This is a genomic window from Burkholderia sp. BCC0044 (genome assembly GCF_902832955.1).
GTDB lineage: Bacteria > Pseudomonadota > Gammaproteobacteria > Burkholderiales > Burkholderiaceae > Burkholderia.
Genome location: NZ_CADFDO010000004.1, coordinates 553,281 through 610,951 on the forward strand (window position 1 = coordinate 553,281; position 57,671 = coordinate 610,951).

Genomic DNA, 57,671 nt, shown 5'->3' on the forward strand with positions numbered 1-57,671 from the left:
ACATGAACGGCGTATCGAGCTTCATCCAGCAGATCATCATCGGCGTCGTGATCCTGGGCACGGTGTGGATCGACCAGTTGCGCAATCGCCGGCCCTGACCGGCAGCAAGCAGTCCCTACCAACGAGAAGCGGAGCGAGACATGAACAAATCCATCCTGCTGGCGGCATCGGCGTGCGTGTTCGCGGTGTGCGGCAGCGGCGCGTATGCGGCGGGCGGCGAGATCGCCGTGATCGTCAAGACGGTCAATTCGAATTACTGGCAGAACGTGCAGAAAGGCGCGAAGGCGGCGCTCGACGGCGCCAAGGGCTACACGATGACGTTCCAGGGGCCGGCGGCCGAGTCCGACATCAGCGGGCAGGTCAACATGGTCGACAACGCGGTCACGCGTCACGTGGCGGCGATCGTGCTCGCGCCGTCCGATCCCAATGCGCTCGTGCCCGCGATCAAGAAGGCGTGGGAAGCGCACATTCCGGTCGTGCTGATCGACTCGGCGATCGCGGACGCCGGCAAGCCGTATTACCAGGCGTTCCTGTCGACCGACAACGAGAAGGCGGGCGCGCTGTGCGCGAAGGCGCTGATCGACCGCGTCGGGCAGTCCGGCAAGATCGCGATCATGTCGTACGTGCCGGGCGCGGGCTCCGAGGTCAGCCGCGTCGGCGGGTTCCGCAAGTACATCGAGAGCCATTCGAAGCTGCAGATCGTCGGCCCGTACTACTCGCAATCGCAAATGGCGACCGCGCTGAACCAGACGACCGACGTGCTGTCGGCGAACCCGGACCTGAAGGGCATCTTCGGCGCGAACGAGCCGACCGCGGTCGGGATGGGCCGTGCGCTGAAGCAGTCGGGCAAGGCGGGCAAGGTGGTGGCGATCGGCTTCGACGGCAACGAGGATCTGCAGGGCTTCGTGCGCGACGGCACCGTGCAGGCGATCGCCGTGCAAGGTTCGTGGCAGATGGGGAACCAGGGCGTGCGCACCGCGCTCGACGTGATCGAGCGCAAGCCCGCGCCGAAGCTGATCGATACCGGCGTCGTGATGGTCGACAAGCAGAACCTCGATTCGCAGGCGTCGAAGAACGTCCTGTACTGATCGCCGTGTCTCTTTTCCGCATCCGGTCACGCCTCATGAACGCAAACGATACGCGTACCTTGCCGCGCAGCGGGTTGACGGTGTCCGCGCTCGGCCTCGGCTGCTCGCAGCTCGGCGGCCTTTATCGGCCGATGTCGGCCGCCGACGCCGCCGCGCTCGTCGACGCCGCGTGCGCCGCCGGCCTGCGCTATTTCGACACCGCGCCGTATTACGGGTACACGTTATCGGAGCGGCGCGTGGGCACGGGGCTCGCGTCGCGGGAGCGCCGCGCGTTCACGCTCAGCACGAAGGTCGGGCGGCTGATGCGCGCCGACGCGAGCGTGCGGCCGGGCGACGACGGCTGGGCCGAGCCGTTGCCGTTCCGGCCGGTCTACGACTACAGCTACGACGGCATCATGCGCTCGCATGACGACAGCCGGCAACGGCTCGGGCTCGCGCGGATCGACATGCTGTACGTGCACGACATCGGCGCGATGACGCACGGCGATCGTCACGCGCATTACTGGGAACAGTTGACCCGCGGCGGCGGGTTTCGCGCGCTGGATGCGCTGCGCGCGGGCGGCGAGATCGGCGCGTTCGGCCTCGGCGTGAACGAATGGGAAGTCGCGGCCGACGCGCTGAACGAAGCGGCGCTCGATGCGGTGCTGCTCGCCGGCCGCTACACGCTGCTCGAACAGGCGGCGCTCGAGCCGCTGCTCGACGCGTGCGCCCGTGACGGGACGGCGATCGTGATCGGCGGCGTGTTCAATTCCGGCCTGCTCGCCGGCAACGGCAAGTTCAACTATGCGGACGCGAGCGCCGACGTGATCGACAAGACGACGCGGCTCCGCGCGCTGTGCAATCGCTTCGACGTGCCGCTTCCCGCCGCTGCATTGCAGTTTCCGTTCGGTCATCCGGCCGTCGTGTCGTGCGTGATCGGCGCGCGCAGCGTGGCGCAGTTGCAGCAGAACATCGAATGGTTCGAGCGCCCCGCGCCTTCCGCACTATGGGATGCGCTGCGCGACGAAGGGCTGATCGCTGCGCACGCGCCGGTTCCGGGGGCACGCGCATGACCACGCGCATCGACGCCCATCAGCACTACTGGCGCATCGCCGCGCGGGCCGGCTGCTGGCCGCCCGCCGAACTCGACGCGATTCATCGGGATTTCGGTCCCGCCGATCTGGCGCCGCTGCTCGACGCCGCGCGCATCGACACCACCGTGCTCGTGCAATCGCTGCCGAGCGAAGCCGACACGCGCTTTCTGCTCGATCTCGCGGCTGACACGCCGAGTGTCGGCGCGGTGGTCGGCTGGGTCGACCTGAAGGCCGACGACGCGCCGGCGCGAATCGCGGCGTTCGCATCCGCGCCGAAAGCGCGCGGCTTGCGACCGATGCTGCAGGATTTGCCCGACGACGCGTGGATCGACGATCCGCGGCTGGATCGCGCGGTCGCCGCGATGCTCGAGCACGGGCTGCGTTTCGATGCGCTGGTGATGCCGCGCCATCTCGATGCGCTGCATGCGTTCGCGCGACGCCATCCGGATCTGCCGATCGCGATCGACCACGGCGCGAAGCCGTTCATCGAGCGCGGTGAATTGCAGCCGTGGCTGGCCGCGATGAGCCGGCTCGCGAGCCTGCCGAACCTTCACTGCAAGCTGTCCGGCCTCTGGACCGAAGCGGGGCCGTCGGCCGGCGCCGATGCCGTGCGCGCACGCATGCGGCCGTATGTCCATGCGCTGGCCGAGCTGTTCGGGCCGACGCGCCTGATGTGGGGCAGCGACTGGCCGGTGCTGCGGCTGGCGTCGGCGTGCGGCGGCTACGGCGAATGGCTGGCCGCGTGCGAGGACGATTGCGCGCGGTTGCTCGGCTCCGCGGCATTGCCCGACCTCTTCGGCGGCAACGCACAACGCTTCTACCGGATCGACACCGCACGCCACGACGAATGAACCAGAACGAAAGGAACCCGACATGCTCAGCGTGATTTGCGAATCCCCCGGTGTGCTGCGCGTGCAGCATCGCGAACCGCCCGTGCGCGGCAGCGGCGAAGTGCTGTTGCGCGTGCAACGGGTCGGCATCTGCGGCACCGACCTGCACATCTTCACCGGCAACCAGCCGTACCTCGACTATCCGCGTGTGATGGGCCACGAGCTTTCCGCGGTCGTCGTCGAGGCGGAACCCGAGTCGGGGCTCGCCGCCGGCGACGCGGTGTACGTGATGCCGTACCTGTCGTGCGGACACTGCGTCGCATGCCGGCACGGCAACACGAACTGCTGCGTGAACATCAAGGTGCTCGGCGTGCATCGCGACGGCGCACTCGCCGAATACCTGAGCGTGCCCGCGCAGTTCGTCCACAAGGCCGACGGCATTTCGCTCGACCAGGCGGCGATGCTGGAATTTCTCGCGATCGGTGCGCATGCGGTGCGCCGCGCCGATGTGCGTGCCGGGCAGCGGGCGCTGGTTGTCGGCGCCGGGCCGATCGGCATGGCCGCGATGATCTTCGCGAAGCTGCGCGGCGCCAACGTCACGTGCCTCGACACGCGAGCGGATCGACTGGCGTTTTGCCGCCAGCATCTGGCGGTCGATGCGGCGGTGGAGGTGGGGGAAGGCGACACGGAGCGTCTCGCGTCGTTGACGAACGGCGAGTATTTCGATGCGGTGTTCGACGCGACCGGCAACCTCGATGCGATGAATCGCGGTTTCGAATTCGTCGCGCACGGCGGCAAATACACGCTGATTTCGATCGTGCGCGGGCATGTCGCGTTTTCGGATCCCGAGTTCCACAAGCGGGAAACCACGCTGCTCGCAAGCCGCAACGCGACGGCCGAGGATTTCGCGACGGTGCTCGACGCGATGCGCGCGGGGCGCATTCCGGACCGCGCGCTGAACACGCACCGGATGCGGCTCGACGAGGTGCCGGATGCGCTGCCGCGTTTGCTGGATGCGGGGCAGACCGTCGTGAAGGCGCTCGTCGAATGCTGAGCGATCGAACCGGGCACCCGGAGCGCACACGATGACGCCGCCGATCCTGCAATTCGGCACGAGCCGCTTCCTGCTCGCGCACGTCGACCTGTTCGTCTCCCAGGTGCTGGACGACGGCAACGCGATGGGCGGCATCGGCATCGTGCAGACCACCGGCAATCCTGCCAGCCGCGCCCGCATCGATGCGCTGCGCGCGACCGGTCGCTATCCGGTGCGAATTCGCGGGCGTGACCGCGGCGGCGTGGTCGACGAAGTCGTCGAGTGCCACGCGGTGCATCGCGCATGGGACGCCGAACACGACTGGGCGGAGATACGCCGCGCCGCGATCGGGACGGTGCGCGTCATTGTGTCGAACACCGGCGACGCAGGTTATCGCGTCGATCCGCGCGACACCGTGGACCTGCTGGCCCGGCCGGAGCAGGTGCCGCATGGCTTTCCCGCGAAGCTGCTCGTGCTGCTGCATGCGCGCTGGCACGTGCGGCCCGACGACGGCGTTTCCATCCTGCCTTGCGAACTGGTGACGAACAACGGCGACACGCTGCGCGACATCGTGCTGGGCCTCGCCCGGCAGTGGCGGCTGCCCGACGCGTTCGCCGACTATCTGTGCAACCGCTGCGTGTGGGTCAACTCGCTCGTCGACCGCATCGTGTCCGAGCCGCTTCATCCGGTCGGCGCGATTGCGGAGCCCTATGCGCTGTGGGCGATCGAACGGCGTGCGGACATGGCGCTGCCGTGCCGGCACGCGCAGATCGTCGTCACCGACGATTTGCGCAGCCACGAGCGCCTGAAGCTGTTTTTCCTCAATCTCGGGCATAGCTGGCTCGCGGAACAGTGGCTCGCGGCGGGGCGCGACGCATCGGAAACGGTGCTGGACGCGATGAACGATGCGCGGCTGCGCGACGGTCTCGAAGCCGTGTGGCGCGATGAAGTCGCGCCGGTATTCGTTGCGCTCGGCCTGCGCGAAACGGCGGAACGCTATGTCGACAGCGTGCGCGAGCGTTTTCTCAATCCGTTTCTCGCGCATCGCATCGCCGATATCGCGGTCAACCATCGCGAGAAGGTCGCGCGGCGGATCGAGCCGCTGCTCGCGCTCGCGGATTCGCTGGCGGTGCCGGCCGAACAAGCGCGCTTGCGACAACTCGTCGCCCGCCATGAGCCGGCGGCCGCAACGACAGGGAGAAGTCCATCGTGACGCAACCGACCATCGTGATCCTTCACGGCAACGACAACGTCGCCGTCGCACTCGACGCGCTCGCGCCGGACGTGCCGGTCGACGTGCACGGCGCGCCGCTGCGGCCGGCGGCCGCGATACCGGCCGGCCACAAGATCGCCACCGCGCCGATCGCGCGCGGCGACGCGATCGTCAAATGCGGGCAGCCGATCGGCGTCGCGCTGCGCGACATCGCCGCGGGCGAGCATGTGCACGTGCACAACGTCGGGATGCCCGAGCGGCATGCGCACGACGGGCCTGCGGGCAACGCGGACGACGTCGCGGCGGATCGCCGCGATACCTTCGACGGATTCGTGCGGCCCGACGGCAGCGTGGGGACCCGCAACTACGTCGGCGTGATCGCGAGCGTCAACTGTTCGGCGAGCGTCTGTCATGCGATCGCCGATGCATACCGGCACGGCGCGCTCGATGCGTTCGGTCATGTCGACGGCGTCGTCGCGATCACCCATCAGAGCGGCTGCGGCATGTCGGCGACCGGCGACGGCATCGAACTGCTGCGGCGCACGCTCGTCGGCTATGCACGGAACCCGAATTTCGCCGGCGTGCTGCTCGTCGGCCTCGGTTGCGAAGTCAACCAGGTCGGCGCGCTCGCGCAACGGCTCGACGCGGCCGCGCCCGGCACCGTGCGCACGCTGGTGATCCAGGACGAAGGCGGCGTGCGCGACACCGTGGCCAAAGGCGTGTCGATCGTGCGCGAGTTGCTGGAGGCGGCCGACGGCGCGCGTCGCAGCGCCGTGCCGGCCTCGCGGCTGACGGTCGGCCTGCAATGCGGCGGCTCCGACGGTTATTCGGGCATCACCGCGAATCCGGCGCTCGGCGCGGCCGTCGATCTGCTGGTCCGCAACGGCGGCACCGCGATTCTGTCCGAGACGCCGGAGATCTACGGCGCCGAGCATCTGCTGATCGCGCGAGCGGCCTCGCGCGACGTGGCCGAACGCCTGCTCGGCAGGTTGCAGTGGTGGGAGCGCTACGTCGCCGACAACGGCGGCGAAATGAACAACAACCCGTCGCCCGGCAACCTCGCCGGCGGCATCACGACGATTCTCGAGAAATCGCTCGGCGCGGTGTCGAAAGGCGGCCGCTCGCCGCTGCGCGCGGTCTACGACTATGCGGAGCCGGTGCGGCAAGCCGGGCTCGTGTTCATGGATACGCCCGGTTACGACCCGGTGTCGGCCACCGGGCAGATCGCCGGCGGCGCGAATCTCGTGTGCTTCACGACGGGCCGCGGCTCGGTGTTCGGCTCGAAGCCGGTGCCGACGATCAAGATCGCGACGACGACCGGCCTGTTCGAGCGGATGCAATCGGACATGGATTTCGACAGCGGCGGGATCGTCGCCGGTTCGCTCACGGTCGGCGAAGCGGGCGAGCGGCTGTTCCGGCTGATGCTCGACGTCGCGTCCGGACGCAGATCCCGCAGCGAGGACAACGGCATCGGCGAACGCGAGTTCGTGCCGTGGCTGCGCGGCGCGGTCATGTGACGCAACAGGCGGATGGGCGACCGCGTGCGCAATCGGACAGCGAAGGAGAAGCCGCGATGGAAACCAGCATGAGCGAGCCGGCGATCGGCGAAATCGGCCACGACGATCATCTGTCCGACCTGGAGAAGGGCTTGCTCGGCGAGGCGCTGCGGTTGCTCGCCGAGACCCGCGCACGTGCGCTGGAACTCTGTGTCGAGGTGAGCCGGCGGCAGGGCGGCGCGATGCCGGACGTCCACGACTTCAACCTGCCGACGATCATCGAGCTGCAACGGCGCTTCGGTACGCGGCCTCGCCCGGATGGCGCCGACATGGCCGCCTCCGGTCGCTTCGCGTAGCCGAAGCCGAAGCCGCCCGTAGGCGGCGCCGTTGCAGGATCGATCTTCCGCGCCGGTTATGCCGCCGACAGCGTGATCGACACGCCCGTCGCGGTATACACCGGCGTGGCCTTGAACCCGTCGACCGTCACCGTCGCGAACTTCGCGGCAGCCGCCGCGCCGTCGATCAGCGCGATGGTGTCGCCGGCCTTCGGCGCGTAGCCGTTCACGAATTTCACGTGCAGCGTGCCGCCCGCGACGGTGAGCGGCCCGCCCACGCGCAGCCGTCCGCCGCCGTTGCCGTCGATGTCGAGTTCGAGCGTCGTGTTGTCGAGCTGCGTGTAGCGGGTGGCGATCGTCACCGGCGCGGCGGCCGCGATCCGCACGCTGCCGCCCGGGCCGACGTACACGTCGCCTTTGCCGAACGCCGTCGCGGACGCAGCCGCCAGCGTGCCGCCGCTCACCTGCGTGCCGCCCGTATAGGCGTTGTTGCCCGCCAGCGTCAGCGTGCCGCTGCCCTGCAGCGTCAGCTTGCCGGCGCCCGCGACGTCGTTGCGCCACAGGTCGGCGGCATTGAGCCCGCCCTGCGACGCATCCATCGACACGATCACGTTGCCGTTGAACGCGCCGTAGCCGTCGGCCGCCGCGAACAGGTTCAGGCGGCCCCAGCCTTCCGCGTCGTCCATCACCGGATAGCCGGACGGCAGTTCGGTCGTCTTCAGCACGACGCGCCGCTGGTCGGCGCTCAGGTACGGGAAGCGCGTCTGCAGCAGGATCTCCGCGCCCTTCGGCACGACCGGCGGTGCGTTCGTCGATTCGATCGCGCCGAAGCCGAACGTCATGCGGCGCAGGAACGCGGCCCGGTTCGTCGTGTAGTCGGCGAACCGGTCGGTGGCCGTCGTGCCCGAGTGCGCGAATGCGGAGAAGGTCGTGGCGCTCGTTCCGGTCAGTTGCTGCAGCGTCTGATGGGCTTGCGTGTAGGCGGCCTGCGCGTCGCTGGCGTACGCGGTCAGGTTCGCCGCGCTGATGGCCAGCGCGAGCGTGCGGCCGCCGATCACGTCGAGCGGCGAATGCATGCCGGCGAGAATGCGGTTCTCGCCCAGTTCGAGGCCGCGGCTGACCATTTCCTGGAAGCGTTCCGGCACGAGCCACGCCATCGTCGTCGCATCGCGCACCGCCTCGGCCGTGTGGCCGCTGACGAAGCCGCCGTCGGTCGCGGGCGTCGTGCTTTCGGCCGGCACGAGCGTCGGCGCGACGATCACGCTGCTGCTCCAGCGGTACGGGCGCGCGTATTTGAAGAAGCGCTTCGACGGTTCGGTCGACGCGTTGTTGCCCATTTCGTTGAGCAGGTCGACGACCTTCCCGAAGCTGGCATTGCCGCTGCTGCTGCCGACGCCGACGTTGTTGCCGGAGTCGTTGTACAGCACGGTCGTCGCATCGGCGGGCACGCTGGTGATGCTGGTCGTCTGCTGAGCCGCGGTGCGCCATGCGGCGGTAAGCGGGCCCATGCCGTCGGTCACGCTGTATCCCTTGCCGCGCCGGTCGTCGTAGTACGCGGCATCGGCCTGTTGCGGTGTGCGCGCGGTCGTCGCGTTGACCACGTACTGCACGTTGGCGGACAGCACCGCATCGTTCAGGATCGTGCCGCACGGCACGCCGCTGTTCGGCAGCCCGGAGCAGGTCGACGGCGAAATGGCCGGGAACGCGCCGTTCGCCGGCGCGCTCACGCCCGCGTCGACCAGCATCGTCGCCGGCTGCCACAGATCGAGGAAACGGCTCAGCACGCGCACCGCGGCGTTGGTCGACAGCGTCGCATAGCGCGCGTCGCCGCGCTGGTTGGTCGCGACGTTGTCGACGAAGGCGGGCGCGCTCGGGATCGGCGCGCTGTCGACGAAGCCGGGGTCGGCGGGCGGCGCCGGAACGGCCGCGGCGATCGTGCCGGTCGACGTGACGTCGTCGCCGCCGCCGCACGCAGCCAGTACGATCGCACTCGACAATGCCGCGACGTGCAGCGGGAAACGGCTTCGTGACGCAAACATGCAAGACTCCATCCTGAGGGTAGAAGATGGAGGATTGTGGTGAGCGATCGTTACGCGGTCGTTACGGAATTGTTTCGCGTTGCACGCGGCTGCCGAAAATTCCCACTATCTGGTTAATTTCCGATGCTTAACATGACGGACGCCGAAATTCATGGCGTCCGTCACCGACACAGGGCGGCGGGCGCCGGCCTACGCACCGGCCGTGCGCGTGTCCAGCCGGAACAGCGAGACGGCCTCGGCAAGCCGGTTTCCCTGTTCCTCGAGCGATTTCGATGCGGCGGCGGCCTGCTCGACGAGTGCCGCATTCTGCTGGGTGACTTCGTCCATTTGCGTGATGGCCAGATTGACCTGCTCGATGCCGCGGCTCTGCTCGCTCGACGCCGCGGCGATCTCGCCCATGATGTCGGTCACGCGGGAGATCGCATGCGTCACCTCGCTCATCGTGTCGCCCGCGTTGTTCGCGATATGCGAGCCGTCCTGGATTTTCCGGACCGATTGCGAGATCAGCTCGCGAATCTCCTTCGCGGCGCTCGACGAACGCTGCGCCAGGCTTCTGACTTCGCTCGCCACCACCGCGAAGCCGCGGCCCTGCTCGCCGGCGCGGGCGGCCTCCACGGCCGCGTTGAGCGCGAGGATGTTGGTCTGGAACGCGATCCCTTCGATGATCCCGGTGATCTCGGCGATCTTGGCGGAGCTCGCGCTGATGTCCGTCATCGTGTCGACCATCAGGCCGACCGCCGTGCTGCCGCGCTCGGCGACCTCCGATGCGTTGTTCGCCAGGCCGCTCGCCTGCTGCGCGTTGTCGGCGTTCAGGCGCACGGTGGACGTCAGTTGCTCCATGCTCGACGCGGTTTCCTGCAGCGACGCGGCCTGCTGTTCCGTGCGGGACGACAGGTCCTGGTTGCCGGACGCGATTTCGCCGGCGCCGGTCGCGACGTTGCCCGATGCGGTACGGACTTCCGAGATCAGGCGGCTCAGGTTCGCCTGCATGTCGCGCATCGAAGCCAGCACGCTGCCGGCCGGCGCGGCGCCGGTCGTGGATTCGGCGCCGAGATCGCCGGCGGCGATATGGCGGGCGATATCGCTGAGCGCGGCTGGCTCCGTGCCCAGCGAGCGCAGCAGGCCGCGGGTGATGAAGACGCCCGAGATCGCGGCCGCGGCGGCGGCGGCGATGCAGATCGCGATCAGCATCAGCCGTCGCGAGGTATAACGGTCGTCCGATTCCTTCACCAGTTGGTCGGCCCGCGAGCGCGAGTACGTCGCATACGTGTCGGTGGCCGCGACAAGCTGCGCCAGCAGCGGTCGGCACTGTTCGTTGATCATCGTGATCGCCTGGTCGCGCCGGTTGTTCGCCGCCGCGTCGACGATGGCGCGCGCCACCGGGCCGTACTGCGCCTCGACCGCCCCGATTTGCCGAACCAGTTCGCGAGACTTGTCGGACGCGCCGCTCCCCTCGCGGACCGCATTCGTCAGTTCGCCCATCAGCGCGCCGACTTCGCGGTCGGCCTGCAGTGCGGCTTCCTTCTCGATGTCCGCGTCGCGCGGGCTGGCCGCGAGGACCTGGTTGCGGGCGGCGATCGCGCGCCGGTCGACCGCGAAGCGAATCTTGTCCGCCAGGTTCGCGCGGGCGTTGGTGCCGTTGACGTAGTTGTCGAATGCCGCGTTCGCGTTGCCGAGCGATACGATGCCGACGAGGGAGACGAGCACGACCATGCACGTAAGAAGTCCGAAAGCCAGGATCAGCTTCGTACGAACCGTTAACCGTCGATCATTCATGAGAAAAGTCCAGTCTTGAGTATCAAATAGCTTTCCTGATTATCGGAACGGTGAATGAACAGTTTAGGATCGGCTCCCTGGAGCAATCGTTTGCGTGCGACCTGATGTCGAAAAAATTCTGACCACGGTCCGTGCTCGTCACGCGGGCGGGCGAACGGGGCCGTTTTCGCACGACATTGCCGGTTTTCGCGTTCGCGCTATCGGGCGATAGCGCGCCGTGTCGCCCGCCGCGTGGCCGTGCCGGTCGCTGTCCTTCCGGCATCACTCAACTTCCGGCCCCTGGTGCCGTTAAACGGATCAGGGTCGCCTTGTTCAGCGATCCATTTCAATCACGCGGTAATGGAGACCGAAGTCATCATGCTGTCATCAATTCGCGCACGGATACTGGCGACGTGTGTCGCCATCGTAGTGACGGCGCTGGCTGTAACCGGGGGGCTCGTCTATTACGTCGTCAAGACCCACAACGACGAGGCCATCGACCAGAATCACAAGTCGATTCTCGCCGGCCACGCGCTGGCGATCGACGAATGGGTGGCCAGCCGGGCGCGCGAAACCCAGGCGCTCGCGGACACGATCGCGATCGGCGAGGGCGACCCGGTGCCGGCGCTGAAGCTGCTCGGCAAGTCGGGCGGCTTCGAGGTGCTGACGCTCGGCCTGCCCGACAAGACGGCATTCTCGAACGTGCCGCTCGCGCCCGGCTACGATCCGACCGCGCGGCCCTGGTACAAGCAGGCCGTCGGCGCGGGCCATCTGGTCGTGACCGCGCTTTACCGCGATGCGACGAGCGGCAAGCCGGCGGTCGCGTTCGCGGTGCCCGTGATGCGCGACGGCGCGGTGAAGGGCGTGCTGGCCGCCAGCCTGTTCATGGAGAACGTGAGCGCGATCGTGACCTCCGTTCACCCGACGCCGGCGAGCTTTGCGTTCCTGGTGGACAAGGGCGCTCGCGTGATCGCGTCGGCCAAGACCGACCTGATCATGAAGCCGGCCACCGGTCTCTCGCCGGAACTCGATGCCGACCGCCTCGGCGCGCTGCAGACGGCGGTCGCGCCCGTCGCGGTCGATATCGACGGCGTCGCCAAGCTGATGCGCGCCGAGCCGATCGCCGGCACCGACTGGTCGCTGGTGCTCGCGCTCGACAAGGCGGACGTGACGGCCGGCATGCGAGCGGTCGCGACGACGACGCTATTGGCGATCGTGATCGTCGCCGTCATCGCGGCCGCGCTGGTCGGCGCGATGACGAACGCGGCCTTCAAGCGCATCCTGCTGGTGCGCGACGCGCTCACGGACGTATCGAGCGGCAGCGGCGACCTGACGAAGCGCCTGCCGGCCGACGGCGCGGACGAAGCCGCGCAGATCGCGCATGCGTTCAACGCGTTCGCCGAGAAGATCAGTGCGATCCTGCTGCAGATCCGCGCGTTCAGCGCGTCCGTGAACCTCGCGAGCGCCGAGATCGCGCAGGGCAACCAGGATCTGTCGGCCCGCACCGAACACGCGGCGTCGAGCCTGCAGGAAACGGCCGCCGCGCTCGAGGAGATCGCCGGCACCGCCCGCAACTCGGCCGATGCGGCGAGCCAGGTGAGCCGTCTGGCGGAATCGGCGTCGGATGTCGCGCTGCGGGGCGGCACCGTCGTGCGCGACGTCGTCTCGACGATGAACGACATCACGCAGGCGTCGGCGGAGATTGCCAACATCGTCGGCGTGATCGACGGCATCGCGTTCCAGACCAACATTCTCGCGTTGAACGCCGCGGTCGAAGCGGCACGCGCGAACGAGCACGGCCGCGGTTTCGCGGTCGTGGCCGGGGAAGTGCGGGCGCTCGCGCAGCGCAGCGCGCAGGCCGCGCGGGAAATCAAGCAGCTGATCCACTCGTCGGTCGAGAAGATCGAGGGCGGCTCCGGGCTCGTGCAGACGGCCGGTGCGACGATGGACGAAATCGTCGACGGCGTGCGCAACATCACGAGCGTGATCGCCGAAATCAGCGTCGCCGCGAAGGAGCAGAGCACCGGGCTCGAGCAGGTGAATCAGGCGGTGTCGCAGCTCGACGATACGACGCAGCAGAACGCGGCGCTGGTCGAGCAATCGGCGGCGGCCGCGACGTCGCTGCGCGAGCAGGCGGCCCGGCTCGCGCAGACGGTCGGGGAGTTCAAGCTGGCGGAGCGCGCGGTGGCGGCGTGATGGGTGGTTTGACGGGGGCCCGGTGCCCCCGGCTTCATGCGACGCGCTGCCGGAGCAGTGCAGCGCCGTGACGCCAGTCCGGTTGGTCTACCCGCCGACGACGGGCCGGATCGCGTCCGTGCCCCGCGCTGATCCGTCGGTACCTTGCGCATGCGCTGGCTGACTGCGATCGATCGCGGGCGGGCAGGCCGGTATCGCTGCCGTTTCGTTCAGGCAAGCAGCCCGCGTGCCGCGAGATTCGCATACAGCGCGCGCACGCCGAAGGTCCACGGCGCGATCTCCGTGCACAGCCGCACGGTATTGACGAGTGCGCCGAGCGCGGGCGTCGAGATCGTCACGCGGTCGCCGAGGTGATGCGTGAATCCGCCGCCGGGCGCGTCGCGATCCTGGATCGGCGAGAACATCGTGCCGAGGAACAGCATGAAGCCGTCCGGATACTGGTGATGCGCGCCGCAGGTCTGCGCGACGAGGTCGGCCGGGTCGCGGCTGATCTCCCGCATGTGGCTGATGCCGTCGAGCACGAAGCCGTCGTCCGCGCCTTCGACGCGCAGCGACACGCTGCATGCCCGCACGCTGTCGAGCGTGAAGCCGTCGTCGAACAGCCGTACGAACGGGCCGATCGCGCACGAGCCGTTGTTGTCCTTGCATTTGCCGAGCAGCAGCGCCGAGCGGCCTTCGATGTCGCGCAGGTTCACGTCGTTGCCGAGCGTCGCGCCCACCGGCCTGCCGTCGCTGGCGACCGCCAGCACGATCTCCGGTTCCGGGTTGTTCCATACCGATATGGGCAGCAGCCCCACGTCCGCGCCGAAGCCGACCGCCGACATCGGCTGCGCCTTGGAGAACACCTCGGCATCCGGGCCGATGCCGACTTCCATGTATTGCGACCACGCGCCGCGGCGCTCGAGTTCCGCCTTCAGGCGCAACGCAGCTTCCGAGCCCGGCACGATCTTCGACAGGTCGGTGCCGATGGTCGCAGCGATGGTGTCGCGCACCTCCCGCGCCTTGGCCGGATCGCCGCCGGCCTGTTCCTCGATCACGCGTTCGATCAGGCTGACCGCAAAGGTCACGCCGCACGCCTTGATCGCCTGCACGTCGCACGGCGCGAGCAGGTGCGTCGCCCCCGGCGTGCCGTCCAGCGCCGCCTGCAACAACGGCTCGACGCGGCCGAGCGATTCGCCGGAAGCGGTGCGCGCGATGGCGACCGCATCGGGGCGGTCGAACAGGTCCGCGGTGGTCGGCACGGTACGCGTGATGTCGAACACTTCGCCGCCGCGCACGGCGACGACGCTCGGGCCCGCGTGGGCGCCGTCGTGTCGCCAGACGCGGCCGATCAGCAGTGCATGGGCAAGGTCGTGCGGCAGGCAGTCGGAAACGGAAGGAGTACGCATGGTCAGCTCGGCAAGAGTCGGAGGCGGTGGGGTCAGTGCGAATGGCGCGGGTTGCCGCGCTGCTCGATCACCTTCAGGTACAGCGTGGCCGGTTCGAGGCAGCCGCCGGTGGACAGCTGGCCGACGAAGCGGCGATAGAGTTCCTGCCACGGCGTTTGCGCCTGCGGCACGGTGAAGCTCGCGGTCTCGCGGCGGCGCGCGAGTTCGTCCTCGTCGACGAGCACGTCGACGCTGCGGCGGTTCAGGTCGACGCGCACGCGATCGTTCGTGCGCAGCAGCGCGAGGCCGCCGCCGACCGCCGCTTCCGGCGACATGTTCAGGATCGACGGGCTGGCCGATGTGCCGCTCTGGCGTCCGTCGCCCATGCACGGCAGCGACGTCACGCCGCGCTTCACCAGCTCGGCCGGCGGCGCCATGTTCACGACTTCGGAACTGCCCGGGTAGCCGACCGTGCCGCAGCCGCGGATCACGAGGATGCAGCGTTCGTCGATGTTCAGCGCGGGATCGTTGATGCGCGCGTGGTAGTCCTCGGGGCCGTCGAACACGATCGCGCGCGCCTCGAACGTATTCTCCGCGCCCGGCTCGGAAAGGTAGGTGCGGCGGAATGCTTCGCCCACCACCGACATCTTCATGATCGCGCTGTCGAAGAAGTTGCCCGACAGCACCATGAAGCCGGCGCCATGCTTGAGCGGCGCATCGGGCGTGCGGATCACGTCGCGGTCGGCGTCCTGCGCGGTGTCGGCGATCTCGCCGATCGCGCGGCCCGACACGGTCAGGCAGTCGCGCCGCAGCAGGCCGGCCGCATCGAGCTGGCGAAGCACCGCGGGCACGCCGCCGGCGCGGTGGAAGCTCTCGCCGAGGTATTCGCCGGCCGGCATGCAGTTGACGAGCAGCGGCACGGCTTCACCGAAGCGCTGCCAGTCGTCCAGGCTCAGCTCGACGCCCATGTGGCGCGCAATCGCGATCAGGTGCGGCGGGCAGTTGGTCGATGCGCCGAGCGCGGAGGCGACGACGATCGCATTCTCGAATGCCGCGCGCGTCATGATCTTCGACGGGCGCAGGTCCTCGCGAACGAGTTCCACCGCGCGCTTGCCGGTTGCGTAAGCCATCTGGCTGCGCTCGCGATAGGCGGCGGGGATGCTCGCGCAGCCCGGCAGCGACATGCCCAGCGCCTCGGCGAGGCTGTTCATCGACAGCGCGGTGCCCATCGTGTTGCAGTGGCCGATCGACGGCGACGAAGCCGTGGTCAGCTGCATGAAGCCTTCGTAGTCGATCTCACCGGCCGCGAGCAGGTTGCGCGCATGCCAGATCACCGTGCCCGAGCCGACCCGCTTGCCCTCGTGCCAGCCATCGAGCATCGGGCCGCCCGACAGCACGATCGCTGGCATGTCGACGGTGGCCGCGGCCATCAGGCACGCGGGCGTGGTCTTGTCGCAGCCTGTCGTCAGCACCACGCCGTCCAGCGGAAAACCGTGCAGCACTTCCACCAGCCCGAGGTACGCGAGATTGCGGTCGAGCGCGGCGGTGGGCCGGCGGCTCTGCTCGGCCAGCGGATGCACGGGGAATTCCATCGGAATGCCGCCCGCGTCGCGGATGCCGGCCTTGGTGCGTTCGGCCAGCTCGATGTGATGGCGGTTGCATGGCGCGAGGTCGCTGCCAGTTTGTGCGATGCCGATGATAGGGCGGCCCGACTGCAGTTCCTCGCGCGTCAACCCGTAGTTCATGAAGCGCTCGACGTAGAGCGCGGTCATGTCTGCATGCGCGGGGTCGTCGAACCACTCCTGGCTCCGCAGACGGCGAGGGGTTTGTGACATGGCAGGCTGTCTCCTAAGGGGCCTTTTCATTTTGCGTGCCGGATGGTACCGGTAACATTGACTCGATGTTAGCACGGCTTTTTTGCGTAGCGGAAGGGATTTCGTGCGCGCGCGGCGAAGGTGTGGGGCAGGGCCGGTGCGAAGCCGCGCGCGCCGCGTCTTGGGATGCGCGCGGCCGTCGGCGCGTCAGGCGCTTTCCCGCGCGATGATCGTGTAGTCGATGCGGATGCTTTTCGATGCGGTGCGCTCGCCGCCGTCACGCGCTTGCAGCGCCGCCAGCAACGCTTCGCCCGTGCGCAGCCCGATGCCGTACGCGTCGACCGACACGGTCGTGATGGTCGGGTGGCAGCACTCGGCCACTTCGAAGTTCCCGAAGCCGGCCACGGCGATGTCGGCGGGCACGGCGAGTCCGCGCCGGTGACACTCCATGATCGCGCCGAACGCCGACATGTCGCTCACGCACATCACCGCGTCGGTATCCGGCCATTGCTCCAGCAGGGCTGCCATCGCGGGCCCGCCGTGGCTCATCGTGATCGGCGATTCGCCCAGCCGCACGACGCGCGGTTCGCCCAGCCCCAGCGCCTTGATCTCCGCCTGGTAGCCCTTGAGCCGGTCGAGGCCACGGCGGTCCAGTTCGCTCGCGCCGACCAGAAAGCCGATGCGTCGATAACCGCGCTCGGCCAGATGACGCACCATCGCACGGGCGGCGCGCACGTTCGAGAAGCCGACGGCGGTGTCGATCGGGCGCGTGGGCAGATCCCACATCTCGACCACCGGAATCGCCGAGCGCTCCAGCACCTTGCGCGTTGCCTCGGTGTGCTGCGCGCCGGTCAGCGCGACGCAGCGCGGCTGGTGCCGCAGCATCGAGCGGACGAGCCGTTCTTCCCGTTCGAGGTCGTAGTCGGTGTCGCCGAGCAGCAGCTGGAGGCCATGCGGCTCCAGCGCATCGGTCAGGCCGCGCACGGTGTCCGAGAAGTTGGAACTCGACAGCGACGGCACCAGCACCGCGACGAATTCCGAGCGCCCCGACGACAGCGCGCCGGCGGCGGCATCCGCCACGTAGCCGAGCTGGTCGATGGCCTCGCAGACCCGTGCGCGCGTCTCGGCGGCCACGCTGTGGCCGGCGAGCACGCGCGACACCGTCATCTTCGATACGCCGGCGAGGCGCGCTACGTCGGACATGCGGGGCGGCCCGGCGGGCCGGACGGCGGTGGGACTGGGCATCGGAATCGCGATCGGGAGAAGGCCGGAAAGGCTACATCATACCGGGGCCGCATCCCGTGCAGGCGCGGTCGCGGCGTGCCCGTCACAGAGCGGGACGCACTAGGGAAACCACGCGTTCCGCGGGACTTGTACGCGCGTATCGCCGCATGCTACCTTCAAATTTGTTACCGGTATCAGTGTGCCGATCGCTCCCGTCGCCTCGTCGGCTTTTTTTTGCCATGGAATGTTATCGGTAACATCGATGCGCGAAGCGCACGCGACGGTACGAAGAAGACCTACATAAACAGGAGACAGACCGATGCCATCCATTACGCAGGCCGCTGCCGCACCGGCCGCGGCCGACTCGTCCGAAGACGCCCTTTATCGCAAGGTCATGCGGCGCATCCTGCCGTTGCTGCTGCTCTGTTACGTCGTGGCTTACCTGGACCGCGTCAACGTGGGCTTCGCGAAGCTGCAGATGCTCGACGACCTGAGCCTGAGCGACGGCGTCTATGCGCTCGGCGCCAGCATCTTCTTCTGGGGCTATTTCCTGTTCGAGATGCCCAGCAACCTGTTGCTGCATCGCTACGGCGCACGCTTCTGGATCGCGCGGATCATGATCACGTGGGGCATCGTGTCGTCGTCGATGGCGTTCATCGTGCCGCTCGCGCAGTTCTTCCACGTGCAGACGACCACGATGTTCTACACGCTGCGCTTCCTGCTCGGGCTGTGCGAAGCGGGGTTTTTCCCGGGCGTCATCCTGTACATGAACTACTGGTTCCCGGCGCGACGCCAGAGCGTGGCGATGTCGGGCTTCCTGGTCGCGATCCCGCTGAGCCTGACGCTCGGCAGCGTGCTGTCCGGCTGGCTGATGGAGCAGACGCACGGCCTGTCGGGCATGAGCGGCTGGCAATGGATGCTGCTGCTCGAAGGGCTGCCGTCGATCGTGGTGGCGTTCATCGTGCTGGCCTGCCTCGGCGACGGCCCGCAGTCGGCGAAGTGGCTGTCCGCCGACGAAAAGGCGGTGCTGTCGCGCAATCTCGAATCCGAGGCCGCGCACAAGTCGCACAGCATCGGCGCCGCGCTGCGCAGCCCGCGCGTCTGGCTGCTTACGTTCATCCTGCTGACGTTCAATACCGGCTTCTACGGGCTGGCCTTCTGGCTGCCGTCGATCATCCGCGCGTCGGGCGTGCACAGCCCGCTGCACATCGGTGTGCTGACGGCCATTCCGTACCTGACGGCGATCTTCGCGATGGTGTGGAACGCGTCGCACTCGCGCAAGACCGGCGAACGCCGCCTGCACGCGGCGATTCCCGCGCTGATCGGCGGCGTTTTCCTGATCCTGAGCGCGGCGTTTGCGCACAACGTGGCGATATCGATCGTATTCCTGACTATTGCCACGTGCGGCATCCTCGCGCTGATGCCGATCTACTGGACCTTTCCGGGGCAGATCCTGTCCGGCACGGCCGCGGCTGCCGGCATCGCGCTGATCAATTCGGTAGGCAACCTGTCCGGCTTCACGGGCTCGATGATTACCGGCGTCGCCAAGCAGATGACCGGCAACATCAACAACGGGACCTATGCGCTGGGCGCTTGCCTGCTGGTCAGCTGCGTGCTGATCGCGGCGATTCCGCGCGATATCCTGCGGCCGCCGGTGGGGCGGTAGGGCGTTCGCGCTAGGGTCCGGCCGGCCGGGGCTGGGACATCGCGCCGGCCCGGCGCAGGATGCATCACGCCACGTGGATTGATCTCGTGTGAGTTCGCTCGACCATCACACGCGGAATTCCGGCTACCTCCAGCCGGGGACGCTCGGCGCGCTACTCCGCTTTCTCGTGGGCGGTCGTCATGCGTCCTCCAGTGCGAAGCGCACCTTGTCTCCGAGCGTGCGCAACCGTTCGACCGGTTCGTTCGAGAACACGAAACGGACGTACTGCTCGCCGTGTGCGACACCCCATCCGGTCATGGCCGTCGCACATACGCCGCGGCGCAGCAACCGCTCCGACATCTGCGATCCGGTCAGGCCGAAATCGGACACACGCAGCAACATCGACCAGCCGCCCGCCGGCATGCCGAACGGGAGGCCCGACAGTTCGGTTGCGACCGTATCCCGCCGTCTCTCGAGTTCGCTCACGTAGCCAGGCAGATCGGATGCGGAATGTTCGAGCGCAACCGCCGCGGCCTCCTGCGCTACGCCGACCGGCACCACGACATTGGCGAGCGACACGGCCACCAGATCCGGAATCAGCCATTCCGGCGCGACGATCCAGCCGACCCGCCAGCCGATCATGCGCAACTCTTTCGACGCGGCGCCGACCGTGACCGTGCGCTCGGCCATGCCGGGCAGGCCGGCGGGATGGATGACCTCGCGTCCATCGAAGAGCAGCCGTTCCATCGCGCTGTCGAGGATCAGCAGCAGATCGTTCTGCACACACAGGCTCGCGATCAATTGCCAGTCGGACGCATCGAGGAAGCCACCCGAAGGCATCGACGGCGACATCAGCAGCATGGCCCGCGTTTGCGGACCGATTGCTGCCCGCAGCGCGGCCTGGTCCAGCTTCCATTCGCCGCCCGGCGTGAAAGCGAACGGTACTTGCCGCGGCACGCCGCCCGCCAGGCGGACGCGGTTCAGCAGACCCGCGTACGTCGGATCGGTGACGATGACTTCGTCGCCGGTCTCGACGGTGGCGAGCAGCGTGTTCAGAATGCCGGAGAGCCCGCCCGCCGATACGACCACCTGGTCGGCGGTGAAGCGCTGCCCCGAAAGCGCCGATACGTGGGCGGCAGCGCTCGCGCGTAGCCGATCCTGACCGACGAATGGCAAATAGGAGTTGGCCGAGTCCCGCTGGATTGCCGCTCGGGTGAAGGCGAGCGCTTCTGAAGTGGGCGGGATGTCGGTATCGAGATTTTCGAGTCGCAAAAGGTCGACATCGGCATGATCGGCGATCGAACCCATGCGATCGACGCCGATGCCGGCAATGTGCTGCAGACGAACTGGACGGTGGTGGCGCATCGAGCCTCCGATTTTGTTACAATTTAATAGATAATATATGCATGGTGGTCGGGATGAACTTTGAAGTCAAGGAGGATCGCTCGCTGGCCGATCGGATCGCCGTCGCATTGGCGGACCGCATCATCTCGGGTGTCATCGCGCCGGGGGAGTGGCTGCGTCAGGACCACATCGCGGCAGAGTTCGGCGCGAGTCATGTGCCGGTGCGCGAGGCGTTCAGACGGCTGGAAGCGCAAGGGTTGGCTGTGGTCGAACCGCGACGAGGCGTGCGGGCGGCGCCGCTCGAGCCCGCGGACGTGCTTGAAATGGCAAAGATGCGCGCTGCTTTCGAGGCGCTGGCGCTGCGTGAGGCGATTCCCGCTCTCGACGCAGGGGCGCTGGAGGAACTCGATGCGATCCTCGATCAGGAGTCGGCGGCGCACGGCATAGCCGTGCTGGGCACGCTGAATCTGCGGTTTCATCGCGCATTGACCGCGCGGTGCGGGATGCCGCGGCTCATCGCCGCGATTGGCGACATGCATCGGGCCAGTTCACGGCATTTGTATGCGACGTGGCAGCAACTGGACTGGCAGGATCGCTCGAACGACGAGCATCGGAACATCGTTCGGGCGATACGGGAGGGTGATGTGGATGCGGCGTGTGCGGTTTTGTCCGCGCATATTCTGGCTGCGGGCGAGGCATTGGCTCAGGCGTTGCGTAGGCGGTAGGGACGCAGGTCAGGCCGGGGCATCGATCGGTGCGAAAGGCTGGTTGGGGGGGACTGGCGTTTTTCTCCGGGGCGGCTATAGTCAAACGCGTCGGGGGCATTCGGGCCACAAACGCACATTCTGCCGCTCGGCCTAAGGCGGCGACAATGAGCGCCTGCGGACTAGCGTCGAAGACATCGTAGTCGGTTAAAATAAGAATATGCAAAAACGCTGACCGAAAAAACGATTGGAAGAGCGCCAACATGGTCTTTTAAAATGCACTGGAAATACATGGAAATGTCCAGAGAGTTGGCTCACCTCGCGAACAGGTGGGTTCTGAAAAATCCAAATTTGGAACTTATACCTGATAGTGAGGACTATCCGTGGTTCATCGTTGAGTTGCAGAGGCAATTAAAAGCACTCGATTCAAGAAATGAACTTCTCCTTCCGAATTTGCAAAACGACAACGAATCAATTGCCATATTTTCAGATTACGGCGGGGAAAGTAAAGATGCGAAATATCATACGTATAGTTTCCTAACCTGTGCGTGGGATCAGTTGGATCCATTCTTTGAGGCAATGGGCCGACTGAGAAAGCAAACTGGTCTAGAAAATCCGTTGAAGGAGATCGCTTATAAGGATCTCCATTACGGGCCGGTTCGGCGAGCATTAGATGGTTATCTAAACCATCTGAGTAATTTGGTAAATGGGATTCTTCTAACTGTCGTGGTCGACAAAGACGTGGGGTCAGTATACGGCGTCGATAAAAAGAATTCCCAACAGTTCATCGTAAAGACATTATCTGATCATGGCTTTGGTGAGTTGAAGCCGGCAGTTGCAGAGAAGATGATGAGGATTGTGCATTTCTCCGCTTATCTCGTGGCGTTGCTCTCAAGGGATGGCCAGAAAATCTTCTGGATGACCGACCATGACAGCATCGCACCGAATAGCGAACGACACATGCAGATGTTGTCTGTATTCAATAGTAATCTCGCCCGCTACAGTCGACACCGATTTTCGATGGTTGGTGGGGCACTGCCATTTGTGGAGCGACTGCCGATGTGGTTGGATTTGCTGAGTGCGCCGGACATTGTGGCAGGTTCTGTTGAGCACTACATGTCACGTAAAAAGATTTTCGGCGAACAATTTCCGATCACCGAGCATTGCAATAGGGTCTTGATGTGGCTCGCCGTCCAAGGGATCGGGCTGAAACGCCATACAGTGATAATTCGAAAAGAGGAACAAGGGGTCGTCAGTAGCACTCTCAAATTTGTTTTGAAAGAACCACTACTGAACGCGAATGTTGTTCCAGTCTTCATACCTCGAAGGCCTTAGAAACTTGGATAACGCAATAGATCTAGGGTGTACTTCCGCTCGACGAATGGCCGCTAAGCGAGAGAACTGAACGGCGGCTCAGAGTCGGAAGTCGCCGGTCGAGCGGCGTGGGCTGCCTTCCGGCCAGAAGCAGACGTTCGCTGCGCTGGTGACCACCTCGGCTTCAAGTTAAACTACGTCCTACGGGCATCCATAGGCTAGCTGCCGGTCATGTTGAGCATCTGGTCTCACAGAACTTTTGTCGAACGCTATGCAAGTTCACGCGACCGGCGAGTACTCGTCGGCAATCATTGTTGACAGCGAGTCAATCGGGTGCCTTTGGAGGCACGTCGAGGACTTTTCTGCTGCGGCGTCTGCGACAGTTTCCTGCGCGGATGGAATCGAGCGAAAGTTTCAGAAGCTAGACGATCTGCTTGCCTACGAAAACTCCACTCGGGCGGCAGTCAAGACTGTTGAGATATTTGGCAGTTCTAGAGCTCCGGACCGAAGCATTTCCGTGACCGTTGGAAGGAGCTACGGTGCTCGAGCCGCTCTGTCCGTTCGCGGCGAAGAGCAAGAAGTCGCTGCAGCACGTACGAGGGTTCTGGATTCGTTTGCAGGCATGCGCGCTTGGTACTCACCTGTCGCGACCCTCGATCTTTGGATAGTCTGGTTCGTCATTTTCATGGCCTTCTCGCTAATCATTCAACTCATGCTGCCGAGTGAGGTGCCAAAACACCCGGAGCGCACGTTTTCGGAAGCTCTGCAATTGCTAGTGAAATTCGTCTTGTACGTGGCACCAGCTTTTGTTGTCATTTTTGGCGTATCTCGACTGAAGGCCCGGTACTTCCCGATGGTTTCTATGGCAATTGGTCAAGGCGCTCGACGGCATAGCACGGATGAGCAGGTCCGCTGGACCGTTATTGTTGGACTGCTTGTCGGTCTTACAGGCTCTGCAATCTATGCCCGGATCGGCGGAACCTAACTAACGCTGTCTAGCGGATGCCTCACGGCGCTGCTGATTTTGAGCGTTAAGTGACCGCTTCTTGGCACAACTCGTAGCTGAGAAGGTCCGCTCAGAGTCGTTCGCAGCTGCGTCCAGGGTCTGGTCGAGATCTGCACGAGGCCGCGCTCCCCCCTCTTTTCACCGCCACGATCATCTGCACGAGCTCATACGTTGCACGACTCTTGACCTTGACCGCAAGCACGGCGAAGGCGACCCGTAGCGTGACATCTTCATTTTTACCGACCGCTCACGACACACTACGCCGCATCCCCCGCACCTGCAGCCAAATGGCCGATATCAGGAAATAGAGCGCACCCACTCCCGCATAGCCGGCGATCTTCACGATCGCGGGCGGCATCGGCGCGTGGCTTTGCAAAATGAAGAACAACCCGGCCAGCGCCGATTGCGCGCCGCTCAGCACCATCACCCACTGTGCGCCGGCATGCTTCCAGCGCCGCACGGCAGTGCCGAGCTGCAGCGCGCCAGACAGAATCGCCCACACGCCGAACACCGCGAGTACCGCGGGCAGGCCCGCATTCAACGCCGGAAATACGGCCAGTGTCGTGACGGCGCTGATCGCGACGTTCACCGCCTGCGTGCGGTTTGCCGCCATTCCGCCGCTGCGGGACAGGTCGACGAAATTGGCGAGTGCATCCCAGGCCGGATAAAAGACCAGCAGGACCGCCGCGCCGGCCGCGCTTTGCCGGCCGACGGAAAAAGCCAGCGCGACCCAGATCAGCGAGAATATCGCCCGGGAAAAGTAGTACCGTTTCAGCCAGTGTTCGTCGGCAGGGGCGTGGAATTCGGGGTAGCGATCAGTCATTTGCACTCCTTGTTACATTGAATCGTCGTTCCGGCCCGCATGCACGATTCCCACCACGCGAATGCGGCCTCGACCGGATCTCCAGTGCGCCGAGTATCGCAATCGTCCGCGCCTGCCGCCATCGGTCAGATGTCCGATGGCGAAGTCCACTGGCTGCTCGCTCCGATGCCGGTGAACATCGCACCGGATAGGCAGCGACACGCCGCCGACGCGCATGCTCATGCACGCCGCGACGCCGTCGCGTATGATCGTTTTCCCGTCTTCGCGAATGTCTCCGCCCACCCGATGCCCGACGCCGAAGTCCGTCACGCCCCGCTGCGCATATTCGACGCCGTACGCGCGCTGGCCTTCATCGGCGATCTCAGCATGGGCCAGCCGACCGACCATTCGCCGCGCACCAGTTGGTTGGCGGCGCAGCTCGCGCACGCGGCACGATTCGATGCATCGGTGTGCGACACGGCTCGCGAGGTGGCGCTGTTGCGCTGGTCGGGCTGCACGGCGAATGCGACGGGTTTCGCTCAGATATTCGGCGACGACGTCGCGATTCGCGCGGCGATGCTCGCGAACCGGGCCGGCATGGCCGAAGCGATCGGCGGCGCGGGTGTCGCGCTGATCCCGCTCGCGCAGATTCATTGTGAAGTCTCGGGCGAGGTTGCGCGAATACTCGGTCTGTCCGGCGCGACGGAAACCGCGCTGCGGCACATTTTCGAAACCTGGGACGGCAACGGGCTGCCTGCTCGGCTCGTGCGCGAACAGGTGCCGCCCGCCGTGTCGATCGTCGCGCTTGCGGGCGACCTCGACGTGTTCAGCCGCACATACGGCATCGAACGGGCCCTCGAATTGATCGGCCAACGCGCGGGGTCACGCTATCCGGCCGTGCTCGTCGAGACGGCTGCGCGCGACGCACCACGCTGGCTGGCGGCGCTCGAGCACATGGCGCCCGCCGACCTGGACGCCGCATTGGCCACGCCGGACATGCAGGGCGCGACGTCCGCCGAATTGATTGCGGACGTCATCGATCTGAAACTGCCGTGGATGACGGGTTTTTCGCGTTCGGTCGCCGCGACGGCGGCCGCGTGTTACGGCCGTCTGTCGCCGGATGAGGCCGCGCGCGAACGCGTGTACCGCGCCGGACTGATTCATGGCATCGGCAGGGCGGCGGTGCCGAACGACGTGTGGAATCTGCCGACGCGGCTGCCTGCGAGCGCGTGGGAAAAGGTGCGACTCGTGCCGTACTGGACCGAACGCGCCGGAAAGCAGACCGGCGCGCTCGGCGAAGCCGCGGTGCTTGCGTCGTATGCCTACGAACGGGAGGACGGTTCGGGCTATTTCCGCGGCGCGCGCGCTGCGGCGCTGACGCTGGAAGCGCGCGTGCTGGCGGCGTCGCTGGCGTGGGTCGCGTTGCGCTCGGCGCGTCCGTGGCGCGCAGCGCTGAGCGATGCCGCTGCCGCCGGCCAGTTGCAGGAAGAGGCGGCGTGCGGCCGGCTATGCGGCGAAGTGGTGGCCGCGCTCGTGACGGGCGGGGCGCCTGTGCTCCGGCGCATCACCACGGGCGCGTCGGCCGCTGGCCCGCGCCTGTCCGCGCGGGAAATCGACGTCCTGCGGGCGATTTCCCGCGGCGCGAGCAACAAGCAGGTCGCGCAGGCGCTCGCGATGAGTCCGAGCACGGTGCGCACCCATGTCGAGAAGGCGTTCCGCAAGCTCGAATGTTCGACGCGCGCCGCGGCGACCCTCAAGGCGTCGGCGCTGGGGCTGCTCTGACGTTATCCGCGACGCGGATTCGCTTTCGTGTGTGCGCGGACGGTCAGTCGGGCGTCACCCGATCAGTCGAGCCCGCCCTGGCACAGATACTTGATCGACAGATAATCGTCGAGCCCATACCGCGAGCCTTCGCGACCATAGCCCGATTCCTTCACGCCGCCGAACGGCGCGGCCTCGCTCGCGAGCGCGCCTTCGTTGATCCCGACGATGCCGGTTTCGAGCCGTGCCGACACGCGCGCGATGCGTCGCACGTCCTGCGTGTAGAAATACGCGGCGAGCCCGAACGGCGTGTCGTTCGCCGCGTCGACCGCTTCGTCCTCGGTGTCGAAGCGAAACAGCGCGGCGACCGGCCCGAAGGTTTCCTCGCAGGTCAGCTGCATGTCGGCGGTGGCGTCGGCGAGCACCGTCGGCGCGTAATAGTTCGCGCCGAGTTCGGTCAGGCGCTTGCCGCCCGTCAGCACACGCGCGCCGCGCTCCACGGCATCGCCGACGTGCCGCGCGATCTTGTCGACCGCACGCGCGTTGATCATCGGGCCGATCTGCGCGGCCGGGTCGGTCGCCGGCGCGACCTTCAGCGCGGCGACGCGCGCGGCGAGCTTCGCGGCGAATGCGTCGTAGACGCCGGCCTGCACGTACACGCGATTCGGCGACACGCAGGTCTGCCCGCCGTTGCGGAACTTGGCGGCCATCAGCCCGTCGACCGCGGCATCGAGTTCCGCATCGTCGAACACGATGAACGGCGCATTGCCGCCCAGCTCCAGCGACAGCTTCTTCAACGTCGCCGCCGATTCGCGCGCGAGCAGCTTGCCGACGGGCGTCGAGCCGGTGAACGTGATCTTGCGCACGCGGCCGTCGGCGAGCCAGTCGGCCGCGGCCTCGACGCCGCGTTCGCGCGACGCGGTGATCAGGTTCAGCACGCCGGCCGGCACGCCGGCTTCCTGCGCGAGAAACGCGAGCGCGAGCGCGGTCAGCGGCGTGTCCTCCGCCGGCTTCGCGACCACCGTGCAGCCGGCCCCGAGCGCGGGCGCGATCTTGCGCGCGATCATCGCGAGCGGGAAATTCCACGGCGTGATCGCGGCGACGATGCCGATCGGCTCCTTCACCGCGCTCAACCGCTTGCCGCGCTGCTGCTGCGGGATCAGGTCGCCGTACGTGCGGGTCGCTTCCTCGGCGAACCACAGCACGTACGACGCACCGTACGCGACTTCGCCGCGCGCTTCGGCGAGCGGCTTGCCCTGTTCGCGCGACATCAGCTTCGCGAGATCGTCGGTGTGCGCGACGATCGCCGCATGCCATGCACGCAGGATCGCGGCGCGTTCGCGCGCGGGCGTCGCACGCCACGCGGGCAGTGCGCGGGCCGCGGCGTCGGTCGCCGCGCGTGCGTCGGCGGCGCCGCTGTCGGGTGCGTGGGCAACGGTCTCGAGCGTGGCCGGATCGGTGACGGCGAAACTGCGGCCGTCGAGCGCATCGCGCCAGGCGCCGTCGATCAGGTTGGCGGTGCGAACGAGTTCGGTTCGGGACAGCGTAAGCGGCATGACAGGTCCTTGAATGAAGCGGTTCGTCGACAACGACAACGACGGCGGAGCGGGCGTGCGACGACCCCGCACGGACAGCGGGCTGCCGCGTTAGGGGGTGCCGCGCCGGTGCGTCAGTGACGTTCGCCGAACAGCGATTCGAGCGGGTAGTGCCGTTTGACGAACGGCGATTTGATGATCACGTAACTGAAATACTTCTCGATGCCGATGTTCTGCTCGAGCAGCCCTTCGACGATCGTCTGGTAATGGCTCACGCTGCGCGTGATGAACTTCAGCAGATAGTCGTAGCCGCCGCTCGCGAGGTGGCATTCGACGATCTCGTCGACGTTGCGGATCGCCGCGACGAAGCGGTCGAAATCCTCGCGCCGGTGGTCGGCCAGCGTGACCTCGGTGAACACGACCTGCACGTCGCCGAGTTTCTCGAGCTGGATGTGCGCGCCGTAGCCGCCGATGTAGCCGGCCTTCTCGAGCCGCTTCACGCGGATCAGGCATGGACTGGGCGACAGCCCGACCGCATCGGCCAGCTCGACGTTGGTCATGCGGCCGCGCTTCTGCAACTGGGAGAGGATGCGCAGGTCGATGCGATCCAGCTTGCTGTCCGTCATGTTCACGTGAGAAGGCAAAAATGGAATGTCCGGTTACTTTAGAGTCGAACGATGGCGGCCACAAGCCCGGCTTTCCCTTGGCCGGTCAGGCCGGCTGCGCGTGCGCGGCGTCGAGCGCGCGCTGCACGCCCGCGTCGGCCAGCACGTCGTCGAGCGTCTTGCGCACGCGTTCGAACAGCAGGTCGAACTCGCCCGCGGTGAAACTCAGCGCCGGCGCGAAGCCGAGCACGCCGTCGCCGAACGCGCGGAACACCACGCCGTTCGCGTACGCGGCGGCCGCGATCTTGTCGGGCACGTTCAGCGCCGGGTCGAAGCGCGTCTTGCGGGCCTTGTCAGTCACCAGTTCGAGCGCGCCGAGCAGGCCGACCGAACGTGCGTCGCCGACGAGCGGATGCGCGCGCAGCGCGTCGAGCCCCGCGGCGAAGCGCGGCGCCAGCGCCTGGCCGTTCGCGAGCAGCCCGCCTTCGTGATAGAGCTTCAGCACCTCGAGGCCGATCGCCGCGCTCACCGGGTGCGCGGAATACGTATGGCCGTGACCGACCACCGGCGCATCGGCGCGCTCGCCTGCGATCCCTTCGTAGATTTCGTCGGACATCAGCACCGCGCCCATCGGCGCATAGCCGGCCGTCAGCCCCTTCGCGACGGTCATCAGGTCCGGATCGACCTGTTCGGCCTCGCACGCGAACAGCGGGCCCGTGCGGCCGAAGCCGGTGATCACCTCGTCGGCGACGAACAGGATGCCGAGGCGCCGGCACGCGTCGCGCATCGCCTTCAGCCAGCCGGCCGGCGGCACGATCACGCCGCCCGAGCCTTGCACCGGCTCGCAGAAGAACGCGGCGACGTTGTCCGCGCCGAGTTCGGCGACCTTCGCTTCGAGCGCGGCGACCGACGCGGCGATCAGCGCCTGCGGATCGTCGCCGAGCGGATGGCGGTACGGGTAGGGCGACGGAATATGGTGCTGGTCCGCGCGCGGCAGGTCGAAATGACGGTGGAACGCGGGCAGCGCGGTGAGCCCGGCGCCGAACGACGACGAACCGTGATAGCCGCGCTCCAGCGCGATCATCTGCTTCTTCGACGGGCGGCCGGTCGCGTTGAAATAGTGCGTGATGAAACGGATCGCGGAGTCGACCGCGTCGGAGCCGCCGAGCGTGAAGTACACGCGGTTCAGCGACGGCGGCGCGAGCGCGGCGAGCCGTTCGGCCAGTTCGATCGCCGGCTGCGAGCCGAAATGGAAATAGCCGGTCGCGTAGGGCAGCTTCGCCAACTGGTCGGCGGCGGCCTTCACGATGCTGTCGCGGCCGTAGCCGACGTTCACGCACCACAGGCCGGAGAACGCGTCGAGCAGCGTGTGGCCCGCGGCGTCGCGCAGGAACACGCCGTCCGCGGATTCGAGCACGGTGACGCCGCGCGCTTCGTGCGCACGGTAATTGACGACGGGATGGATCAGGTGTTGACGATCGGCTTCGATCAGCGCGGCTTGGTTCATGGGAAGGCGGGACTCTCGTCAGGTGTCAGCGGTGAGTTCATGCTAACGGGCGAGAATTCCGCATGCGTCTTCAATTTGCGGCCCGAAACGTATGCGCGCGGCGTTTGTGCGGGGCGCTTCGGCATTTTCTGCTGCGCGCCCGGCGGGCCGGGCGCGCGTCGGGTCAGTAGCCGCGCGTGCGGTCGACGACGCCGATCATCGGCTGGCCCGCGCGATGGCGTGCGAGGTTCGCGAGCACCGCGTCGACCGCGGTGTCGGGCCGCGTCGCGCTGGCGATGTGCGGCGTGATGCGAATGCGCGGGTGCGTCCAGAACGGATGGCCGGCCGGCAGCGGTTCTGGGTCCGTCACGTCGAGGATCGCGCTGTCGAGCCGGCCGCTCGCGAGCGCCGCGAGCAGCGCGGCTTCATCGAGCTGCGGGCCGCGCCCGACCTGCACGAGCGACGCGCCGGCCGGCAGTGCATCGAACACACGTGCGCCGAGCAGCCCGCGCGTGCTGTCGGTCAGCGGCAGCAGGCAGATCAGGATGTCGGTGCGGGCGAGGAACGCGTCGAGCGCCGCGTCGCCGGCATAACAGTCGACGCCGTCGAGCGTGCGCGGCGTGCGGCTCCAGCCGGCGCACGGGAAACCGAAGCGCCGCAGCGTGTCGAGCACGGCCTGGCCGAGCGTGCCGAGCCCGAGCACGCCGACGCGTCGCGACGCGGCCGCGCGCACGGGATGCTCGCGCCACACCTGGTCGCGCTGCTGCGCCGCATAGTCGAACAGGTCGCGATGAATCGTCAGCACGGCCTGCGTCACGTATTCGACCATCCCTTCGACGATGCCCGGCTCGATCATCCGCACGACGGGGATGTGCGACGGCACGCGCGACAGGTCGAACTGGTCGATGCCGGCGCCGACCGAGAACACGACTTCGAGATTCGGCAGCAGTGCGACCGGGTCGTCCGGCGGCTGCCATGCGGCGAGATAGCGGACGGCTGCGGCGTCGCCGAGGTCCGGCCAGATCCGGAACGGCAGATCGGGCGCCTGTTGCGCGAAGCGCGCCGCCCACTGCGCGCCGCGCACCGGGTCGGCCTTGTAGAGAAAGCTCATCGTGCGCGCCCCCTCAACCCAGCGCCTGGTTCACGATCGCGAACGGGCGCAGCGCCGGATCGCGTTCGGGCGCCGCGCCGCGCGCCATCGCGACGACGGTGTCGACGCGCGGCAGCCCGAGCCCCTGCAGCCAGTCGGACAGCCCGCTGTCGCCCGGCACGTCGAGCCGCACGAACATGCCTTCGTGCAGCGCGAGCCAGTGGCTGATCAGCGCCTGCGCACGCAGCGCATCGGGCGCGACCACCGGGCCGATCACGTGGCCGCGGCCGAAGCGGCGGAACAGCGCGAAGCCGAGCAGCTCGCCGTCGCGATCGAGCGCGATCCCGTTCGCGACGTCGAGCAGCGCTTCGATCACCGCGCCGCGTTCGTAGCCGGCCGCGCGCGATGCGAGGGCGGCGAGACGCGGCCCGTCGTTGATGCCGAGCGGGCGCAGGCGCTCGCCGGGCGGCAGCGAGATCAGCGGCGGCTGGAACGCGGCGCCCTGGTGCTGATCGATCGTATCGATCACGTCGAAGCCGAATTTCGCGTACAGCGGCTCGCCCGCCGGCGTCGCATGCAGGAAGATGGTGCGCGCGCCGAGACTGTCGACCACGCGGGTCATCAGTTCGCGCCCGATGCCGCAGCCCTGGCGCTCGGGCGACACGATGACCATGCCGAGGGAGGCATGCGCGTCGTCGAAGCGCCAGCCGAGCGCGGTGCCGACGACGCCGGTTTCGTCTTCAGCGACGAAGCCGCCGCCGAGCTGGAACGCGAAGCGCCAGTCGTCGAGCCGGTGCGGCCACTTGACGGCCTCCGACAGACGATGGGCGGCGGGCAGGTCGGTTTCGGCGAACGGGCGATAGGTAAGCGTGCGGGAAGAATTGAGGTCGGACACGCCGGACTCCGGATGGGTGGGAATGACATGTCGACTCTGCCAGCGCCCCGGCGGCGCGGATAGGACGATTCGCCTGTTTTCGGGCGGCGACGGCCGCTGGCGCACGATCGACGCAAACCCGCGCGATCGGCGCGCACGAACGCGCGTGTCGTGCCGGCGCGGCCGGTCAATCCGGCCACTCCTGCTGTGGGAATGCCTCTACGATCGATGCACGGTGACGCTGCCGCCTGCCGAAGGGCCGCACCGGCAGGCGAGTCCGCTGCGATAGCGCGGCGTCCACCGGCCGGCCCTGCCGCGCCGCGCCCGATCGCGCCGCAGATCGTGCTGCATGTGCCCGGCAACACGCGGCGATTCTGCGTTTTGAGCGGCGCCGAACGATGCGTGAACGACTTTTTGCCCTGATTCAATTTCGTTAAACCCAGCCCATCCCCGGCCTTGCCGGGGCTTCACACCGACAGGACCCGACCATGATCCAGTTTGAACCGAAGTACATCACCTTCGACTGCTACGGCACGCTGACCCATTTCCGGATGGCCGAGACGGCCCGCGAAATCTATGCGGACCGGCTGTCGCCGGCCGCGATGGAGGCCTTCGTGCGTGCGTTCGCCGCCTATCGGCTCGACGAGGTGCTCGGCGCGTGGAAGCCGTACCGCGACGTCGTCGTCAACGCGATCCGCCGCACCTGCGCGCGGCTCGACGTGAAGTTCGACGAAGCCGAGGCCGAGCTTTTCTATCATGCGGTGCCGACCTGGGGCCCGCACCCGGACGTACCGGCCGGGCTGTCGCGGCTGGCGTCGAAGTACAAGCTGGTGATCCTGTCGAACGCGATGGACGAGCAGATCATGAGCAACGTCGACAAGCTCGGCGCGCCGTTCCATGCGGTGTTCACCGCGCAGCAGGCGCAATCGTACAAGCCGCGGATGCAGGGCTTCGAATACATGTTCGACAAGCTCGGCTGCAAGCCGGAGGACGTGCTGCACGTGTCGTCGAGCCTGCGTTACGACCTGATGACGGCCGAGGATCTCGGGATCAAGCACAAGGCGTTCGTGAACCGCGGCCACGAGCCGGGCACGCCGTTCTACAACTATTACGAAGTGTCGGACATCGGCCAGCTCGCGACGCAGCTCGGGCTGTAAGCCGCCCGCGCCGGCCGATGCGTCGATCGTCGCGACGGGCCGCGGCCGCGAGGCCGCCGGGGCCCGTCGCGTCCCGTTCCGTCGCGCGTTCGATCAGCGCACGAAACGAGGGTAATTACCGATACTGAGTCGTTCAAGGCGGGGGCCGCCCAGGCCGATATATGTACCGAACGGTTAATATTTCGAGGCCCCCGCATGAAGTTGTCCACCAAACTGCTGATGCTCGTCGCCGCGGCGCTGCTCGGCGTCGTCCTGCTCGCCGCGCTGTCGCTGCACACGTTGCGCGACGCGCTGATCGACAGCCGCCGCGAAGAGATCGTCATTCTGCTGACCAAGGCCGAGCATCTGGTCGATTCGTATCGCGCGATGCAGACGAGCGGCACGCTCACGCAGGAGCAGGCGCAGCAGCAGGCCAAGGCCGCGCTGGCGGCGCTCAACGCGAATTCGAAGAGCTACTTCTGGGTCACGACGTCCGACGGCGTCAACCTCGTCCATCCGAACGCGAAGTTCATCGGCACGCGCGCGAAGGGCAACCGCACGACCAGCGGCATGACCGACAGCGAGGCGTACCGCGCGGGCATGGCGCAGGCGCATTTCGCGCTCGTCGACGTGCTGATCAAGCGCAGCCCCGACGCGGACCTGGAGCCAAAGCTGCAGGGCGTGGTCGCGATTCCGGACTGGGACTGGTGGATCGGCACGGGATTCTTCTACGACGACATCAACGCGGCGTTTTCCCGGCTCGCGATGGTGCTGGGCGCCGTCGCGCTCGTCATCGCCGCGGCGCTCGCGGCGATTGCGTGGGGCGTGCTGCGCAGCGTCAGGCGCACGCTCGGCGGCGAGCCCGCGCATGCGGCGCAGATCGCCGCCCGCATCGCCGCCGGCGAGCTGGACGTGCCGTTCGATACGGCGCACGCCGCGCCCGGCAGCCTGCTCGTCGCGCTCGGCGACATGAAGGCGCGGCTGACCGACACCATCGCCGAAATCCAGACCACGACCCACTCGATCGCCACCGGCACCGGCGAGATCGCGCAAGGCAACCTGGATCTGTCGCAGCGTACGGAGCAGCAGGCCGCGTCGCTGCAGGAAACGGCCGCGAGCATGGAGCAGATCACGTCCACGGTCAAACAGAACGCCGACAACGCACGTCAGGCGAATACGCTCGTGACCCAGGCGAAAGAGGCGACCGAACTCGGCGGCGCGGCCGTGCAGGCGGTCGTCGAAACGATGCGGCAGATTTCGGATGGATCGGTGCGGATCGCCGACATTACCGTCGTCATCGAAAGCATCGCATTCCAGACCAACATTCTCGCGCTCAACGCCGCGGTGGAAGCCGCGCGGGCCGGCGAGGAGGGGCGCGGGTTCGCCGTCGTCGCATCGGAAGTCCGCTCGCTCGCGCAACGCAGCGCCGCGGCCGCGAAGGACATCAAGGGCTTGATCGACGCGTCGGTCGAGCGCGCCGGCAGCGGCAGCCGGCTCGTCGAGACGGCCGGCACGCGGATGACGGAGATCGTCCGGTCGATCGACCGGGTGGCCGACATCATGGGCGAGATCTCGGCGGCATCGGCCGAGCAAAGCACCGGCATCGAACAGATCGGGCTGGCGGTCGCGCAAATGGACGAAGTCACCCAGCAGAACGCGGCGCTCGTCGAGCAAGCTGCTGCCGCCGCATCGTCGCTGGACGAACAGGCGGCGCGCCTGCGGGCCGCCGTATCGGTATTCCGCCTGGCTGCGTGACGGCTTCGCGCCGCTCGTTGCCCGCCGGCGCATCATTCCGCCTCCGTCGCGCCGCGCCGGCATGCGCCCGGCGTGCGCGCCGGCATGCCGGTGGCGCACGCGTCGCCGCATGGCGGCGCGGTTCCTGACGGCTGCACGTCGCGTGCGCGTCCGGTTTCCGGGCCGTCCCTTCATCTTCCTGCCTTCCCCCAACGCCGCTCCGATCGAGCGGCATTCCTCTGAGCTTTCGTGCGCGACGCGCCGTCGCGACCGCCGCCGTTGACGCCCGTGCATGCGGCGATCTGCCGCAACGGGCCGCTCGTTTCGGCCGTCGTCGGCATGCGCGCATGCATTCGACACAAACGTGCGGTTTGCGTGAGTCAAACGCGCGCCGAATGCCGAACGGGCAATTTTGTCGGCGCAATCTGCGGCGGCTGCGGCTTTACGATTTCCTTCATCGACACGGGTTCGGCAGCCGCCGCGACACGCCGCCGGGCACACGGCGACACGGGCGCGCACGCAGCAATTCATGCTGCGCGGGTGGCCCAAAACGGTCGATTCGTATCGTGCGGGCGGCCCGAATCGCGACAAACCGCATTTTGGCGATGCTTAAATGAATTGCATGTGTACGACGTCGCGCCCGCCACCAGCAAGCGGGCGCGGCGCGATTCGAGAACCACGCTGGACCCAGGACCCCACTTTCCACAGTCAGGAGCAGTTCGGATGAGCGACGATATCGACAACGGCGGCAAGGGCGGCATCACGCGCCGCGACATGATGAAGGTCATGGCGGCGAGCGGCATGATGGCCGCCGGCGCCGGCGGACTGCTGATGACCCCCGGCTCCGCATTCGCCGCGCCCGCGCCGAAGCGCGGCGGCAAGATCCGGGTCGCGAACGAAGCCGGCTCGACGGCCGATACCCTCGACCCGGCCAAGGGCTCGACGGGCGCGGACTACACGCGCTTCTTCATGTTCTACAGCGGCCTCACGCAGCTCGATGCGAGCCTCACGCCGCAGATGAACCTCGCCGAGTCGCTGCAGACGACCGATGCGAAGACCTGGATCATCAAGCTGCGCAAGGGCGTCACGTTCCACGACGGCAAGCCGGTCGGCCCGGCCGACGTGGTGTTTTCGCTGATGCGCCACAAGAACGCGGCCACCGCGTCGAAGGTCAAGACGCTTGCCGAACAGTTCGCGGACGCGAAGGCGACCGGCCCCGACGAAGTCACGCTGACGCTCGCCAGCGCGAATGCCGATCTGCCGGTGATCCTCGCGACGCCGCAGCTCGTGATCGTCAAGGACGGCACGACCGATTTCTCGACCGGCATCGGCTGCGGCCCATACAAGCTGAAGTCGTTCAAGCCGGGCGTATCGACCGTCGGCGTGCGCAACGACAGCTACTTCAAGCCGGGCAAGCCGTATCTCGACGAGATCGAGCTGATCGGCATCAGCGACAGCGCCGCGCGCCTGAACGCGCTGCTGTCGGGCGACGTGCACCTGATCAACGCGATCGATCCGCGCTCGACGCAGCGGATCTCGTCGACGCCGGGCTACGCGCTGAAGGAAACCAAGTCGGGCCTCTATACCGACCTGATCATGCGCAGCGACAACCCGATCGTCTCGAGTCCCGATTTCGTCGAAGGGATGAAGTACCTGTTCGATCGCGAGCAGCTCCGCACGGCGGTGTTCCGTGGCTACTCGGTAATCGGCAACGACCAGCCGATTCCGCCGGGGCATCGCTACTTCAACGCGTCGCTGCCGCAGCGCGCGCACGATCCGGACAAGGCGAAATTCCTGCTTCAGAAGGCGGGGGCGCTCGGCGCGTCGCTGCCGCCGATCTATGCGACGTCCGACGCGAACGGGTCGATCGAAATGGCCGTGCTGCTGCAGCAGGCCGGCCAGAAGATCGGGCTGAACCTGCAGGTCAACCGCGCGTCGCCCGACGGCTACTGGTCGAACCACTGGATGAAGCATCCGCTCACGTTCGGCAACATCAACCCGCGCTCGAGCGCCGACGTGCTGTTCACGCAGTTCTTCAAGTCGGATGCGCCGTGGAACGAGTCGGGCTGGAAGAACGCGAAGTTCGACCAGCTGCTGCTCGCCGCGCGCTCGGAAACCGATGACGCGAAGCGCAAGCAGATGTACGGCGACATGCAGGTGATCGTGTCGCAGCAGGGCCGGGTCGGCATTCCGGCGTTCATCAGCTTCCTCGACGGATACGACAAGCGGCTCGCGGGCCTCGGTTCGATCCCGACCGGCCCGATGATGGGCTTCACGTTCGCGGAGAACGTGTGGTGGAACGCTTGACGTTGTGGCTGGCCGCCGTCGCGCGGCCGGTGCGGGCGACCGCATCGGTCACGCGCGGTTTTTTCGGGAGTGCCCCTCCATGAACCGAATTCTCATCGGGCTGATCGGCCGGCGCATCGCGGTCACCGCGCTGACGCTGCTGATCGTGTCCGCGATCATCTTCACGATCACGAACCTGCTGCCGGGCGATGCCGCGCAGGCCGCGCTCGGCCAGTCGGCGACGCCGGAGACGGTCGCCGCGCTGCGCCAGCAGTTCGGCCTCGACATGCCGGCGCACGTGCGTTACCTGCACTGGCTCGGCGGGCTGCTGCACGGCGATTTCGGCCGGTCGTTTTCCGGCGACATGCCGGTGTCGGAGCTGATCGGCGGGCGCCTGCCGAAGTCGCTCACGCTGGCGGCGATCACGACCGCGGTGTCGGTGCCGATCGCGCTGCTGCTGGGGATCCTCGCCGCGGTCAAGCGCGAATCGGTGATCGACCGCGTGATCAGCCTCGGCACGCTGTCGCTCGTCGCGACGCCGGAATTCCTGATCGCGACGGTCGCCGTGCTCGTGTTCGCGGTGAAGCTGCACTGGCTGTCCGCGCTGTCGTACAGCGGCCCGCTCGAAAGCCTGCACGATTTCCTGCGTGCGTATGCGATGCCGGTGCTGACGCTGTGCGCGGTCGTGATCGCGCAGATGGCGCGGATGACGCGCGCCGCGGTGATCGAGCAACTGAGCGCGTCGTATGTCGAGATGGCCACGCTGAAGGGCGCGAGCCCCGCGCGCGTCGTGCTGCGCCATGCGCTGCCGAACGCGATCGGCCCGATCGCCAATGCGATCGCGTTGAGCCTGTCGTATCTGCTCGGCGGCGTGATCGTCGTCGAGACGATCTTCAACTATCCGGGCCTCGCGAGCCTGATGGTCGACGCCGTCAGCAACCGCGATTTCCCGCTGGTCCAGGCGTGCACGCTGATCTTCTGCGTCGCTTACCTGACGCTCGTGCTGTTCGCCGACCTGTGCTCGATCGTGTCGAACCCGCGACTGCGCACCTGAGTGTTCCGTCTTTCTTCCGAGGTGCCGCCCATGCAACCGATCGAACCCGTACAACGCAGCAGCGCGCTGCCGCCCTCCGGCGACCCGCCCCTCGGGCGGGGCAGCATGCCGCCTGCCGCGCCCGCCCCCGACCAGCCGCGCAAGCGCCGCGCCGCGCGCATCGCGTTGACGACCGGCGGCCGCGTCGGCCTGTCGATGGTCGGCCTGATGCTGTTCGTCGCGGTGTTCGGGCCACTGATCGCGCCGCATGACGTCGGCGCGATCATCACGCCCGACGTGTTCGCGTCGTTCAGCGCGAAGCTGCCGTTCGGCTCCGACTTCCTCGGCCGCGACATGCTGAGCCGGATCCTGTACGGCACGCGGCTGACCGTGCTGCTCGCGCTGGCCGCGGTGCTGCTCGCCGCGGTGACCGGCACGACGCTCGGGCTGCTCGCGACCGTGTCGGGCCGCGCGGTCGACGAGACGATGAGCCGGCTGCTCGACGCGCTCACGTCGATTCCGTCGAAGATGTTCGCGCTGATGCTCGTCGCCGCGTTCGGCTCGTCGCTGCCGCTGCTCGTCCTCACCGCCGCGATCAGCTACATGCCCGGCTCGTACCGGATCGCGCGCGCGCTGGCCGTCAACATCAGCACGCTCGAATTCGTGCAGGTGGCCAAGGCGCGCGGCGAAAGCGCGCTGTACATCGCATGCGTCGAGATGCTGCCGAACATGATCCACCCGATGCTGGCGGACACCGGGCTGCGCTTCACGTTCGTCGTGCTGCTGCTGAGCGGTCTGAGCTTTCTCGGGCTCGGCGTGCAGCCGCCGTACGCGGACCTCGGTTCGCTCGTGCGCGAGAACATCGCGAGCCTCGGCGACGGCTCGGCCGTCGCGATCATGCCCGCGGTCGCGATCGCGATCCTGACGGTGGGCGTCAACCTGATGATCGACGGCCTGCCGCATCGCGGCCGCCGCAAGGGCGCGGCCGGCGCCGCCGGAGGACACTGATGCGACACGAATCGAACCCGCTCGTCGAGGTGCGCGGGCTGCGCGTGGTCGGCGGCCGGCCGGGCGGCGAGGAAACGACGATCGTCCACGGCGTCGACTTCGAGATCGGCCGCGGCGAGGTGCTCGCGCTGATCGGCGAATCGGGCTCCGGCAAGACCACGATCGCGTTGTCGCTGATGGGCCATGCGCGCACCGGATGCCGGATCGCCGGCGGCTCGGTGAAGCTCGACGGCACCGACGTGTGCACGCTTTCCGCAACCGCGCTGACCGCGCTGCGCGGCCGCCGGGTCGCGTATATCGCGCAGAGCGCGGCTGCCGCATTCAACCCGTCGCGCACGATTCTCGATCAGGTGATCGAGGCCGCGCTGATCCACAAGACGATGACGAAGCGCGACGCGCAGGCGAAGGCGATCGAGCTGTTTCGCGCGCTCGCGCTGCCGGAGCCGGAGACGATCGGCAAGCGCTATCCGCACCAGGTATCGGGCGGCCAGCTGCAGCGGCTGATGGCCGCGATGGCGCTGATCACCGATCCGGAGCTGGTGATTCTCGACGAGCCGACCACCGCGCTCGACGTGACCACGCAGATCGACGTGCTGCGGGCGTTCAAGAGCGTGATCCGGCGCTACGGGATGAGTGCGGTGTACGTGTCGCACGACCTGGCCGTGGTCGCGCAGATGGCCGACCGGATCATCGTGCTGAGCGACGGCGTGATCCGCGAGGCGGGCGACACCGAACAGATCCTGCATGCGCCCGCGCATCCGTACACGCAGAGCCTGATCGCGGCGGTCACGCCGAACGACGCCGAACGCGACGCGCAAGCCCAGGCACAAGCCCCGGCCGCGCCGGCGCCGCTGCTCGACGTGCGCGGCGCGATCGCGGGCTACGGCGGCCGCGCCGCGAACGGCTGGCCCGCGAAGGTGATCCTGCATGAAGTCGACCTGCGCATCGGGCGCGGGCAGACGGTCGGCGTGATCGGCGAATCGGGTTCCGGCAAGACGACGCTCGCGAAGGTGATCGCGGGCCTCGTGCCGGCGACGGGCGGCGCGATCCTGCTCGACGGCGAGCCGCTCGCGCGCGATATCGGCAAGCGGACGAAGGAGCAGCACCGCCGCGTGCAGATCGTGTTCCAGAACGCGGATACCGCGCTTAACCCGGTGCATACCGTCGAGCGCACGCTCGCGCGGCCGCTCGCGTTCTACCACGGGATCAAGGGCGCGCGTGCACGCCAGCGCGTCGCGGAGCTGCTCGAGCTCGTGCGGCTGCCGCCGGCGGTGGCTTCGCGGCGTACCGGCGAGCTGTCGGGCGGGCAGAAGCAGCGCGTGAACCTCGCGCGCGCGCTCGCGGCCGAGCCCGACCTGATCCTGTGCGACGAGGTCACGTCGGCGCTCGACACCGTGGTCGGCGCCGCGATCATCGAACTGCTGCGCGACCTGCAGGCGGAGCTCGGCGTGTCGTACGTGTTCATCACGCACGACATCGCGAAGGTGCGCGCGATCAGCGACGACATCGTCGTGCTGTATGCGGGCCGCCGCGTGGAGACGGGCAGCCGCGACGCGCTGTGCGCGCCGCCTTATCACCCGTATTCGCACTTGCTGGTGTCGTCCGCGCCGGAGCTGCGTGCGGGCTGGCTCGACGATGCGGCCGAGCGTTGCCACCGGCCGCTGGTGCCGATCGGCGAGCGCGAGAACGAGGCCGAGCTGTGTCCGTTCCTGTCGCGCTGCGCGATGCGCGTGGACGGCGTGTGCAATCGCACGGCCCCGTCGCTGCGTACGCTCGGCAACGGCGCGCAGGTGCTGTGCCATCGCAGCGAGGAGGACCTCGCGCGCTTCCAGGCGGAGCCGATTCCCGCGGGTGTCACGCCGGTGCAGTTGTAGTGCGTGGCGCGCGAACCGTTCATCGCGCGGTGCGGTGAACGGGCCGCCGCATAGTGTGCCGCGGCGGTCGTGCAAAACGGCGATTTATGCGCGTGCCGCGCGCGAATACGCGGCAACTGCGGTTTTTGCCAGTGATTAAATGATTCGCATTGAACGGTCGCCGATCGTCGTTGCGGGAATGCGTGAGAAGGATTCGATGAAACTGGAATCGTACTGGCTGGATACCCGCCCCGCGTTTCGCGACGCAAGCGTTGGACCCGTCGAGGGGCGGGCCGACGTAGTCGTGATCGGCGGCGGTTTCACCGGCTTGTCTGCGGCGCTCGCGCTCGCGCAGCGCGGCGTCTCGGTGGTCGTGCTCGAAGCCGCGCAGGTCGCGGGCGAAGCGTCCGGCCGCAACGGCGGCCAGTGCAATACGGGCGTCGCGCAGGATTACGCGTCGCTGGCCGCGCGCATCGGCGCCGCGCAGGCGAAGCAGTTTTATCGCGCGTACGAAAGCGCGGTGAAGAGCGTCGAGACGATCGTGACCGAACAGGCGATCGACTGCGATTTCCGGCGCGCCGGCAAGCTGAAGCTCGCCGCGAAACCGCAGCATTTCGCGGGGCTCGAAAAGACCTTCAACGCGTTGCGGCGCGACGTCGATCCCGACATCGAGCTGATCGAGCCGTCGCGGATCCGCGATGAAATCGTGTCCGACGGTTTCTACGGGGGGCTCCTGCAGCGCAACGGCGCGCAGATGCACATGGGCAAGTTCGGCGTCGGCCTCGCGCAAGCGGCCGTGCGTGCCGGCGCACGCGTGGTCGAGCACGCAGCCGTCACGCAACTCGACCGGCTCGACGGCGAGCGCCACAGAATTACCTGCGCCCGCGGCACGATCGTCGCCGACCGCGTGCTGGTCGCGACCGGCGCGTCGCAGCACGGGCCGTTCGCGTGGTTCCGGCGACGCATCGCGCCGGTCGGCAGCTTCATCGTCGTGACCGAGCCGCTGCCCGACGCGCAGCTGAACCGGCTGTTTCCGCACCGCCGTGCCTACGTGACGTCGCGCCAGATCGGCAACTACTTCCGCGTGACGCCCGACAACCGGCTGCTGTTCGGCGGCCGCGCGCGCTTCGCGATGTCGAGCCCGCGCTCCGATGCGAAGAGCGGCGACGTCCTGCGCGCCGGCATGGCCGACTACTTCCCGGAACTGGCCAAGGTGCGGCTCGACTACTGCTGGGGCGGCCTCGTCGACATCACCGCCGACCGGCTGCCGCGCGCGGGCCAGCACGACGGGCTCTATTACTCGATGGGCTACAGCGGCCACGGCGTGCAGATGTCGGTGCACATGGGCCGGGTGATGGCCGACGTGCTGTATGGCGCGGCCGCGTCGAACCCGTGGCGCGAGCTCGAATGGCCGGCGATACCGGGCCATTTCGGGCACGCGTGGTTCCTGCCGCTCGTCGGCGCGTATTACCGGATGCAGGATTTCCTGCATTGAAGCGAGCGCCGGGAGAACTCGACATGACAGTGCAATTCGTTGGCTCGCCGCGTGTCGCGCGGCCCGTATCGCCGGCGATCGGCGACGTGCTGCGCACGATCGACGCGTCGTTCGCGCAGCCGCTGAACCTCGACACGCTCGCGGCGGTGGCCGGGTTGAGCGTGTCGCGTTTCACCGCGCGCTTTCGCAGCGAAACCGGGCTGTCGCCGCACCGGTATCTGTGTCTCGTGCGGATACGGCGGGCGCAGGACCTGTTGCGCGCCGGTCTCGCGCCGTCGGTCGTCGCGACTGACGTCGGCTTCTTCGATCAGAGCCATCTGTGCCGGCACTTCCGGCGCGCGCTCGGGATCACGCCGCGCGATTACGTGGTCGCCCGAACGGGCGGTGCGCCGGTGCGAACGCCATCGACGCGCCTGCGCGCCGAACGCCACGATGCGTCGTCGTGTCATGCGGCGTGATCGCACGCATGGACGACATACGCCGCTGAGGATTTTCCGGCAGCAGAGCCGGCGAACGACGATTTCCGATATCGCGTGACGACGTTGAAGCAGTCCGTCACGCACTGCACAGGAGCAGAAATGACCGCAGTTTTCGTGTTGCACCGGGCCGACGGCGCACCGTCTTCCACCGCCTTCAGCAAGCAGGCGTTCGGCGCGAGCGATCCGTTCGCGTCGCATCGCGAGATTGCATGGGAAGGCCCCGACGCGATGGCCGCGGGGCGGATCGTTTTCGCGGGCGAGCTGGACGTGTCGAGCTTTCCGCACATCGAAACCCTCGTCGTCGTCGAAGGCGAGCTGACGCTCGAAGCGGCCGGGGCCGCGCCGCTGGTGCTCGGCCCGCGGCAAGGCGCCGTGATCGGCTGCGGCACCGCGCTGCGCATCGCCGCGCCATCGCCCGTGCTGCTGACGTTCTGCTCGGCAGCGTGCGAGACACCGACGAAACAAGGCCTCTTTGCGCTGTACGCCGACGCGGACTTCAAGCCCTCCGCCACGCTGCCGGCCGAGGTGCTGCTCGGCCCCGCGCCGCAATGCCGCAGCGACAACGTGTTCACCGACGACGGCGCCGGCTACTGCGCGGGCACGTGGGATTCGACGCCGTATCACCGGATCGTCCGGCCGCATCGCGCGAACGAGTTCATGTTCCTGCTGGACGGCGGCGTCCGGTTCGCGGCGCCCGACGGCAGCGTGCAGTCGCTCGGCACCGGCGATGCGCTGTTCGTGCCGCGCGGCGCGTCGATCGGGTGGGAAAGCAGCGAACGCGTCGCGAAGTTCTACGTGATGCAGAACGTCAAACCCTCCACCGAACGAGACTGAGCATGTCCCCTCCGCTGCGCCATATCGAAACCTTGTCCACGCCGCCGGCCGCGGCCGACGTCGTCGTGATCGGCGGCGGCATCATCGGCGTCTTCACCGCCTACTATCTGGCCCGGCGCGGGCTGTCGGTCGCGCTCGTCGAGAAGGGGCGCATCGGGGCCGAACAGTCGAGCCGCAACTGGGGCTGGTGCCGGCAGCAGAACCGCGATGCACGCGAGTTGCCGATGGCAAGCAAGAGCATCGATCTGTGGGAACGATTCGCCGCCGAATCCGGTGAAGACACGGGCTTTCATCGCTGCGGGCTGCTGTATCTCAGCAATGACGAGGCCGAGCTGTCCCGCTGGGCCAGCTGGGGCGAATTCGCGAAGACCGCCGGTGTGACCACGTACATGCTCGACAGCAAGCAGGCCGCCGAGCGCGGACGGGCGACCGGGCGGCAGTGGAAAGGCGGCGTGTTTTCGCCGACCGACGGCACGGCCGATCCAGGCAAGGCCGCGCCGGCCGTGGCCGCCGCGCTGATCAAGCTGGGCGGCAGCGTCCACCAGCACTGCGCGGCGCGCGGCATCGAGTTGGAAGGCGGCCGTGTCGCCGGCGTCGTCACCGAGGCCGGCGTCATCAAGACGCGAACGGCCGTGATGGCCGGCGGCGCATGGGCGTCGTCGTTCTGCCGCCAGCTCGGCATCCGGTTTCCGCAGGCGTCGATCCGTCAGTCGATCCTCAGCGTGTCGCCCGTCGACACGCCGCTGCCGGATGCGATGTACACGTCCGGCGTGTCGATGACGCGCCGCAGCGACGGACGCTACGCGTTGGCGATCAGCGGCCGCGCGCGCGTGGACCTGACGCCGCAGTTCCTGCGCTTCGCGCCGCAATTCGTGCCGATGTTCGCGAAGCGCTGGCGCAACCTGCTGCCGGGCGGCCTCGAAGGCGTGCGCGGCGGCCATGAAACGCTGAAGCGCTGGCGCCTCGATGCGCCGACGCCGATGGAAGCGGTGCGCATTCTCGATCCGAAGCCCGACATGCCGACGGTCGCCGAAACGTACCGCCGCGCGGCCGAACTGCTGCCCGAACTGCGCGAAGCGAAGATCACGCACGCGTGGGCCGGCTTCGTCGACAGTACGCCGGACGGCGTGCCGGGCATCGGCGAAGTGCCGGGCGTGCCGGGGCTGATTCTCGCGGCGGGGTTTTCGGGGCACGGCTTCGGGATCGGGCCGGGAGCCGGGCATCTGATCGCGGATCTCGCGTCCGGTGTAGAGCCGTTCGTGGACCCCACGCCGTACCGGCCCGGCCGGTTCAGCGAGTCCGCATGGGGCAAGGTCGCGGATTTTTAATGCAGGGCCGTCGCGCGGACGAGGGGGCAGTCTTTGGACGAGGCACTTCGATCTCGCTCGCACGCGAACGTTCGTCGGCCTGGCAGCACGGTGCGGTGCGGCAGCTTGGGAGTGCCTGATGCGTTTCAGTTCCTACTGGCTCGATACGTCGGAGCCATTCGCGAGCAGCTCGCCCGTTTCGACTGGCCCGCGATTCCGGGCCACTTCGGCAAACCCTGGTTCCTGCCGTTCGTCGGCGCCTGGTATCGACTCAAGGACACTCTTCAATGAATTCCCCTGTTGTTCACCTGATGCAAGCCGGCAGGCTCGATCGTTTCTTCATCGACGGCGACTGGGTGTTGCCCGACGGCGGCGACCGGTTCGCGGTCGTCAGCCCGTCCACCGAGGACACGTTGTGCGAGATCCCGCTCGGCAGCGCGCGCGACGCCGACCGCGCGGTGCAGGCCGCACGCAATGCGTTCGAACGCTGGTCCGCGACGTCACCGCAGGAACGCGCCGCGCTGCTCGACCGCATCCATGCGCTGATGCTGGAGCGCGCCGAGTTGTTCGCCACCGCGCTCGCGCTGGAGATGGGCGCGCCGATCGGCTATGCACGCGGCGCGCACGTGCCGCTCGCGGCCGAACACATCCGCGTCGCACGCGACAACCTCGCGCATTACCCGTTCGTCGAACGGCGCGGGACGACGGCGGTCGCGCGCGAGCCGATCGGCGTGTGCGCGCTGATCACGCCGTGGAACTGGCCGATCTATCAGATCACCGCGAAGGTCGGGCCGGCGCTCGCGGCCGGCTGCACGGTCGTGCTGAAGCCAAGCGAGTTGTCGCCGCTCAGCGCGCTGCTGTTCGCGGAAGTGGTCGCCGATGCGGGCGTGCCCGCCAGCGTATTCAATCTCGTGAGCGGCAGCGGCGAAACGGTGGGCGCGGCGTTTTCGTCGCACCCGGAGGTCGACATGGTGTCGATCACCGGATCGACGCGTGCCGGCGTGCTCGTCGCGCAGGCGGCGGCAACGACCGTCAAGCGCGTCGCGCAGGAGCTCGGCGGCAAGTCGCCGAACCTCGTGTTGCCGGATGCGGACCTGTCGCGTGCGATCCCGCCGGGCGTGGCCGCCGCGTTCCGCAACATGGGGCAATCGTGCAGCGCGCCGACCCGCATGATCGTGCCGCGCGCCGTGCTCGGCGCGGTCGAGGAACTGGCCGTCGCGGTGGCGCAAACGCTCGTGGTCGGCGATCCGTTCGACGAGGCCACGACGCACGGGCCGCTGGCCAATCGCGCGCAGTTCGGGCGGGTCGCGCAGATGATCGACGTGGGCATCGACGAACGCGCGAAGCTGATCGCGGGCGGCCCCGGCCGGCCCGCGGGCTTCGACCGCGGCTTTTATGCGCGGCCGACGATTTTCTCCGAGGTGCGCACCGACATGGGGATCGCGCAGCAGGAGATCTTCGGCCCGGTCCTCGCGATCCTGCCTTACGACACCGTCGAAGAAGCGATCGCGATCGCGAACGATACGGTCTACGGGCTCGGCGCGCACGTGCAGGGCACCGACAAGGAACGCGTACGCGCGGTGGCCGGGCGCATCCGGGCGGGGCAGGTGCATCTGAACTACCCGGCATGGGATCCGCAGGCGCCGTTCGGCGGATACAAGCAGTCGGGCAACGGCCGCGAGTACGGGATCGAAGGGATGGAGGAGTATATGGAGGTCAAGTCGATTCTCGGCTTCTACGACTGACGCAGCCGCCGCGCGCGACGCGCGCCGACAGTACAGCTGGAAGCCCGCTACTTTCCGAAGGTGCCGAAATTGGACAACCCCGTCATCCCCGAGCCGTCGTTGCAAGCGCATCATGCGCACTGGGCGAAGCTGCGCCGCGACCTGCATGCGCATCCCGAGTTGCGATTCGAAGAACACCGCACGGCCGACGTCGTCGCTCGCGAGCTCGAGGCACTCGGCTATGCGGTGTCGCGCGGGCTGGGCGGCACGGGCGTCGTCGCGAGCCTGCCCGGCGCGGACCCGCGCCGCGGCATCGTGCTGCGCGCCGATCTGGACGCATTGCCGATCCACGAAGCCAACGACTTCGCGCATGCGTCGTGCACGCACGGGATCATGCATGCGTGCGGCCATGACGGCCATACCGTGATGTTGCTCGGCGCCGCGCGCGTGCTGAAGGAACTGCCGCAGTTGCCGGGCACCGTGCATTTCGTGTTTCAACCGGGCGAAGAGGGCGGCGCGGGCGCGCGCAAGATGATCGACGACGGGCTGTTCGAGCAATACCCGACGGAAGCGGTATTCGGCATGCACAACTGGCCCGGGTTGCCGGCCGGGCATTTCGGATTGCGCACCGGCCCGATCATGGCCGCGGGCTCGCGTTTCAGGATCACGGTGACGGGCAAGGGCGCGCACGCGGCGCAGCCGCATCTGGGCATCGATCCGGTGCCGCTCGCGTGCTCGATGGTGCTGCAGTGTCAGACCATCGCCGCGCGGCACAAGGATCCGGTGGACCCGGCGGTCATTTCCGTCTGCATGTTCCATGCGGGCACGACGGATAACGTGATTCCCGACACCGCCGAGCTGCGCGGCACGATCCGCACGCTGTCGTCGGCGTTGCAGCAGAAGCTGCAGCGCGACGTCCGGCTCGCGTGCGAGGGGCTCGCGGGCGCCTATGGCGCGCAGGTCGACGTGGAGTTTTTCCAGTACTACCCGGCGACGGTCAACACGCCGGCCGAGACGGCGCTGTGCGAAGCGGTGATTCGCGACACGTTCGGCGACGCGCGCGTCGACCGCGACGTGCCGCCGAACATGACGTCCGAAGACTTCGGCTTCATGCTGGAGGAGCGGCCGGGCGCGTACGTGCTGATCGGCAATGCGCAGGACGGCGCGGCCTCGCCGGCGCTGCATCACCCGAAATACGACTTCAACGACGACATCATTCCGGCCGGCGTCCGGTATTGGGTCGCGTTGGCGCAGCATTACTTCACGCGATCGGCGTGATGCGGAGAAGCGGCGTGGAAACCGGTTGACGGGCGCACGCGCCAACCGGGGAGGTCGGGCATCGCGAGCATCGGGACACAAATGTCGATTTGTCGCCTCCTCGATGTGAGCATTTTTGCTTGCGTGCCTCATTGCAAAACAACACCGTTTGGAAGGACTGCTTGATGCAACAGGAACACGAAATGAACGATGCCGACGCGACGTCGGCGCTTCACTACCGCAGATTCACCGCGGCGGACGTCCCCGCCGCCCATGCCCTTTCCATGGCGCTTCGCTGGCCGTTCCGGGCGGAAGACTGGCAGTTTTCCGCGGAAACGTCGGTCGCGTTCGCGGCCGAGGAAAACGGCGAGGTCATCGGCACGGCGATGTGCTGGAAGTACGGTGCGGATCGCGCGGCGATCGGGCATGTGATCGTCTCCGACGCGCATCAGGGTCGAGGCATCGGCCGCAAACTGATGGAGACGCTGCTCGACGAACTGGGGCCGCGCATCACGTTTCTGCACGCGACGCCGGCTGGTCGGCCGCTCTACGAGAAACTCGGATTCAACGTATGCGGCTCGCTGGACCAATATCAGGGGAACGTGGAGCAGCCTGCCGCGGTCGTCGTACCCGATGGTGAGCGGCTGCGTGCCGGGTCGCCGGCCGACTGGCCGCGCCTGATCGAACTCGACGCGCGTGCGTCCGGCCTCGAGCGCGAAGCGCTGTTGTCCGCGTTGCAGACGCGGGGAGAAAGCGTCGTGCTCGAACGCGACGGCGAGATCGTCGGGTTCTCGGTGCTGCGGCGTTTCGGTCGCGGTTACGTGATCGGCCCGGTGGCCGCGCCGCGTTCGAACGACGATGCGCATGCGAAGGCGCTGATCGGCTATTGGCTGACGAAACGAGACGGCGAATTCGTGCGTATCGATGTGCCTGACGGGAGCAGTTTGCCGGAGTGGCTGAGCGAACAGGGACTGAAGCAGGTGGATACCTGTTCGAAGATGGTTCGCAACGCGCCGGCTGCGGCACACGAGGGCGCGGCCGACCCGATAGTCGGGCTGTACGCGCTGGTCAGCCAGGCGATGTTGTAACCCTCGGCCACCGCCGCGCCCGACGAACTCAGCGCGCCCGACCCAGTTGCTCGTCGATCGTGCGGGTCAGCGGTGACTGGACGTCGCCGGTGTGCCGGGTCTGCACGGGCTCGATCAGCACGATCCAGCATTCGTCGTCGGCGACCGGATTGTGCTGCGTGGCGCGCGGCACGACGTGCATCGAGCCGGCGGGCACGTCGGCGACGCGGCCGCCTTCGTACTCGATCCTGAGGTGGCCGCGCACGACGAAGAACAGCTCGTCTTCGTGCGCATGGTCGTGCCACACGAGCTGGCCGCGTACTTTCGCGACCTTCACGTACTGATCGTTGACCTGCGCGACGACCTTCGGCGACCAGTATTCGGATACGTCGGCGAAGGCGGCTTCGAGGTCGAACGATTCGGCAAACGGAAGGGCAGGCAAGGTCATCTCGTCTCCAGTGGGCTGGTGTACGCAGTCGGGCTCGAAACCGGCAGGCTGCCGATCGTCGGCATGCAGGGAAAGCCGATCATATGGACGGCGGCACTTCGCTGCTCGACGTCCGAATGCCGCGCAATCCGCCGCGCGCGCCGCGTCGCCATCGCGTGGTCGCCGTCGCCGGCAGCAGCATGGCGGTCGCGGCGGACCGGCCACGCTCGACGCCGGTTCCACCGCGTGCGAGCGCTGGCACAGCCGCCCAGCGCATGAACGCGCCGCATCGAGCGCATCGCCCTCAACGCCCTCAACGCACGAGCGCTGCTACGAAGTCGCGATACGTCCGCAGCGGGCGGCCGAGAATCGCGGTCAGCCGCTCGACGTCGCCGGCCTCCGGCACCATCCCGTCGCTGACATAACGTTCAGCCATCAGCCGCATTTCGTACGCCATCCATTTCGGCATGAATTTCGCGAAATTGTCTTCGAACGGCGTGGGATCGTCGCCGCCATAGGCAACCGGGCGGCCGAGCGTGTCCGACCAGATCGACGCCAGCTGCGCGCCGGTCAGCGTGTCGGGTCCGACCAGGTTAATGGTATCGACCGGCAGCGTGGCCGGCGCATCGTTGCGGCGAATCAACTCGATGGCCGCGACTTCCGCGATGTCGCGCACGTCGATCATCGCGACGCCCTTGCCGCCGATCGGAATCGGGTACACGCCGTGCCCGACGATCACGTCCTTGACCATCGCGTCGTTGTCCATGAAATACGACGCCCGCAGGATCGTCGCGCTGAAGCCCGTCTGCTCGATCATCCGCTCCGCGCCGGATTTCACCGCGAAGTGCGGCACGTTCACGAAGCGGTCGGCGTGCAGGACCGACAGATAGACGACGCGCTCGACACCCGCTTCGCGGGCGAGGTTCAGCGCGATCAACGCCTGCGTGAATTCGTCGCCCGCGACGCCGTTGAGCAGGAACAGCGTGCGCACGCCGGAGAAGGCGGCCCGCAGCGCGTCGACGTCGAGCATGTCGCCCTGTGCGACGGTCACGGCCGCCGGAAAATCGGCCTTGGCCGGATCGCGCACGAGCACGCGCACGTCGGCGCCGCGATCGACGAGTTGACGGACGAGCTGGCGGCCGATACGGCCGGTGGCGCCGGTAACGAGAATGGTCATGATGTTCACTCCTGAGGTAATGGTCGGGTTGACTGCCTACCTAAGTTAAGTGATCCACATACGATCCGGAAGGTGTGATAAATAGACATGTCGTCTCACTGGTGGAACACATGGACCTGCTCGCTCTCGCCGATTTCAACCTCGTCGCCCGCCATGGCAGCTTCGGGGAGGCCGCGCGGGTCGCGGATCGCCCGAAGGCGACGCTGTCGCGCCGCGTCGCGGAACTGGAGAACAGCCTGTCGCTGCGCCTGTTCGAGCGCGGCTCGCGCGGCGTGAAGCTCACGCAGGAAGGGCGCGCGCTCTATGAGCGCACGGGCGCGCTGCTCGCGGAGCTGGCCGACAGCGCGTCGGCGATCGCGGCGGGGAGCGAGCGGCCGCGCGGCCGGCTGCGCATCAGCGCGCCGATGCTGTTTTCCCAGTTCGCGATGGGGAAGCTGGTGGCGACGTTCGCGCTGCGATACCCGGACGTCCGGCTGGAGGTGACGACCGAGGACCGGCCCGTCGACATGATCGAGGAAGGGTACGACCTCGTGATTCGCGTGAACCCGGACCCCGACGAGAGCCTGATCGGGCGCGTGATCCTGCGCGACCGGCTGGTCGTCGTCGCGAAACCCGAGCTGGCGCGGCCGGGCGGCGACGCACCGGCATCCGCACCGGCCGTGGTGCGCGGCGCGAACGACACGCGCACGGCATGGGAGGTCACGGGCCCGGCCGGGACGGCGCGCATCCCGATCGAACCGGTGGCGCAACTGTCGTCGCTGAGCATGGTGCGCGATACGGTCCGCCTCGGCCTGGGGGCCGCGTGCCTGCCGATATCGCTCGTGGGCCGTGACCTGGCCGCCGGCACGCTCGTCCGTTGGGGCGACGTGCCGGATTCCGATATCGCCCTGTGGGCGCTGTATCCGTCCAGGCGATTATTGAGCGCGCGCGTTTCCGCGTTTCTCGATCACCTGAAGAACGCGTTTCCGTCTGGTGAGCCGGAAGAACTGGCCGCGTATATCGAACCCGGGCAGTGAAACGGCCACGGCCACACTCACCACGATGTCCCGAGCGTGAGGCCGTCGCGATCGGCAGCCGCGTGTGCCGCCACCCATCCCGATCGAACCGGGGCCTTCACACCGGGTCCGTCTGCGCGCAGCACACGCGGTTCCTGCCTTCGCGCTTGGCGCGGTAGAGCGCCATGTCCGCCTGGTGCGACAGCGTGAGCATGGAAGCATGCCGCGCGCGCCGACCGGTCGCGCAGCCGATGCTGACGGTGAAAGGCGGCACGGTTTCCGCAAACCCGACGAGCCGGTTGCGTTCGACTTCGCGGCGAATCGCTTCGGCGACCTGCGCTGCGCCGTTTTCATCCGTGTCGGGCAACACCACGACGAATTCCTCGCCGCCGTAGCGCGCGGCGAGGTCGCCGCGCCGCCGCGTATGCGCGCGGATGCACTCGGCGAGAAAGCGCAGCGCGGTGTCGCCCTGCGCGTGCCCGTGCCGGTCGTTGTACTGCTTGAAGTGATCGGCGTCGATGAACAGCACCGACAGGGTGCCGCCGCTGCCGCGCTGCAGCCGCTCCCATTCGTCGGCCAGCGCGGTATCGAGCGCGCGACGATTGCGCAGGCCGGTCAACGGATCGGTACGCGTGAGGTCGGTCAGCAGCGTCTGCTTGCGGAAGTTGTCGCGCAACGCGAAGGCCAGCAGCCAGACCACCGCGCAGAACGACGCGCCGATCACGGACGCCGACACGCCGACCGTCCACGACAGCCGCCGGATGCCGGCCAGCACGTCGTCTTCGGCCGGCGCGACGACCGCGATCAGCGGGGTGCCCGGTATCCGCTGGTAGGTATACAACCGCACGACGCCGTCGATGCTCGAACGCGCGGGATAGAAGCCCGAGTCGCTGTCCACCATCCGCTTGAAGGATTTCGAGCGACGCAGCAGGTTCATCTGGCTGTCGTTCAACGACGGGTTTCTCGCGAGGATCGTGCCGTCCGCGCGCACGATCGCGCTGACCCCGTTCGGCCCGACATCGAGGCGGGACAGCAGCTGCTCGAAGTAGGCGAGATCGACGGCGACGACCGCGATCCCGTCGAACGTATGATCCGCCCGCTCGATGCGCCGCGACAGCGCGATGGATTCCTTGCCGCCGCGCGAGCGCGCGCGATAGGGCTGGGAGACGTAGAGCCCGACGTTGTCCGCATCGCGATGGACCTTGAAGTAGTCGCGATCGCCGAAGTCCCAGCGATGGGTGGTGCCGCAGCATCCGTCGATCAGCCGGCCGCGGCTGTCGGTCACGCCCATGCCGGTCATGTATTGCGCCGCGGTGCGCTCGAACAGCAGGTCGTGCCGCAGCCCGGCGTCCATGCGCTGCACGGCCGGCTTGCCGAGATCGGCCGCCAGCGCGACCAGCGCGGTGTTCGACGTTTCGACCGTCCTCGAGATCTGGCTCGCGAGCACGGCCGCGACGTTGCGCGACGTCTCGTGCGCGTGCTCGATGACTTCGCTGCGCGCGACCCACAGCGTCACCGCGCTGATCCCGAGCGCCGCGAGCGACATCAACGTGCCCAACGCGCCGACGACGAACGGGTTGCGTCCGGCCCAGTCGGCGATTTTCTCGATCGAAGTGAATGCGGGCATGCTCGCGCTCGTTTTGAGATGCCGGCTGCACTGCGCCGGCGCGGGTCCAATCCGGGTTAACGGCACGGTTAACAAAAAATCGAGGCCGAAATGACCGCCCGTCGACGGGATCGGCCTAGCGCGGCGACGCAAACGTGTGCGGCCATGCGGCGATACGGCCCGCTCACTGTCCGGACCCGCGCGGATCGCTTTCGATTGATAACCGGATTGCATCAATCGTTCCGAAAATCGCACTTATCGTTTGATCGATACCGCGCCAACATGCCGGAAAACGACAATCGATCAGCCCCTCCCGCGTATTCCAGGATTTTCAGGAGACACCCAGATGCACCCCTCGTCCCGCCTTCCGGCCGAACGCTCGAAGGCCGCCGCGATCTTTCGCGTCACGGCCGGCAACTTTCTCGAGCAGTTCGACTTCTTCCTGTTCGGCTTCTACGCCACGCAGATCGCCAACGTCTTCTTCCCCGCGCAAAGCGAATTCGCGTCGCTGATGATGACCTTCGCCGTGTTCGGCGCCGGCTTCCTGATGCGTCCGCTCGGCGCGATCGTGCTGGGTGCGTACATCGACGAGGTCGGCCGCCGCAAGGGCCTGATCGTCACGCTGTCGATCATGGCGAGCGGCACCATCCTGATCGCGTTCGTGCCCGGCTACGCGACGATCGGGCTGCTCGCGCCCGTGCTCGTGCTGATCGGCCGGCTGCTGCAGGGCTTCTCCGCGGGCGCCGAACTGGGCGGCGTGTCGGTCTATCTCGCCGAACTGGCGACGCCCGGCCGCAAGGGCTTCTTCACGAGCTGGCAGTCGGCCAGCCAGCAGGTGGCGATCGTCATCGCGGCGGCCCTCGGCTTCGCGCTCAATCAGTGGCTGAGCGCCTCGCAGATCGGCGCCTGGGGATGGCGCGTGCCGTTCTTCGTCGGCTGCATGATCGTGCCGTTCATCTTCATGCTGCGCCGCAACCTGGAGGAAACCCAGGAGTTCAAGGCCCGCAAGCATCGTCCGGGCATGAAGGAAGTGTTCGGTACGCTGGTCCAGAACTGGGGCGTCGTGATCGCCGGCATGATGCTGGTCGCGATGACCACCACGAGCTTCTATCTGATCACCGTCTACGCGCCGACCTTCGGCAAGACCGTGCTGCACCTGAGCACCGCCGACAGCCTGCTCGTGACGCTCTGCGTCGGCGTGTCGAACTTCGTGTGGCTGCCGATCGGCGGAGCGCTGTCCGACCGGATCGGCCGTCGGCCCCTGCTGGTCGGCATGACGATGCTCACCGTCGCGACCGCCTATCCGGCGCTGTCGTTCCTCGCGCACGCGCCGTCGTTCGTCAACATGCTGCTCGTCCTGCTCTGGCTGTCGTTCATGTACGGGATCTACAACGGCGCGATGGTCGTCGCGCTCACCGAAGTGATGCCGGTGCAGGTGCGCGTCGCGGGCTTCTCGCTCGCGTACAGCCTCGCGACGGCCGTGTTCGGCGGCTTCACGCCGGCCATCTCGACCGGGCTCATTCACATGACGCACGACAAGGCCGCGCCGGGCTACTGGATGAGCTTCGCCGCGGTGTGCGCGCTGCTCGCGACGTTCGCGCTCTATCGTCACCGCACGGCGACGTTGACGCCGGCGCATTGATGGATGCGCGGCCCATCCGGAACGTTCATTCATATCCACGCATCCGCACGACCACGACCATGAGAAACCTGCTCCTGAAATTCTGCGCAACCGCGCTCGTCGCCACCGCGGCGGTCGCGGCCAACGTCCAGGCTGCCGAACTGCACGTGATGAGCTCGGGCGGCTTCACCGCCGCCTACAAGGTGCTCGGCCCCCGGTTCGCGTCCACGACGGGCAATACGCTCGCGACCGCGCTCGGCCCGTCGATGGGCAAATCGCCCGAAGCGATTCCGAACCGGCTCGCGCGCGGCGAGCCCGCCGACGCCGTCATCATGGTCGGCTACGCGCTGGACGATCTGATCAAGCAAGGCAAGGTCGTCCCCGACTCCCGCGTCGATCTGGCCGACTCGCGCATCGGCATGGTCGTGCGCGACGGCGCGGCCAAGCCCGACATCAGCACCGCAGAAGGCCTCAAGCAGGTGCTGCTGCACGCGAAATCGATCGCCTATTCGGACAGCGCGAGCGGCGTGTATATCGAACGCGAACTGTTCAAGAAGCTTGGGATCGAGGAGCAGGTGAAGTCGAAGGCGAAGATGATTCCGCGGATTCCGGTGGCGTCGGTCGTCGCGAACGGCGACTACGAAATCGGCTTCCAGCAGGTCAGCGAGCTGCTGCCCGTCAAGGGGGCGACCTTCGTCGGCAAGATTCCCGAATCGCTGCAGTCGGTCACGCGCTTCGCCGCCGGCATCCCGGTCGGCGCGCAGCATCCGAAGGAAGCGAAGGCGCTGCTCGACTATCTCGCGTCGCCCGACGTGCAGGCCGACGTGAAGTCGACCGGCCTGGATTCCGTTTCCGCGCATTGAGTCCGATCGGCGGGAAGGCGCGTATCAGACCGTCTTCCCGTCTCCGTCGCTGCCGCCGTTTGCGGCGGCGCGTTCTTCATCGGCCGCGTCCGGCAACGCCGGCCCGGCCGCCGCGAGCCGCTGCGCAAGACGCGTCCGGTCGCACGCCCCTTCCCACGACGACACGAAGATCACCGCGCACGCATTGCTGATCACACTGGTCAGCGCGCGCGCCTCCGACATGAAGCGATCGATGCCGACCAGCAGCGCGACCCCCGCGACGGGCAGGTCGGGCATCACGGCGAGCGTCGCGACCAGCGCGACGAGCCCGCTGCCGGACACGCCGGCCGCACCCTTGGACGTGACCAGCATGATCGCGAGCATCGTCGCGATCTGCGGCGCGGAAAGCGGGACGTCGCACGCCTGCGCGATGAACAGCGCCGCGAGCGTCAGATAGATCGCGGTGCCGTCCAGATTGAACGAATAGCCGGCCGGCAGCACGAGCCCCACGACGCCCTTGTCGCAGCCGAGCGCTTCCAGCTTGACGATCAGGCGCGGCAGGACCGGCTCCGTGGACGAGGTCGCGAGCACGATCAGCAACTCTTCGCGCAGGTAGCGCAGGAGCCGCCACAGCGCGAAGCCGTGCAGTCGCGCGAGCGGGGCGAGCACCAGCGCGACGAACAGCGCGCAGGCCACGTAGAAGGACACCATCAGCTTCGCGAGCGAGCCGACCGAGCCGATGCCGAAGCGGCCGACCGTGAACGCCATCGCGCCGAACGCGCCGAGCGGCGCGAGCCGCATGATCATCGCGAGCACGCGAAAGACGACCTGCGCGATGCCGTCGATCAGCGCCAGCACGGGCCGGGCGGCGCGCGGATGCGCATTCAGCGAGAAGCCGAACAACAGCGACAGCAGCAATACCGGCAACACTTCGCCGGTCGCGAATGCGCCGAGCATCGTGTCCGGAATCACGCCGAGCGCGAACGTGACCAGGCTGCGCGGCTCCGCATGCTTCGCATACGGCGCGAGGATGCTCGCATCCAGATGGCGGACGTCGATGTGCATGCCGGCGCCCGGTTGCAGCACGTAGGCGGTGACGAGCCCGAACGCGAGCGCGGCGGCCGTCAACAGATAGAAGAGCGCGAGCGCCCGCACGATCGTGCGGCCGATCGCCTGCCCGTTCGACAACGACGTGATGCCCGACACGATCGTGCAAAAGACGATCGGCGCGATGGTCATCTTCACGAGCGCGACGAACGCGTCGCTGAGCGGCTTGAGCATCGCGCCCGCCGCCGGCCACACATGACCGATGCCGATGCCGAGCATCATCGCGAGCAGGACCTGCACGTAAAGCGATTTGAATAGCCGGGTCCACCTCACGATGCCGTCTTCCCTCGTTTCCGTTCCGTCGTCGTCATGCCGATGTGCCGGTGCCGGCGGCGTCGCCGCGCTTCGCGTCGACGATCATCCGGTGAAATGCCTCGGCGGCCGGCGTCAGCGAGCGCCCGCGCCGCTTGACGATGCCCACGCGCCGCTTCACGGCCGGCTCGACGAGCGGCACGCTCGTGAGGACAGGGTGGTCATGCCCCGGCATCGCCATCGACGGCACCGCGGCGACGCCGAGCCCCGCCTCGATCAGCCCGAGCAGCGTCGTCACGTGGCGCGCCTCGCAGACGCTCGGCGTGCGCGGCGCGACGGCCGCCAGGGCCTGGTCGAGCAGCAGGCGGTTCCCGGACGTCTTGTCCACCGACACGTAATCGTGCTCGTAGAGTTCGTTCCAGGTCACGCGCTTCTTGCGCGCGAGCGGGTGGTCGCGGCGACAGGCGGCGACGAACCGTTCCTGGAGCAGCACCTTGAACTCGACCTCCGCCTCCTGGCTGCCGATGAAGCTCACGCCGAAATCCGCCTCGCCGCTGATGACGGCGCCCAGCACTTCGTTGGCGCTGGCATCCAGCAGCTTCACCCGGATGCGCGGAAAGCGCTGATGAAAGCGGGCGATGATTGGCGGCAGGAAGTAGTAGGCGACCGACGGCACGCAGGCGATCGTCACGTGGCCCAGGCGGCTCGACGACACGTCGCGGATGCCGAGCAGCGCGGCGTCGAGATCGTCGAGCAGTTGTTCGGCGCTCTGCGCGAACACGCGGCCGACGGTGGTGAGGGC

Annotated in this window: 48 protein-coding genes (2 of these 48 cut by a window edge); 30 read left to right on the forward strand and 18 right to left on the reverse strand. The window is 67.6% G+C overall.

The window, feature by feature from the left end; genetic code table 11:
- The 8 genes from HWX14_RS25175 to HWX14_RS25210 all read left to right on the forward strand — a co-directional run.
- A protein-coding gene (locus tag HWX14_RS25175) for an ABC transporter permease (RefSeq protein ID WP_011549867.1) crosses the window boundary here: on the forward strand, positions 1 to 98 show its 3' end. The gene continues 934 nt to the left of window position 1, outside the view; 98 of the gene's 1,032 nt are visible here — the last part of the coding sequence; its start codon lies beyond the left edge, outside the window; it ends in the stop codon at positions 96 to 98.
- A 42-nt stretch (positions 99 to 140) separates the two neighbouring features.
- The gene (locus HWX14_RS25180; RefSeq protein WP_175885066.1) at positions 141 to 1,088 is read left to right on the forward strand and encodes an ABC transporter substrate-binding protein; all 948 of its coding nucleotides are present in this window, start codon (positions 141 to 143) and stop codon (positions 1,086 to 1,088) included.
- Positions 1,089 to 1,123: 35 nt separating this feature from the next.
- Positions 1,124 to 2,140 carry an aldo/keto reductase gene (locus tag HWX14_RS25185; protein ID WP_175885067.1) on the forward strand — a complete coding sequence of 339 codons (1,017 nt, stop codon included), beginning with the start codon at positions 1,124 to 1,126 and terminating at the stop codon, positions 2,138 to 2,140.
- Complete coding sequence (locus HWX14_RS25190) at positions 2,137 to 3,012, forward strand: amidohydrolase family protein (RefSeq protein WP_175885068.1); 876 nt, start codon at positions 2,137 to 2,139, stop codon at positions 3,010 to 3,012. The genes HWX14_RS25185 and HWX14_RS25190 overlap by 4 nt, the downstream gene beginning before the upstream one ends.
- 22 nt (positions 3,013 to 3,034) lie before the next feature.
- On the forward strand, positions 3,035 to 4,045 hold the full coding sequence (locus HWX14_RS25195; RefSeq protein ID WP_175885069.1) for a zinc-binding alcohol dehydrogenase family protein: 1,011 nt from the start codon (positions 3,035 to 3,037) through the stop codon (positions 4,043 to 4,045).
- Between the two features lie 31 nt (positions 4,046 to 4,076).
- The gene (locus HWX14_RS25200; RefSeq protein WP_175885070.1) at positions 4,077 to 5,237 is read left to right on the forward strand and encodes a mannitol dehydrogenase family protein; all 1,161 of its coding nucleotides are present in this window, start codon (positions 4,077 to 4,079) and stop codon (positions 5,235 to 5,237) included.
- The gene (locus tag HWX14_RS25205; RefSeq protein ID WP_175885071.1) at positions 5,234 to 6,754 is read left to right on the forward strand and encodes an altronate dehydratase family protein; all 1,521 of its coding nucleotides are present in this window, start codon (positions 5,234 to 5,236) and stop codon (positions 6,752 to 6,754) included. Before HWX14_RS25200 ends, HWX14_RS25205 begins: the two co-directional genes overlap by 4 nt.
- A gap of 68 nt (positions 6,755 to 6,822) precedes the next feature.
- Positions 6,823 to 7,089, forward strand: a complete 267-nt coding sequence (locus HWX14_RS25210; protein WP_244130329.1) for a hypothetical protein — start codon at positions 6,823 to 6,825, stop codon at positions 7,087 to 7,089.
- Between the two features lie 56 nt (positions 7,090 to 7,145).
- Here the strand turns inward: HWX14_RS25210 and HWX14_RS25215 are convergent, their stop codons facing one another.
- Together HWX14_RS25215 and HWX14_RS25220 are read right to left on the reverse strand one after the other, a co-directional pair.
- On the reverse strand, positions 7,146 to 9,107 hold the full coding sequence (locus HWX14_RS25215) for a phosphatase PAP2 family protein (RefSeq protein ID WP_175885073.1): 1,962 nt from the start codon (positions 9,105 to 9,107) through the stop codon (positions 7,146 to 7,148).
- 189 nt (positions 9,108 to 9,296) lie between these two features.
- Positions 9,297 to 10,883, reverse strand: a complete 1,587-nt coding sequence (locus HWX14_RS25220) for a methyl-accepting chemotaxis protein (RefSeq protein WP_175885074.1) — start codon at positions 10,881 to 10,883, stop codon at positions 9,297 to 9,299.
- 357 nt (positions 10,884 to 11,240) lie between these two features.
- Here HWX14_RS25220 and HWX14_RS25225 point away from each other — a divergent pair, with 357 nt between their 5' ends.
- On the forward strand, positions 11,241 to 13,058 hold the full coding sequence (locus HWX14_RS25225) for a methyl-accepting chemotaxis protein (protein ID WP_175885075.1): 1,818 nt from the start codon (positions 11,241 to 11,243) through the stop codon (positions 13,056 to 13,058).
- A gap of 209 nt (positions 13,059 to 13,267) precedes the next feature.
- Here HWX14_RS25225 and HWX14_RS25230 read toward each other — a convergent pair whose 3' ends face one another.
- The 3 genes from HWX14_RS25230 to HWX14_RS25240 form a co-directional block, all read right to left on the reverse strand.
- The gene (locus HWX14_RS25230) at positions 13,268 to 14,446 is read right to left on the reverse strand and encodes a fumarylacetoacetate hydrolase family protein (protein WP_175885076.1); all 1,179 of its coding nucleotides are present in this window, start codon (positions 14,444 to 14,446) and stop codon (positions 13,268 to 13,270) included.
- Between the two features lie 32 nt (positions 14,447 to 14,478).
- Positions 14,479 to 16,260, reverse strand: coding sequence for an IlvD/Edd family dehydratase (locus tag HWX14_RS25235; protein ID WP_175885077.1), 1,782 nt, complete (start codon positions 16,258 to 16,260; stop codon positions 14,479 to 14,481).
- Positions 16,261 to 16,446: 186 nt separating this feature from the next.
- Complete coding sequence (locus HWX14_RS25240) at positions 16,447 to 17,484, reverse strand: LacI family DNA-binding transcriptional regulator (RefSeq protein ID WP_175885078.1); 1,038 nt, start codon at positions 17,482 to 17,484, stop codon at positions 16,447 to 16,449.
- Between the two features lie 298 nt (positions 17,485 to 17,782).
- Between HWX14_RS25240 and HWX14_RS25245 the strand changes: the two genes are divergently transcribed.
- Positions 17,783 to 19,129, forward strand: coding sequence for an MFS transporter (locus HWX14_RS25245; RefSeq protein ID WP_175885079.1), 1,347 nt, complete (start codon positions 17,783 to 17,785; stop codon positions 19,127 to 19,129).
- Positions 19,130 to 19,306: 177 nt separating this feature from the next.
- Here the strand turns inward: HWX14_RS25245 and HWX14_RS25250 are convergent, their stop codons facing one another.
- On the reverse strand, positions 19,307 to 20,473 hold the full coding sequence (locus tag HWX14_RS25250) for a pyridoxal phosphate-dependent aminotransferase (protein ID WP_175885080.1): 1,167 nt from the start codon (positions 20,471 to 20,473) through the stop codon (positions 19,307 to 19,309).
- A gap of 53 nt (positions 20,474 to 20,526) precedes the next feature.
- On the opposite strand from HWX14_RS25250, the gene HWX14_RS25255 reads away from it, so the two are divergent.
- From HWX14_RS25255 to HWX14_RS25265, 3 genes are all read left to right on the forward strand, one after another.
- The gene (locus HWX14_RS25255) at positions 20,527 to 21,177 is read left to right on the forward strand and encodes a GntR family transcriptional regulator (RefSeq protein WP_244130330.1); all 651 of its coding nucleotides are present in this window, start codon (positions 20,527 to 20,529) and stop codon (positions 21,175 to 21,177) included.
- Between the two features lie 270 nt (positions 21,178 to 21,447).
- Entirely contained in the window at positions 21,448 to 22,491 is a 1,044-nt protein-coding gene (locus HWX14_RS25260) for a hypothetical protein (protein WP_175885082.1), read from the forward strand.
- Between the two features lie 250 nt (positions 22,492 to 22,741).
- Complete coding sequence (locus HWX14_RS25265) at positions 22,742 to 23,455, forward strand: hypothetical protein (protein ID WP_175885083.1); 714 nt, start codon at positions 22,742 to 22,744, stop codon at positions 23,453 to 23,455.
- Positions 23,456 to 23,723: 268 nt separating this feature from the next.
- Here HWX14_RS25265 and HWX14_RS25270 read toward each other — a convergent pair whose 3' ends face one another.
- Complete coding sequence (locus HWX14_RS25270) at positions 23,724 to 24,299, reverse strand: DUF308 domain-containing protein (protein ID WP_175885084.1); 576 nt, start codon at positions 24,297 to 24,299, stop codon at positions 23,724 to 23,726.
- Between the two features lie 12 nt (positions 24,300 to 24,311).
- A complete protein-coding gene (locus tag HWX14_RS25275) occupies positions 24,312 to 24,686 on the reverse strand; it encodes a hypothetical protein (protein WP_175884661.1) in 375 nt (124 codons plus the stop codon).
- Here HWX14_RS25275 and HWX14_RS25280 point away from each other — a divergent pair.
- Positions 24,585 to 26,060, forward strand: a complete 1,476-nt coding sequence (locus tag HWX14_RS25280) for an HD domain-containing phosphohydrolase (RefSeq protein WP_175885085.1) — start codon at positions 24,585 to 24,587, stop codon at positions 26,058 to 26,060. The two genes, HWX14_RS25275 and HWX14_RS25280, sit on opposite strands and share 102 nt — an antisense overlap.
- A 62-nt stretch (positions 26,061 to 26,122) precedes the next feature.
- Here the strand turns inward: HWX14_RS25280 and HWX14_RS25285 are convergent, their stop codons facing one another.
- From HWX14_RS25285 to HWX14_RS25305, 5 genes are all read right to left on the reverse strand, one after another.
- Complete coding sequence (locus tag HWX14_RS25285) at positions 26,123 to 27,595, reverse strand: NAD-dependent succinate-semialdehyde dehydrogenase (RefSeq protein ID WP_175885086.1); 1,473 nt, start codon at positions 27,593 to 27,595, stop codon at positions 26,123 to 26,125.
- Positions 27,596 to 27,708: 113 nt separating this feature from the next.
- Positions 27,709 to 28,200, reverse strand: coding sequence for a winged helix-turn-helix transcriptional regulator (locus HWX14_RS25290; RefSeq protein WP_006749694.1), 492 nt, complete (start codon positions 28,198 to 28,200; stop codon positions 27,709 to 27,711).
- A gap of 85 nt (positions 28,201 to 28,285) precedes the next feature.
- A complete protein-coding gene (locus HWX14_RS25295) occupies positions 28,286 to 29,686 on the reverse strand; it encodes an aspartate aminotransferase family protein (RefSeq protein ID WP_175885087.1) in 1,401 nt (466 codons plus the stop codon).
- Between the two features lie 163 nt (positions 29,687 to 29,849).
- Positions 29,850 to 30,776, reverse strand: a complete 927-nt coding sequence (locus tag HWX14_RS25300; protein ID WP_175885088.1) for a glyoxylate/hydroxypyruvate reductase A — start codon at positions 30,774 to 30,776, stop codon at positions 29,850 to 29,852.
- Between the two features lie 13 nt (positions 30,777 to 30,789).
- The gene (locus HWX14_RS25305) at positions 30,790 to 31,650 is read right to left on the reverse strand and encodes a GNAT family N-acetyltransferase (protein ID WP_175885089.1); all 861 of its coding nucleotides are present in this window, start codon (positions 31,648 to 31,650) and stop codon (positions 30,790 to 30,792) included.
- 467 nt (positions 31,651 to 32,117) lie between these two features.
- On the opposite strand from HWX14_RS25305, the gene HWX14_RS25310 reads away from it, so the two are divergent.
- The 13 genes from HWX14_RS25310 (at position 32,118) to HWX14_RS25370 (ending at position 48,863) form a co-directional block, all read left to right on the forward strand.
- Positions 32,118 to 32,786, forward strand: coding sequence for a haloacid dehalogenase type II (locus HWX14_RS25310; protein ID WP_175885090.1), 669 nt, complete (start codon positions 32,118 to 32,120; stop codon positions 32,784 to 32,786).
- Positions 32,787 to 32,981: 195 nt separating this feature from the next.
- Complete coding sequence (locus HWX14_RS25315; RefSeq protein WP_175885091.1) at positions 32,982 to 34,520, forward strand: methyl-accepting chemotaxis protein; 1,539 nt, start codon at positions 32,982 to 32,984, stop codon at positions 34,518 to 34,520.
- Positions 34,521 to 35,222: 702 nt separating this feature from the next.
- Positions 35,223 to 36,806, forward strand: coding sequence for an ABC transporter substrate-binding protein (locus HWX14_RS25320; RefSeq protein WP_175885092.1), 1,584 nt, complete (start codon positions 35,223 to 35,225; stop codon positions 36,804 to 36,806).
- A gap of 79 nt (positions 36,807 to 36,885) precedes the next feature.
- Positions 36,886 to 37,839 carry an ABC transporter permease gene (locus HWX14_RS25325; RefSeq protein WP_175885093.1) on the forward strand — a complete coding sequence of 318 codons (954 nt, stop codon included), beginning with the start codon at positions 36,886 to 36,888 and terminating at the stop codon, positions 37,837 to 37,839.
- 30 nt (positions 37,840 to 37,869) lie between these two features.
- Positions 37,870 to 38,826, forward strand: a complete 957-nt coding sequence (locus HWX14_RS25330) for an ABC transporter permease (protein ID WP_175885094.1) — start codon at positions 37,870 to 37,872, stop codon at positions 38,824 to 38,826.
- Positions 38,826 to 40,700 carry an ABC transporter ATP-binding protein gene (locus HWX14_RS25335; protein ID WP_175885095.1) on the forward strand — a complete coding sequence of 625 codons (1,875 nt, stop codon included), beginning with the start codon at positions 38,826 to 38,828 and terminating at the stop codon, positions 40,698 to 40,700. Before HWX14_RS25330 ends, HWX14_RS25335 begins: the two co-directional genes overlap by 1 nt.
- Positions 40,701 to 40,839: 139 nt before the next feature.
- Positions 40,840 to 42,174, forward strand: a complete 1,335-nt coding sequence (locus tag HWX14_RS25340; RefSeq protein WP_175885096.1) for an FAD-binding oxidoreductase — start codon at positions 40,840 to 40,842, stop codon at positions 42,172 to 42,174.
- A gap of 23 nt (positions 42,175 to 42,197) precedes the next feature.
- Positions 42,198 to 42,632 (forward strand): AraC family transcriptional regulator, encoded by a 435-nt coding sequence (locus HWX14_RS25345; protein ID WP_175885097.1) that lies wholly within the window; start codon positions 42,198 to 42,200, stop codon positions 42,630 to 42,632.
- Between the two features lie 120 nt (positions 42,633 to 42,752).
- The gene (locus tag HWX14_RS25350) at positions 42,753 to 43,487 is read left to right on the forward strand and encodes a cupin domain-containing protein (protein ID WP_175885098.1); all 735 of its coding nucleotides are present in this window, start codon (positions 42,753 to 42,755) and stop codon (positions 43,485 to 43,487) included.
- Positions 43,488 to 43,489: 2 nt separating this feature from the next.
- The gene (locus tag HWX14_RS25355; protein ID WP_175885099.1) at positions 43,490 to 44,815 is read left to right on the forward strand and encodes an FAD-binding oxidoreductase; all 1,326 of its coding nucleotides are present in this window, start codon (positions 43,490 to 43,492) and stop codon (positions 44,813 to 44,815) included.
- Between the two features lie 266 nt (positions 44,816 to 45,081).
- The gene (locus HWX14_RS25360) at positions 45,082 to 46,539 is read left to right on the forward strand and encodes an aldehyde dehydrogenase family protein (protein WP_175885100.1); all 1,458 of its coding nucleotides are present in this window, start codon (positions 45,082 to 45,084) and stop codon (positions 46,537 to 46,539) included.
- A gap of 69 nt (positions 46,540 to 46,608) precedes the next feature.
- Positions 46,609 to 47,796, forward strand: a complete 1,188-nt coding sequence (locus HWX14_RS25365) for a M20 aminoacylase family protein (RefSeq protein ID WP_175885101.1) — start codon at positions 46,609 to 46,611, stop codon at positions 47,794 to 47,796.
- 164 nt (positions 47,797 to 47,960) lie between these two features.
- Entirely contained in the window at positions 47,961 to 48,863 is a 903-nt protein-coding gene (locus HWX14_RS25370) for a GNAT family N-acetyltransferase (RefSeq protein WP_175885568.1), read from the forward strand.
- A 28-nt stretch (positions 48,864 to 48,891) separates the two neighbouring features.
- On the opposite strand, the gene HWX14_RS25375 is transcribed toward HWX14_RS25370, so the two are convergent.
- Positions 48,892 to 49,290: a cupin domain-containing protein gene (locus HWX14_RS25375; protein WP_175885102.1), complete on the reverse strand. Its 399-nt coding sequence runs from the start codon at positions 49,288 to 49,290 to the stop codon at positions 48,892 to 48,894.
- Positions 49,291 to 49,582: 292 nt separating this feature from the next.
- A complete protein-coding gene (locus tag HWX14_RS25380) occupies positions 49,583 to 50,446 on the reverse strand; it encodes an NmrA/HSCARG family protein (RefSeq protein WP_175885103.1) in 864 nt (287 codons plus the stop codon).
- A gap of 110 nt (positions 50,447 to 50,556) precedes the next feature.
- On the opposite strand from HWX14_RS25380, the gene HWX14_RS25385 reads away from it, so the two are divergent.
- On the forward strand, positions 50,557 to 51,462 hold the full coding sequence (locus HWX14_RS25385) for a LysR family transcriptional regulator (RefSeq protein ID WP_175885104.1): 906 nt from the start codon (positions 50,557 to 50,559) through the stop codon (positions 51,460 to 51,462).
- Between the two features lie 97 nt (positions 51,463 to 51,559).
- Here the strand turns inward: HWX14_RS25385 and HWX14_RS25390 are convergent, their stop codons facing one another.
- Entirely contained in the window at positions 51,560 to 53,068 is a 1,509-nt protein-coding gene (locus HWX14_RS25390; protein ID WP_175885105.1) for a GGDEF domain-containing protein, read from the reverse strand.
- A gap of 325 nt (positions 53,069 to 53,393) precedes the next feature.
- Here HWX14_RS25390 and HWX14_RS25395 point away from each other — a divergent pair, with 325 nt between their 5' ends.
- Positions 53,394 to 54,689 carry an MFS transporter gene (locus HWX14_RS25395; RefSeq protein ID WP_175885106.1) on the forward strand — a complete coding sequence of 432 codons (1,296 nt, stop codon included), beginning with the start codon at positions 53,394 to 53,396 and terminating at the stop codon, positions 54,687 to 54,689.
- Between the two features lie 59 nt (positions 54,690 to 54,748).
- On the forward strand, positions 54,749 to 55,531 hold the full coding sequence (locus HWX14_RS25400) for a substrate-binding domain-containing protein (RefSeq protein ID WP_175885107.1): 783 nt from the start codon (positions 54,749 to 54,751) through the stop codon (positions 55,529 to 55,531).
- Between the two features lie 24 nt (positions 55,532 to 55,555).
- Here the strand turns inward: HWX14_RS25400 and dctA are convergent, their stop codons facing one another.
- Positions 55,556 to 56,890 (reverse strand): C4-dicarboxylate transporter DctA, encoded by a 1,335-nt coding sequence (gene dctA, locus HWX14_RS25405; protein ID WP_175885108.1) that lies wholly within the window; start codon positions 56,888 to 56,890, stop codon positions 55,556 to 55,558.
- Positions 56,891 to 56,924: 34 nt separating this feature from the next.
- A protein-coding gene (locus HWX14_RS25410; protein ID WP_175885109.1) for a LysR family transcriptional regulator crosses the window boundary here: on the reverse strand, positions 56,925 to 57,671 show its 3' portion. Its footprint extends 177 nt past the window's final position; only the last 747 of its 924 coding nucleotides appear in the window; its start codon lies off the right edge, out of view — the gene reads right to left on this strand; the stop codon is at positions 56,925 to 56,927.

Coding starts and splice junctions, on each gene's coding strand:
- HWX14_RS25180 (WP_175885066.1), top strand. CDS start 141: ATGAACAAATCCATCCTGCTGGCGGCATCGGCGTGCGTGTTCGCGGTG.
- HWX14_RS25185 (WP_175885067.1), top strand. CDS start 1,124: ATGAACGCAAACGATACGCGTACCTTGCCGCGCAGCGGGTTGACGGTG.
- HWX14_RS25190 (WP_175885068.1), top strand. CDS start 2,137: ATGACCACGCGCATCGACGCCCATCAGCACTACTGGCGCATCGCCGCG.
- HWX14_RS25195 (WP_175885069.1), top strand. CDS start 3,035: ATGCTCAGCGTGATTTGCGAATCCCCCGGTGTGCTGCGCGTGCAGCAT.
- HWX14_RS25200 (WP_175885070.1), top strand. CDS start 4,077: ATGACGCCGCCGATCCTGCAATTCGGCACGAGCCGCTTCCTGCTCGCG.
- HWX14_RS25210 (WP_244130329.1), top strand. CDS start 6,823: ATGAGCGAGCCGGCGATCGGCGAAATCGGCCACGACGATCATCTGTCC.
- HWX14_RS25215 (WP_175885073.1), bottom strand. CDS start 9,107: ATGTTTGCGTCACGAAGCCGTTTCCCGCTGCACGTCGCGGCATTGTCG.
- HWX14_RS25220 (WP_175885074.1), bottom strand. CDS start 10,883: ATGAATGATCGACGGTTAACGGTTCGTACGAAGCTGATCCTGGCTTTC.
- HWX14_RS25225 (WP_175885075.1), top strand. CDS start 11,241: ATGCTGTCATCAATTCGCGCACGGATACTGGCGACGTGTGTCGCCATC.
- HWX14_RS25230 (WP_175885076.1), bottom strand. CDS start 14,446: ATGCGTACTCCTTCCGTTTCCGACTGCCTGCCGCACGACCTTGCCCAT.
- HWX14_RS25235 (WP_175885077.1), bottom strand. CDS start 16,260: ATGTCACAAACCCCTCGCCGTCTGCGGAGCCAGGAGTGGTTCGACGAC.
- HWX14_RS25240 (WP_175885078.1), bottom strand. CDS start 17,484: ATGCCCAGTCCCACCGCCGTCCGGCCCGCCGGGCCGCCCCGCATGTCC.
- HWX14_RS25245 (WP_175885079.1), top strand. CDS start 17,783: ATGCCATCCATTACGCAGGCCGCTGCCGCACCGGCCGCGGCCGACTCG.
- HWX14_RS25250 (WP_175885080.1), bottom strand. CDS start 20,473: ATGCGCCACCACCGTCCAGTTCGTCTGCAGCACATTGCCGGCATCGGC.
- HWX14_RS25255 (WP_244130330.1), top strand. CDS start 20,527: ATGAACTTTGAAGTCAAGGAGGATCGCTCGCTGGCCGATCGGATCGCC.
- HWX14_RS25260 (WP_175885082.1), top strand. CDS start 21,448: ATGGAAATGTCCAGAGAGTTGGCTCACCTCGCGAACAGGTGGGTTCTG.
- HWX14_RS25265 (WP_175885083.1), top strand. CDS start 22,742: ATGCAAGTTCACGCGACCGGCGAGTACTCGTCGGCAATCATTGTTGAC.
- HWX14_RS25270 (WP_175885084.1), bottom strand. CDS start 24,299: ATGACTGATCGCTACCCCGAATTCCACGCCCCTGCCGACGAACACTGG.
- HWX14_RS25280 (WP_175885085.1), top strand. CDS start 24,585: ATGCCCGACGCCGAAGTCCGTCACGCCCCGCTGCGCATATTCGACGCC.
- HWX14_RS25275 (WP_175884661.1), bottom strand. CDS start 24,686: ATGGTCGGTCGGCTGGCCCATGCTGAGATCGCCGATGAAGGCCAGCGC.
- HWX14_RS25285 (WP_175885086.1), bottom strand. CDS start 27,595: ATGCCGCTTACGCTGTCCCGAACCGAACTCGTTCGCACCGCCAACCTG.
- HWX14_RS25290 (WP_006749694.1), bottom strand. CDS start 28,200: ATGACGGACAGCAAGCTGGATCGCATCGACCTGCGCATCCTCTCCCAG.
- HWX14_RS25295 (WP_175885087.1), bottom strand. CDS start 29,686: ATGAACCAAGCCGCGCTGATCGAAGCCGATCGTCAACACCTGATCCAT.
- HWX14_RS25300 (WP_175885088.1), bottom strand. CDS start 30,776: ATGAGCTTTCTCTACAAGGCCGACCCGGTGCGCGGCGCGCAGTGGGCG.
- HWX14_RS25310 (WP_175885090.1), top strand. CDS start 32,118: ATGATCCAGTTTGAACCGAAGTACATCACCTTCGACTGCTACGGCACG.
- HWX14_RS25315 (WP_175885091.1), top strand. CDS start 32,982: ATGAAGTTGTCCACCAAACTGCTGATGCTCGTCGCCGCGGCGCTGCTC.
- HWX14_RS25320 (WP_175885092.1), top strand. CDS start 35,223: ATGAGCGACGATATCGACAACGGCGGCAAGGGCGGCATCACGCGCCGC.
- HWX14_RS25325 (WP_175885093.1), top strand. CDS start 36,886: ATGAACCGAATTCTCATCGGGCTGATCGGCCGGCGCATCGCGGTCACC.
- HWX14_RS25330 (WP_175885094.1), top strand. CDS start 37,870: ATGCAACCGATCGAACCCGTACAACGCAGCAGCGCGCTGCCGCCCTCC.
- HWX14_RS25335 (WP_175885095.1), top strand. CDS start 38,826: ATGCGACACGAATCGAACCCGCTCGTCGAGGTGCGCGGGCTGCGCGTG.
- HWX14_RS25340 (WP_175885096.1), top strand. CDS start 40,840: ATGATTCGCATTGAACGGTCGCCGATCGTCGTTGCGGGAATGCGTGAG.
- HWX14_RS25345 (WP_175885097.1), top strand. CDS start 42,198: ATGACAGTGCAATTCGTTGGCTCGCCGCGTGTCGCGCGGCCCGTATCG.
- HWX14_RS25350 (WP_175885098.1), top strand. CDS start 42,753: ATGACCGCAGTTTTCGTGTTGCACCGGGCCGACGGCGCACCGTCTTCC.
- HWX14_RS25355 (WP_175885099.1), top strand. CDS start 43,490: ATGTCCCCTCCGCTGCGCCATATCGAAACCTTGTCCACGCCGCCGGCC.
- HWX14_RS25360 (WP_175885100.1), top strand. CDS start 45,082: ATGAATTCCCCTGTTGTTCACCTGATGCAAGCCGGCAGGCTCGATCGT.
- HWX14_RS25370 (WP_175885568.1), top strand. CDS start 47,961: ATGCAACAGGAACACGAAATGAACGATGCCGACGCGACGTCGGCGCTT.
- HWX14_RS25375 (WP_175885102.1), bottom strand. CDS start 49,290: ATGACCTTGCCTGCCCTTCCGTTTGCCGAATCGTTCGACCTCGAAGCC.
- HWX14_RS25380 (WP_175885103.1), bottom strand. CDS start 50,446: ATGACCATTCTCGTTACCGGCGCCACCGGCCGTATCGGCCGCCAGCTC.
- HWX14_RS25385 (WP_175885104.1), top strand. CDS start 50,557: ATGGACCTGCTCGCTCTCGCCGATTTCAACCTCGTCGCCCGCCATGGC.
- HWX14_RS25390 (WP_175885105.1), bottom strand. CDS start 53,068: ATGCCCGCATTCACTTCGATCGAGAAAATCGCCGACTGGGCCGGACGC.
- HWX14_RS25395 (WP_175885106.1), top strand. CDS start 53,394: ATGCACCCCTCGTCCCGCCTTCCGGCCGAACGCTCGAAGGCCGCCGCG.
- HWX14_RS25400 (WP_175885107.1), top strand. CDS start 54,749: ATGAGAAACCTGCTCCTGAAATTCTGCGCAACCGCGCTCGTCGCCACC.